The sequence below is a fragment of the Aeromonas sp. R7-1 genome (assembly GCF_040908115.1).
Classification (GTDB): Bacteria; Pseudomonadota; Gammaproteobacteria; order Enterobacterales; family Aeromonadaceae; genus Aeromonas; species Aeromonas caviae.
Genome location: NZ_JBFODD010000019.1, coordinates 114,166 through 156,526, shown reverse-complemented (window position 1 = coordinate 156,526; position 42,361 = coordinate 114,166). Strand labels below are relative to the sequence as shown.

Annotated in this window: 37 protein-coding genes (1 of these 37 cut by a window edge); 15 read left to right on the top strand and 22 right to left on the bottom strand. The window is 65.1% G+C overall.

Annotated elements, in window-relative coordinates; translation table 11 throughout:
• On the top strand, positions 1 to 1,460 hold a 1,460-nt coding region (amoH, locus tag AB5Y51_RS03405), incomplete at its 5' end, for an amonabactin biosynthesis glycine adenylation protein AmoH (protein ID WP_368178059.1).
• 84 nt (positions 1,461 to 1,544) lie between these two features.
• Here the strand turns inward: amoH and AB5Y51_RS03400 are convergent.
• Entirely contained in the window at positions 1,545 to 2,483 is a 939-nt protein-coding gene (locus tag AB5Y51_RS03400) for an iron-siderophore ABC transporter substrate-binding protein (protein WP_182934998.1), read from the bottom strand.
• A gap of 185 nt (positions 2,484 to 2,668) precedes the next feature.
• Here AB5Y51_RS03400 and AB5Y51_RS03395 point away from each other — a divergent pair, with 185 nt between their 5' ends.
• Positions 2,669 to 3,400, top strand: a complete 732-nt coding sequence (locus tag AB5Y51_RS03395; protein ID WP_368178058.1) for a 4'-phosphopantetheinyl transferase — start codon at positions 2,669 to 2,671, stop codon at positions 3,398 to 3,400.
• Positions 3,401 to 3,490: 90 nt separating this feature from the next.
• On the opposite strand, the gene AB5Y51_RS03390 is transcribed toward AB5Y51_RS03395, so the two are convergent.
• The 5 genes from AB5Y51_RS03390 to AB5Y51_RS03370 form a co-directional block, all read right to left on the bottom strand.
• On the bottom strand, positions 3,491 to 4,309 hold the full coding sequence (locus AB5Y51_RS03390; protein ID WP_010674442.1) for an amonabactin ABC transporter ATP-binding protein: 819 nt from the start codon (positions 4,307 to 4,309) through the stop codon (positions 3,491 to 3,493).
• Positions 4,310 to 4,352: 43 nt separating this feature from the next.
• Complete coding sequence (locus tag AB5Y51_RS03385; RefSeq protein ID WP_368178057.1) at positions 4,353 to 5,402, bottom strand: amonabactin ABC transporter permease subunit 1; 1,050 nt, start codon at positions 5,400 to 5,402, stop codon at positions 4,353 to 4,355.
• A gap of 12 nt (positions 5,403 to 5,414) precedes the next feature.
• Positions 5,415 to 6,431: an amonabactin ABC transporter permease subunit 2 gene (locus AB5Y51_RS03380; RefSeq protein ID WP_010674444.1), complete on the bottom strand. Its 1,017-nt coding sequence runs from the start codon at positions 6,429 to 6,431 to the stop codon at positions 5,415 to 5,417.
• Between the two features lie 78 nt (positions 6,432 to 6,509).
• The gene (locus tag AB5Y51_RS03375) at positions 6,510 to 8,483 is read right to left on the bottom strand and encodes a siderophore amonabactin TonB-dependent receptor (protein ID WP_010674445.1); all 1,974 of its coding nucleotides are present in this window, start codon (positions 8,481 to 8,483) and stop codon (positions 6,510 to 6,512) included.
• 60 nt (positions 8,484 to 8,543) lie between these two features.
• Complete coding sequence (locus AB5Y51_RS03370; RefSeq protein WP_183148552.1) at positions 8,544 to 9,779, bottom strand: MFS transporter; 1,236 nt, start codon at positions 9,777 to 9,779, stop codon at positions 8,544 to 8,546.
• 215 nt (positions 9,780 to 9,994) lie between these two features.
• On the opposite strand from AB5Y51_RS03370, the gene AB5Y51_RS03365 reads away from it, so the two are divergent.
• Positions 9,995 to 10,744: a hypothetical protein gene (locus tag AB5Y51_RS03365; protein WP_041215335.1), complete on the top strand. Its 750-nt coding sequence runs from the start codon at positions 9,995 to 9,997 to the stop codon at positions 10,742 to 10,744.
• Between the two features lie 9 nt (positions 10,745 to 10,753).
• On the opposite strand, the gene AB5Y51_RS03360 is transcribed toward AB5Y51_RS03365, so the two are convergent.
• The 3 genes from AB5Y51_RS03360 to AB5Y51_RS03350 all read right to left on the bottom strand — a co-directional run bounded on the left by AB5Y51_RS03360 (position 10,754) and on the right by AB5Y51_RS03350 (position 14,366).
• Complete coding sequence (locus AB5Y51_RS03360; protein ID WP_041215334.1) at positions 10,754 to 11,215, bottom strand: DUF2919 domain-containing protein; 462 nt, start codon at positions 11,213 to 11,215, stop codon at positions 10,754 to 10,756.
• Between the two features lie 144 nt (positions 11,216 to 11,359).
• Positions 11,360 to 12,307, bottom strand: a complete 948-nt coding sequence (gene corA, locus AB5Y51_RS03355) for a magnesium/cobalt transporter CorA (RefSeq protein ID WP_005301617.1) — start codon at positions 12,305 to 12,307, stop codon at positions 11,360 to 11,362.
• A 415-nt stretch (positions 12,308 to 12,722) separates the two neighbouring features.
• Positions 12,723 to 14,366, bottom strand: a complete 1,644-nt coding sequence (locus tag AB5Y51_RS03350) for an electron transfer flavoprotein-ubiquinone oxidoreductase (RefSeq protein ID WP_368178056.1) — start codon at positions 14,364 to 14,366, stop codon at positions 12,723 to 12,725.
• A 126-nt stretch (positions 14,367 to 14,492) separates the two neighbouring features.
• Between AB5Y51_RS03350 and AB5Y51_RS03345 the strand changes: the two genes are divergently transcribed.
• From AB5Y51_RS03345 to aroG, 5 genes are all read left to right on the top strand, one after another.
• Positions 14,493 to 15,242: an electron transfer flavoprotein subunit beta/FixA family protein gene (locus AB5Y51_RS03345; protein WP_182951275.1), complete on the top strand. Its 750-nt coding sequence runs from the start codon at positions 14,493 to 14,495 to the stop codon at positions 15,240 to 15,242.
• 103 nt (positions 15,243 to 15,345) lie between these two features.
• Complete coding sequence (locus AB5Y51_RS03340) at positions 15,346 to 16,275, top strand: electron transfer flavoprotein subunit alpha/FixB family protein (RefSeq protein ID WP_368178055.1); 930 nt, start codon at positions 15,346 to 15,348, stop codon at positions 16,273 to 16,275.
• 224 nt (positions 16,276 to 16,499) lie between these two features.
• Positions 16,500 to 17,588: a 3-phosphoserine/phosphohydroxythreonine transaminase gene (serC, locus tag AB5Y51_RS03335; RefSeq protein WP_041212940.1), complete on the top strand. Its 1,089-nt coding sequence runs from the start codon at positions 16,500 to 16,502 to the stop codon at positions 17,586 to 17,588.
• 170 nt (positions 17,589 to 17,758) lie between these two features.
• Positions 17,759 to 19,039, top strand: coding sequence for a 3-phosphoshikimate 1-carboxyvinyltransferase (gene aroA / locus AB5Y51_RS03330; RefSeq protein ID WP_049636217.1), 1,281 nt, complete (start codon positions 17,759 to 17,761; stop codon positions 19,037 to 19,039).
• 197 nt (positions 19,040 to 19,236) lie between these two features.
• Complete coding sequence (aroG, locus tag AB5Y51_RS03325) at positions 19,237 to 20,292, top strand: 3-deoxy-7-phosphoheptulonate synthase AroG (RefSeq protein ID WP_201900946.1); 1,056 nt, start codon at positions 19,237 to 19,239, stop codon at positions 20,290 to 20,292.
• Between the two features lie 86 nt (positions 20,293 to 20,378).
• Here aroG and AB5Y51_RS03320 read toward each other — a convergent pair whose 3' ends face one another.
• Positions 20,379 to 21,101: a TerC family protein gene (locus tag AB5Y51_RS03320; protein WP_103259990.1), complete on the bottom strand. Its 723-nt coding sequence runs from the start codon at positions 21,099 to 21,101 to the stop codon at positions 20,379 to 20,381.
• A gap of 117 nt (positions 21,102 to 21,218) precedes the next feature.
• Here AB5Y51_RS03320 and AB5Y51_RS03315 point away from each other — a divergent pair, with 117 nt between their 5' ends.
• The 3 genes from AB5Y51_RS03315 (at position 21,219) to AB5Y51_RS03305 (ending at position 24,484) form a co-directional block, all read left to right on the top strand.
• Positions 21,219 to 22,334 carry an ATP-NAD kinase family protein gene (locus tag AB5Y51_RS03315; RefSeq protein ID WP_042881832.1) on the top strand — a complete coding sequence of 372 codons (1,116 nt, stop codon included), beginning with the start codon at positions 21,219 to 21,221 and terminating at the stop codon, positions 22,332 to 22,334.
• Between the two features lie 107 nt (positions 22,335 to 22,441).
• Positions 22,442 to 22,720, top strand: a complete 279-nt coding sequence (locus AB5Y51_RS03310; protein ID WP_010674457.1) for a YfcL family protein — start codon at positions 22,442 to 22,444, stop codon at positions 22,718 to 22,720.
• A 99-nt stretch (positions 22,721 to 22,819) separates the two neighbouring features.
• Complete coding sequence (locus AB5Y51_RS03305) at positions 22,820 to 24,484, top strand: AMP-binding protein (RefSeq protein ID WP_043155860.1); 1,665 nt, start codon at positions 22,820 to 22,822, stop codon at positions 24,482 to 24,484.
• 800 nt (positions 24,485 to 25,284) lie between these two features.
• Here AB5Y51_RS03305 and cdd read toward each other — a convergent pair.
• The 3 genes from cdd to AB5Y51_RS03290 form a co-directional block, all read right to left on the bottom strand.
• On the bottom strand, positions 25,285 to 26,166 hold the full coding sequence (cdd, locus tag AB5Y51_RS03300) for a cytidine deaminase (RefSeq protein WP_010674459.1): 882 nt from the start codon (positions 26,164 to 26,166) through the stop codon (positions 25,285 to 25,287).
• Between the two features lie 226 nt (positions 26,167 to 26,392).
• Positions 26,393 to 27,079 carry an LrgB family protein gene (locus tag AB5Y51_RS03295; protein ID WP_368178054.1) on the bottom strand — a complete coding sequence of 229 codons (687 nt, stop codon included), beginning with the start codon at positions 27,077 to 27,079 and terminating at the stop codon, positions 26,393 to 26,395.
• A complete protein-coding gene (locus tag AB5Y51_RS03290) occupies positions 27,076 to 27,435 on the bottom strand; it encodes a CidA/LrgA family protein (protein WP_368178053.1) in 360 nt (119 codons plus the stop codon). Before AB5Y51_RS03290 ends, AB5Y51_RS03295 begins: the two co-directional genes overlap by 4 nt.
• Before the next feature lie 129 nt (positions 27,436 to 27,564).
• On the opposite strand from AB5Y51_RS03290, the gene AB5Y51_RS03285 reads away from it, so the two are divergent.
• Entirely contained in the window at positions 27,565 to 29,280 is a 1,716-nt protein-coding gene (locus AB5Y51_RS03285) for a glycoside hydrolase family 36 protein (RefSeq protein WP_368178052.1), read from the top strand.
• Positions 29,281 to 29,339: 59 nt separating this feature from the next.
• On the opposite strand, the gene AB5Y51_RS03280 is transcribed toward AB5Y51_RS03285, so the two are convergent.
• The 3 genes from AB5Y51_RS03280 to AB5Y51_RS03270 all read right to left on the bottom strand — a co-directional run bounded on the left by AB5Y51_RS03280 (position 29,340) and on the right by AB5Y51_RS03270 (position 32,311).
• On the bottom strand, positions 29,340 to 29,846 hold the full coding sequence (locus tag AB5Y51_RS03280) for a hypothetical protein (RefSeq protein ID WP_010674463.1): 507 nt from the start codon (positions 29,844 to 29,846) through the stop codon (positions 29,340 to 29,342).
• Positions 29,847 to 29,994: 148 nt separating this feature from the next.
• Complete coding sequence (gene sbcB, locus AB5Y51_RS03275; protein ID WP_323878261.1) at positions 29,995 to 31,422, bottom strand: exodeoxyribonuclease I; 1,428 nt, start codon at positions 31,420 to 31,422, stop codon at positions 29,995 to 29,997.
• A gap of 178 nt (positions 31,423 to 31,600) precedes the next feature.
• On the bottom strand, positions 31,601 to 32,311 hold the full coding sequence (locus AB5Y51_RS03270) for a metallophosphoesterase (protein WP_323911581.1): 711 nt from the start codon (positions 32,309 to 32,311) through the stop codon (positions 31,601 to 31,603).
• 218 nt (positions 32,312 to 32,529) lie between these two features.
• On the opposite strand from AB5Y51_RS03270, the gene mprF reads away from it, so the two are divergent.
• On the top strand, positions 32,530 to 35,085 hold the full coding sequence (mprF, locus tag AB5Y51_RS03265) for a bifunctional lysylphosphatidylglycerol flippase/synthetase MprF (protein ID WP_368178051.1): 2,556 nt from the start codon (positions 32,530 to 32,532) through the stop codon (positions 35,083 to 35,085).
• Between the two features lie 10 nt (positions 35,086 to 35,095).
• Entirely contained in the window at positions 35,096 to 35,809 is a 714-nt protein-coding gene (locus AB5Y51_RS03260) for an AcvB/VirJ family lysyl-phosphatidylglycerol hydrolase (protein WP_368178050.1), read from the top strand.
• 92 nt (positions 35,810 to 35,901) lie between these two features.
• Here AB5Y51_RS03260 and AB5Y51_RS03255 read toward each other — a convergent pair whose 3' ends face one another.
• The 3 genes from AB5Y51_RS03255 to AB5Y51_RS03245 are packed head-to-tail and all read right to left on the bottom strand — an operon-like array spanning position 35,902 to position 38,701.
• Positions 35,902 to 36,672, bottom strand: coding sequence for an ABC transporter substrate-binding protein (locus tag AB5Y51_RS03255; protein ID WP_128296600.1), 771 nt, complete (start codon positions 36,670 to 36,672; stop codon positions 35,902 to 35,904).
• Between the two features lie 53 nt (positions 36,673 to 36,725).
• Positions 36,726 to 37,541, bottom strand: coding sequence for a carbon-nitrogen hydrolase family protein (locus AB5Y51_RS03250; RefSeq protein WP_368178049.1), 816 nt, complete (start codon positions 37,539 to 37,541; stop codon positions 36,726 to 36,728).
• Between the two features lie 8 nt (positions 37,542 to 37,549).
• Positions 37,550 to 38,701, bottom strand: coding sequence for a methionine aminotransferase (locus tag AB5Y51_RS03245; protein WP_323922472.1), 1,152 nt, complete (start codon positions 38,699 to 38,701; stop codon positions 37,550 to 37,552).
• Between the two features lie 115 nt (positions 38,702 to 38,816).
• On the opposite strand from AB5Y51_RS03245, the gene AB5Y51_RS03240 reads away from it, so the two are divergent.
• Positions 38,817 to 39,707, top strand: coding sequence for a LysR family transcriptional regulator (locus tag AB5Y51_RS03240; protein ID WP_323922471.1), 891 nt, complete (start codon positions 38,817 to 38,819; stop codon positions 39,705 to 39,707).
• A gap of 95 nt (positions 39,708 to 39,802) precedes the next feature.
• Here AB5Y51_RS03240 and araA read toward each other — a convergent pair whose 3' ends face one another.
• The 3 genes in view from araA to AB5Y51_RS03225 are tightly spaced (at most 14 nt apart) and all read right to left on the bottom strand, a layout consistent with a single transcriptional unit that may run on beyond the window.
• Positions 39,803 to 41,302 carry an L-arabinose isomerase gene (araA, locus tag AB5Y51_RS03235; RefSeq protein ID WP_323922470.1) on the bottom strand — a complete coding sequence of 500 codons (1,500 nt, stop codon included), beginning with the start codon at positions 41,300 to 41,302 and terminating at the stop codon, positions 39,803 to 39,805.
• 14 nt (positions 41,303 to 41,316) lie between these two features.
• Positions 41,317 to 42,015 (bottom strand): L-ribulose-5-phosphate 4-epimerase, encoded by a 699-nt coding sequence (locus tag AB5Y51_RS03230; protein ID WP_368178048.1) that lies wholly within the window; start codon positions 42,013 to 42,015, stop codon positions 41,317 to 41,319.
• Positions 42,012 to 42,361: the final stretch of a ribulokinase gene (locus AB5Y51_RS03225; protein WP_368178047.1), read on the bottom strand. Its footprint extends 1,327 nt past the window's final position; only the last 350 of its 1,677 coding nucleotides appear in the window; its start codon lies off the right edge, out of view — the gene reads right to left on this strand; it ends in the stop codon at positions 42,012 to 42,014. The genes AB5Y51_RS03230 and AB5Y51_RS03225 overlap by 4 nt, the downstream gene beginning before the upstream one ends.

Here is a 42,361-nt window from a genome sequence, read left to right as displayed (position 1 = left end):
TGGCGGCCTGTCTGGCCGCCAGCCCGCTGGCCCCCGCCATCCGCATGGGCGTGGCTGGCATCAGTGAGGGCGGATCAGGTGAGCAGTGGCTCAGCTACGGCGCGCTCAATGTCAGGGTCGGCGAGATTGCCGCCCGATTGCAGGGGCTGGCTGTGGGGGAGCGGGTTGGCCTCTATCTCTCCCGCGGCCCCGATCTGGTGGCCAGCCTGCTGGCCTGCCTGCGCCTCGGTCTCACCTTCGTGCCCCTTGAACCGGATTTTCCGGTGGAACGACTGCAGGGGATCGCCCGCCAGGCGCGCCTGTCGGCGGTGATCTGCGACGGCGACAGACCGGCTCCCGCCTTCGGTTGTCCGCTGCGTACCCTCGACGGGCCGGCAGCGGCAGGGCCCGTCTCCTGGCCCCAGGTGAATGATGCCCTGGCTGCCTACATGATGTTCACCTCGGGCTCCACCGGCGAGCCCAAGGGGGTGGTCATCAGCCGGCGGGCCCTGCTCTGCTTCCTCGATGGGATCCGCGAGCGGCTTGGATTATCACCGAGCTGCCACTGGCTCTTCATCACCACCCCGGCCTTCGACATCTCCCTGCTGGAGATGCTGGGGCCGCTCTGGAGCGGTGGCCGGCTGACGGTGGCCGGGGGCGAGCACAACAAGGATCCCCTGGGGATGCAGGCCCTGCTCGAGGCAGACCCCTCCATCAACTGGCTGCAGGCCACCCCGGCCTGCTGGCGCATGCTGCTCAAGGCTGGCTGGCAGGGGCGCAATACCCTCACCGCCCTGTGCGGCGGCGAAGCGCTGGACCCAGGTCTGGCCGAGCAGCTCTGTGCCCGCACCCGGCGACTGTGGAACTGCTACGGGCCGACCGAGGCCACCGTCTGGTCCCTGGTGAGCGAGGTGCGCTGGCCACCGACTGATGGCCAGATCACCATCAGCCACAGCCTGCCCGGCTATCGGCACTGGGTGCTGGACGAGGCGGGGCAGCCGGTGGCAGAGGGGGAGTGTGGCGAGCTCTGCATCGAGAGCCCGGCCCTGTGCGAGGGGTACTGGCGCAAGCCTGCCTTGACCAGCGCCGCCTTCCTGCGCCTTGCCACCCATCGCCTCTATCGCACTGGCGATCGGGTGCGCCTCCTTGGGGCGGACCGCTTCCTCTATCTGGGACGGCGCGACGATCAGGTCAAGCTGCGGGGCTTTCGCATCGAGCTCGGCGAGGTGGAGGCGGGACTGCGCCGCCAGGCCGGGGTGCAGGAGGCGGCTGTGCGCCTGGTGGGCGAGGGGAACGAGGCCATGCTGGTGGGCTACGTGGAGGCGAAAAGCGGGGTGACCCTTAATCGCCTCGCCCTGCGCAAGGGGCTGCAGGCGACGCTGCCGCACTACATGGTGCCGGCGCGGCTCATCCTGCTGGATGCCCTGCCCAAGACCGGCAGCGGCAAGCTCGACAGAAAGGCGCTGCCCTTGCCCGAGTAGGCGGCCTTGCCGGACGGTAAGAGCGATGGATAAAAAAGAAGCCCGCATCATGCGGGCTTCTTGTTGGCTGTAAACCGAGGGGGCTTAGTGAGCGATGGGGGCGGCATCCGCCTTGGTGAGCAGGCGCTCGACGTCGTCGATCACCTTGAGGGCCGCCTGGGGGCCGCCGGTGGAGGTCCAAAGTGACCCGTCCACGGCGCCGAAGCGCTTGCCCTTGATGGCGCCGAGCTGCTGGAAGGCCGGGGTCTGCTCGGCCTGCTTCATGGCATCCACCGCATCCCCGCTGGTGCTGAGGGTGCCGATCACCAGCCAGTCACCGTCCAGCAGGTTGAGGGATTCGAGGCTCAGGGCCGGGGAGTGGGGGCTCTTGTCGCCAATCTGGTGGGAGGGGCGGGTGAGCCCCATCTCGGTGACCACGCTGCTGGCAAAGGTGCCGCCGTGCATGTAGCTCGGCCCCTTGGGGTTCCAGCGCACTATGCTCATCTGTTCCCCCTGATGCTGGGCGAGCTTGCTGCGGGCCTCTGCCAGGCGGGCCTCATACCGGGTGAGGAACGCCTTGGCCTCGGCCCCCCGGTTCATCGCGTCGGCACTGCGACCGAACACGGTTTTCCAGGGCTCGCCCCAGTTGCCGGTGACGACGGTGGGGGCGATCTCCTTGAGCAGGGCCAGGAGCTCGGGCTTGGTCTGGCCGGTGAGGATGAGGTCCGGCTCCAGATCGATGAGGGTCTCCAGATTGGGGTTGTCCAGATCCCCGACCACGGCGATCTCCTTGCCCGCCTTGTCCAGCAGATAGCGGGGCAGGGTGGACTGGCCGCGTCCATTGACGGTGCCCACCGGCTGCACCCCCAGAGTCAGGGCGCTGTCGAGATCGAGTTCGCTCAACACGACGACCCGCCGGGGCGAATCGGGGACGCTCTGGGGCTGGCCGTTGGCATCGATGACCTGGCGGCTGCCCGCCTGGGCCTGGAAGCCCGTCAGGCTGGCCAGCATGAGCAAGGTGGCCAGCGGGGAGAAGATCTTCATGGTGACATCCTTATGGGTGAAATCGGTGGGCCGGAGTCTGTGGAAAGTGCCTGAGAGCCGCCCGGCCAGCCCCGAATGGGCGGGGACATGCTACCACAAAGCAAGTGAGAAGCGTTGTCATTTGTATTTGTGGCATGACATCGGCTTGCTTTGGTACCATCGCAGGCCCCTGTCAGGAGCCTTGCATGTTGCCTCGTTGTCCCTCACTCGATGGATCCTTTGTCCGTCAATCCGATACCTTGTGCCTGCCGGGCCTGGAGACGCTGCCTCTTCATCGGGTCTGTTTTGAGCCCGCCGCCTTCTCGCCGGAGTGCTTTGGGGCCCAGGGCATCATCCTGCCTGCTTCATTGCAGGGGGCTGCCCCCAAGCGCCTCGGGGAGTTTCTGGCAGGGCGTCTCGCAGCCCGTGAGGCCCTGCGTCCCTTCGGTCTTGCAGGATGCAGCGTGGCCATCGGAGCGGCCCGGGAGCCACTCTGGCCTGAAGGGGTGGAGGGGAGCATCAGCCACAGCCGGCTGGCGGGAGAGGGGGTGGCCCTGTGTGCGGTGCGTCCGGGCCAGGAGGGAATCGGGCTGGATCTGGAGGCCTGGCTCGATGGCGACCAAGGGGCGCAGCTCTGGCCCGGCATCATGGATGGGGAGGAGTGGGGACGGCTGGAGGCGGGGGTTCACGACGCCCAGCTGAGCCTGGCAGAGGGCGTGACCCTGGTGTTTTCCGCCAAGGAGAGCCTCTTCAAGGGGCTCTATCCCCGGGTGGGGCGCTACTTTGACTTTCTCGATGCCCGCTGGCTCGCCATGACGGCGCAGACTCTCACCCTGGAGCTCAAATGCCCGCTGACGCCGGCCCTGCCAGCTGGCTGGCGCTGCACCCTGCACTGGCAAGCCCTGCCGGGGGGCGTGCTCACCGTCTTGCTGCTGTGAGCACGATGCCAGCGCCCGGATAACGCCAACGCAAAGCCCAGAGAAAGAAACCGCCATCAGGCGGTTTCTTTCTCTGGCACAGGGTATGGCTCAGGCCGACACGCCATGGTCGGCGCGCAGGCGAGGCACTTCGTCAGCCCGTCGGCGGGGCACGATGACAGGGGCCCCGTCGCCGGGGGCGTGCAGTATGTCCACATCGGTCTGGTAGAGGCGATCGATGAGGGGCTTGGTCACCACCTCCCGGGCCGGGCCCATGGCCTGGATGGCGCCATCCCCCAGGGCAATCAGCTCGTCGCAGTAGCGGGCGGCGGTGGCGAGATCGTGGATGACGATAAGCACCGTCTTGCCCTCGGCGGCGACCCGATGGATGGCCTCCATCACCTCGGTCTGGTGGCCGATGTCCAGCGCGCTGGTGGGCTCGTCCAGCAAGATGATGTCCGCATCCTGGGCCAGCACCATGGCGAGCCACACCCGCTGGGCCTGACCGCCGGACAGCGAACTGGCGCTCTGGTGCCAGATGGCATCGAGCTGCATCCGCTCCCGGGCCCAGTCCACCATGCGAGCATCTTCCTCGCTCCACTGATTGAACCAGCCCTGATGGGGATGGCGGCCATATTGCACCAGCTGCTCCACCAGGATACCGGGGGGGACCAGGGGACGTTGGGGCAGATAGGCGAGTTCCCGAGCCAGGGCTTTGGCGCCATAGGCACCGAGTGGCTTCTCCTTGAGCAGGATCTCCCCGGACCGGGGCTGCTCCTGTCCCGCAAGGAGCTTGAGCAGCGTGGATTTGCCGCCGCCGTTGGGGCCGACGATCCCCACCAGCTTGCCCCGGGGGAGGGAGAAGGAGATCTCCTTGAAGATGGTCTTTTGCGGGTAGCCGAACTGGAGTCGGTTTACGGTGAGCGTCATCGGGCGGCCCTCGGTCTGTATTGAAAATGGATGAATGCCATGGTCAGTCGGCCCTCTGGCGATCTTTGAGCAGGATGAAGAGCAGCAGCAGGCCGCCGAGAATGCGGGTCATGATGCCGGTGGCCACCTCGTGGGGGCTGGCCAGCACCCGCACCAGGGTGTCGCTTGCGAGCAGCATCAGGGCGCCGCACAGGGCGGCAATCCAGAGCGGCACGATGCGATCCCGGCTGAGCCAGGAGGCAAGGATGGGGGCCGCCATGGCAATGAAGACCACGGGGCCGCCGATGGCGGTGCCAAGGGCTGCGACGATGATGGCCTGGGCCAGCACCCCGAGCTGGACCCGGTTCACGTTGACCCCGAGGGTGCTGGCCGTCACCGGTCCCAGGCGCAGCACGCCGAGGGAGCGGGAGAGACAGACGGTCCAGGGACAGATGAGCAGGAGCAGCAGGCTTACCGGCAGCAGGGTGCCATAGCCCTGACCGACGAAGTTGCCCATGTTCCACAGATAGAGGCTGGTGAGGTGCACCAGGGACTGGGTGGACATGACGAACTGGCCGAGGGCGTTCATCAGCTCCGAGACCCCGATGCCGATCACCACGAACAGGTAGCCCTGCTCCCCCGGCTTGTTGCACAGGGCATAGAGCACGACGGCGGCAAGCAGGGCGCCGAAGGGGGCGGCCCACCAGGGCCAGGTGCCCAGGGTCAGATAGAGAGAGAAGATGATGATGGCAAGGGATGCCCCCTCGTTGACCCCGATCATGTCCGGGGTGGCGAGGCGGTTTCGCACCAGGGTCTGCACCAGGCAGCCCGAGAGTCCCATGGCGGCGCCGGCCACCAGCACCGCCAACAGGCGCGGCAGGCGGATCTTGAAGACGGTCACCTGATCAAGTCGGCTTCCCTCCCCGAGCAGGGTCTGGATCACCCCCATCATGGTGATCTTGCCGGAACCCAGGGTGAGGGCCAGCAGGGAGAGCAGGGTGAGGGCGACCAGGAGCCCCAGGGTGATGAGCCAGGCGCGGCGGTGCAGCAACAGGGTGTGGCTGCCAAGGCGAAGGCAGAGGGTGCCGCTCGGGAGTGAGAGAGAGTTTTTCATGGGCGTTGCACCTTATTTGACGGCCAGCAGGGAGCGGAAGCCGCCGCTGCGCACCACCAGGATGAGCACGGGCGCCCCGATGAGCGCCAGAATGACGCCGTTGGGCAGCTCGTAGGGCTGGATAAGCCAGCGGGCCAGCACATCGGCACCGAGCAGAAAGAGCACCCCGAACAGGGCGGAGAAGCGCACCTGGATGGCGAGGCGAACCGGCTCCACCAGGCGGGCGCAGTAGGCGGCGAGGAAGCCGACAAAGCCGATGGGACCAGCAATGGCGATGGCGCAGGCGGTGAAGAGCGTTGCGGCCAGGAGCACGCCGATCCGCACCCGGGTGGGGCGGATGCCGAGGGCCCTGGATTGGTGATCCCCCATCTGCATCAGGGTGAGAGGGCGACAGAGCGCCAGGGTCAGCAGCAGGGCGGCCAGGGCGAAGGGGACCACGGTGAGTACCGCTTCCAGACTGGAGGCGGCAAGGGACCCTAAGTTCCAGAAGCGGAACTGCTCCAGCACCACCCGGTTGGAGAGCAGCAGGAAGTTGGAAAGACCGCCGAAGGTGGCGGAGAGGGCGACCCCTACCAGGATGAGCTTGAGGGGGTTGGAGCGCCCCACCATGAGGCCGAGGCCCAGCACGATGAGGTTGCCGAGCAGGGCCCCCATGCCGGACCAGAGCAGATACCCGTAGGCGGATTCGACGCCAAACCAGGTGAGGCCGATCACCAGAGCAAAGACGGCGCCGGCATTGACCCCGAGCAGGCCGGGTTCGGCCAGAGGGTTGCGGGTGGCACTTTGCAGCATGGAGGCCGCCAGGGAGAGTGACGCCCCCACCACCAGGGCTGCCAGGGTACGGGGCAGGCGCAGGGTATGGACTATCATGGCGAGCTTTTCATCGGCCACGAAGGCGGGATCGCCCATCAGGAAACCGGCGACCTCGCGGCCACCATAGACACCGGCCCCGGTGGCCAGTGACAGACAAATCAGCAGGAAGAGGAGCAGCACGCCGAGCCAGAACAGCCGAGCTTGGTATCTGAGCACTCAATGACTCCTTGAATTCGGGGAGGCAGAAACGCAAAAAGGGAGCCCCGCGACCGGGGCTCCCGCAGACAGGATGGATTACAGCTTGTAATCGACCCCTGCGTAGACGGTGCGACCTTCCAGGATGAAGTCGGCGTCGGTCGCCACCTCGTCACGCTGGGTGTTGGTGAGGTTGGTGATGCCGAGCTTGAAGTCCAGGGCCGGCGTGACGGTCCACTTGGTGTTCACGTCCAGGGTCTGGTAGTGCTTGGAGGTGAATGCCTGGGCGTTGCGGGCCGGCACCTTGATCACCTGGCTGCCGACATACTGCCAGGCCAGGTTGGCGCTGACCACGTCGCTCGCCTTCCAGTCCAGGCCGATGTTGCCGGTGTGATCCGGGGTCTTGGCCAGATCGTCACCCGTGCTCTTGTCTTCGGAGTCCAGCAGGGTCAGGTTGCCGGTCAGCTGCACGTTGTCCAGCACGTCGAACCAGCCGGTCAGCTCCAGCCCCTTGATGCGGGCCTTCTTGACGTTGAGGTAGGTCATGACGGTCGGACGGTAGCCCGGGCCCCACTGATCGCTCTGGATCAGATCCTCGATCTCGTTGTGGAAGCCGGTCACCCCTGCGCCGAAGCGATCGGCGTTGTAGGCGGTGCCAAGCTCGTAGCTGACGGAGGTTTCCGGCTTCAGATCCGGGTTGCCTATCACCTTGCAGGCGCCGCGGCAGGCGGTGGTGGCGAACCCTTCGCTGGACTGGGCCAGGGTCGGGGCCTTGAACGCCTTGCCGGCGCCGCCCTTGATCACCCACTCGTCACTCAGGGAGTAGAGGGCGTAGGCACGGGGGCTGAACTCGTTGCCATAGGTCTCGTGGTGATCCAGACGGCCGGAGAGCGTCAGGGCCAGATCCCCAAAGCCGAACTCGTCTTGCAGGTAGAGAGCGCTCTGGCTCGCATCCACGCTGCCGTTCTGGATGCTGCGGCTGTGCTCCAGCTCGGTCTTGCGGAACTCTGCACCTGAGGTCAGCAGGTGATCCCCGAGGTAGCCGCTCAACTGGCCATCCACCGTGTTGTTGGTCTGGGTGATGTCGGCGGCGCCACCGTTGAGCTGGGAGTCATCCATCAGATCGGTCTGCTCGAAGTAGTAACGAGCGCGGCTGTCGAAGTGTTCCCAACGGCCGTTGTGGGTCAGCCCCAGGCTCAGGCGATCGAGTTTCTGCACGTTGTGGGGGGTGGCCGGTGCGGTCGGGGCACGGGGCACGTTGTTGAAGTAGCTGTCCATGTCGTTCTGGTTGTAACCCAGATCGAAGTCGATGTCCTGGTTGTCGGCCACCAGCCACTTCAGGCTGGAGAGCACGTTGACCACTTCCCGTTTCTCCAGGGCGTCGGCATCCGGGTTGTTGGACTGCTCGCTCTTCCAGCGATCCCGCTGATAGCCTTCCACCACCACGCTGCCCAGCAGCTTGTTGTCGATCAGGGCGCCGGAGACGAAGGCGCTACCCTGGTTGGCATCCCCGCCATCCCCCTTGGTGGGCATGGTGTGGGTGTAGCCGACGGCCGCTTCGGTGTTCTCCTTGGCCTGGCGCAGGATCACGTTGACCACGCCGCCGAGGGCATCGGCCCCGTACAGGGAGGAGACGGGACCGCGGATCACCTCGATGCGCTCGATGGCGGCCATGGGGATGGAGCTTAAGTCGAAGTCGTTGCCAAAGGAGCTGCCCAGGGTCTCGCGGGCGTTGACCCGCTTGCCGTTGACCAGCAGCAGGGTGTAGTCACCGCCCATGCCGCGGATCTTGATCTCGTTGCGACCCGTGGGGTTGGTGCCGATGATGTTGACACCGGGAACGTGCTTGAGGGCATCGCCGATGTTGTTGACGTTCATCTTGTCCAGATCGGCGCGGGTGACCACGGAGACGCTGGCCGGGGCGGTCAGCTCGGTGTGCTTGGTCTGGGTGGCGGTGACCACCACCGTCTCGTTGGCCTTGACGGACTCGGCCTGGGCCAGGCCCGGTACGGCCAGCAGACCAAGGGAGAGCAGAATGGGGTTCAGTTTAAAGAGGCCGTGCTGCAACTGCATTGTCAAAAACTCCATGGATATAACTGAGGTTATGGGGTCCGGATTCTTCTGATCCGGTGCTCACTGACTTCCTTGTCTGGCGGTGCCAGAGGCAGGATTATTGTTATCTCTTGTGCGCTTCAGGCCCCGGATGAGGAACCAGACACCGGCGCAGGCCACCAGGGTGCACGCAATGTTGATCCAGGCCAGGGTGGGGAAACCGTGCAGGGCGCCCCCCTCGTCGGAGACCAGATATCTGGCGGAGAGCAGGCTGCCGAGGCCCGCCGCCACATTGGTGACCGAGCCCTGGAAAGACATGAAGGCGGCGCGCTGATGGGGGGCCGGAATGGCCGCAGTGACCGCGAGGGTGGTGCTGGCACGGGCGGAGCTCAGGGCCATGAAAAGGGTGAACAGCAGATAGAGAGGCAGGCCTGCCGGCAAGGCAAAGCCCACCAGGGTGATCAGGGCCAGGGCCAGGCTGGTGAGCAGGATGGCGCCCTGGGCGCGGCCCTGATCGATCCAGCCGCCGCACAGGCGCATGGTGGCCATGCTGGCAAGGCCGCCGCACAGATAGAGGCTGGCGATCTGCTCGCGCGGGAAACCCAGGTTGAACTGGAAGTAGTTGGCAAAGTGCGGAATGAGCAGGAAGTGGCCGAACATCTGCAGGCAGAGGATGAAAAGGGCTCCCTGGCAGAGCGGTGACCCCAGCAACTGGCGCATCCCCTGGCCTGCCGGGGCCCGGTTGACCGGCAGGGACGGCAGCCAGATGGCACACAGCAGGGCCAGCAGCAGGCCGCCAGCACCGAACAAGAGGAAGGGGCTCTGCCAGCCAGACCACTGGGCCAGCACGAGGGCCGCGGGCACGATCAGAATGGCGGCCAGGGAAAACGCCATGCCCACGTAGGCGAGACGGCGGCCCCGCTCGGCGGGCGGTACCAGATCCAGCACCGCCGCCATCAGGATGGCCCCCAGGGGGCCGGCCACGCAGCCGGACAGGATAAAGATCAGCAGCAGGGTCTGGCTATCCTCGGCCAGGGCGCAAGCCATCAAGAGCAGGAAGCGCAGGACCAGCAGTACCAGCAGGGCGGGTTTGCGGTTGACCCGATCGAGCCAGGGGGCGGCCAGGAGGCCCAGCAGGGCGGCGCCCAGGGTGGCGCCGCCGCTGAAGTAACCTGTCTGCTCCGGGAGCATCCCCAGGCGGGTTACCAGTTCCGGGCCAAGGGGCATCACCATCATCATGCAGCCCATGGAGAGCATGTTGATGAGCAGCGCCAGGTGGATGGCGGCAGGGGTGGATGCGACGGATTCTGGCTTCATCAGAGGCTGACTCGAAAAAATGAGTCCGAATTGTATCCGAGGGTTTTTGTTGTGACAACAAATGATAACCATTTTTATTTGTATTGATTGGTATCTTAACGAGTCTTTATCTGGTGCCTCTGTGTGGGGATGCATACCAGGCCCGTTGCAATCGAGGCGCCATGGACCATGATGGCAGGAAGCGAGAGGGTGGCGGTGAACGCCGGGAGGAGAAGATGCGCGCTGGATCAGGGTATTGGGGGCTGGGGTGCTGCCTGTTGCTGGCATTGCCCCTGAGGGCCGAAGTGAAGGTCATACCGGTATTCGAGGCGGATGCCGCGGTGCAGACGCTCAAGGAGATCTACCCGGATCTCGGGGTGAGCGCCATGGGCAACCAGCTGGTACTGAGCGGAACCCCCGCCCAGTTGCAGGAGGCCGAGCGTACCCTGGCGCAAGTGAACCAGCCGCCCCAAAGCCTGCTCATCGAGTGGCGGGTGGATGGCGCCTCCAGCAGTCAGCAGGCCGGAGTGGGGCTGGGCCTGGATGCCAAACGGCAGTGGCTGCTGGAGGGGGATGCCCGGCACTATGAACGCAGCCAGAGTGACAACTGGCAGGTGCGTGGCCTCTCCGGGCGGCCCGTGTTGTTGCAGATGGGGTCCTATCAGCCGGTCACCTTTTACCAGTGGCAGGGGGGAAGGGTGGTGGGCATGATGCCGCTGATGAACGGTCTCTACGCCACCGCGACCCTGATAGGGGACAGGGTGCAGGTGGCCCTCAGCAGTGAACAGGCAAGAGTGGAGCGGGGCAACATACACACCGGCCAGAGTGCCACCGAGGTGAGCGGCGCCCCGGGCCAGTGGCTGACGGTGGGGGAGCTTTCCACAACCCAAGGCAGCCGGGAGGCCGCGATCGCCAATCCATCAGGCATGGGCAGGGCCAGCGGCAGCGAGCGCCAGACTCTGCAGATCCGGGTCACGCGCCAGTGAACCAGCCTGTCAGTGGGGCTGATCCAGGGCGTAATCCCGCAACTGGCGGCTTCTCAGCAGATACCAGAGCGCCCAGAGGCTGGCGATCAGCACCAGGGCGGTGGACCAGTTGAACGACCACTGCTGCAGATTGAGGCTGTGCAGTTGCATCAGCAGGCCACTGACGGCAGAGCAGAGCAGCAGCAAGGGGCTGTGGCGTCTGAGCCAGGCTCTGGCACTGTGGGTCTGGCGATGGGTGCCGCCGCAGGCGAGCAGCGCCAGCATGGCGGGCACGTCCGTCAGCAGGCTGATATAGAGGGTGAGCTTGTCCGGGTAGAAGAGGGTCAGGATGGCGCTGCCACTCTCCCGGGTGACCCCCGCCATCAGAAACAGCCAGACCGAGCGGGTCAGCAAGAGGGCGATGGGCCAGAACCAGAGCGGGGGGCGCAACTGGCCGTGATCGTCGTAACGGTGTTCGGGGTAGAGGGTCATGGTGGCCCGGTATCCATTCATGCAGTGCGAGTGATGAAGGGGATATGGGGCACAGGGCAGGCCATTGCAAGGCCGGCAACGGCCGGGAATTAATCGGGGGGCCATGCCCCCCAATCCGCAGTCTTTAGTTGCCGGGTTCCGGCGTCACAGCCAGCCTTTTCGCTTGAAGAAGAGACCGGTGCCCAGCGATGACATCACCATCAGCACCAGAGAGAGGGGGTAGCCGTATTCCCAGGCGAGCTCCGGCATGCGGCCGAAGTTCATGCCGTAGATGCTGGCGATAAGCGTCGGCGGCAGGAAGATCACCGCGGCTACCGAGAAGATCTTGATCACCTTGTTCTGCTCCAGATTGGTCACCCCCATGGAGGCCTCCAGCTGGAAGTTGATCTTGTCGAACAGGAACTGGGTATGGGGCAGCAGGGATTCCACGTCGTGCAGCATCTCGTCGATCCACTTGTTCTGCTCTCCCGTCATGCGCTGGCGCAGACTGCGTTTGAGGAAGCGCAGGGCGCGGCGGGTATCGTGCAGGGAGAGACGGATCTGGCCGTTGGCCTCTTCCTGGGCCATCAGCTCCTTGAGCATGGGGTTGATCTGGTCCGGCTCGAAGATCTGATCGGCGGTGTTCTCCAGGGTCTTGTACCCATCCTCGATGAGATCCGAGAGGTACTCCACCTTGAGGTTCTGCACCTCCAGCAGGATGTCGAGGGCATCTTCGACCTCCAGCCTGTCCTGACGCATGTAGTGGCGCAGCAGACGCACCAGGCCGATGTCATCCTCGCGAATGCTGATCAGCAGGTTGTTGCGCAGGGTAAAAGAGACGTGCACCCCCTTGGTGTCGCGACCGATGCGCTGGGGAAACAGGGAGTGGATGTGCAGACCATCGGTGTCCCAGTAGAAGCGGGCGGATGCCTCGATGTCATCGAGCTCCTCCTTGTCCGGCACCTCCTCCAGGAACAGGCCCGTCAACCATTCTCGCTCCGCAGTGTCCGGCTTGTAGGCATCCAGCCAGACGGTGTTGTCGGGAACGATGTCATCCGGCCCGAGCGTGACTATGTCCAGCACCTTGTTGTTGAGAATGTAGGCGGTGATCATCTGTCCCCCCTTAAGAAGTCATGGGTAATCAGGGATGGTTGCACAGGTTCATGCGGCCTTAGATCGCACGGAAAGCGATCCCATGAAATAGCATAACGAGGCCGATGGACAACCTGAATGCGGCGAACTATACAGGGGCGGGACCCGCTTGTCAGGGCCTATTCATCAGGGGTTCAGCCTGTTCGCTCAAAAAAGCGGCGAGGTCGGATCAGCCGTGGCGACCCCGAAACGGGCGATCCCGGCGTCGCCTCCTTTGTTCGCCCTGGTGTGGGGGAGGGCCCGGGCTCACCGGCGGGAATGGCGGGTTGCTGGTCGCCCTGCGACAGCCCCCGGCCAAGCGCAGGAAACGGTCTCCGGGCGGTGTTCCGGGGCTGCGTCTCCTTGTTATCTGCTCTGGTGTGCGTGGGCAAGCCTGTTACAGATTGGGGTAGTTGGGGCCCGAGCCGCCCTGGGGCGGCGTCCAGACGATATTCTGGCTGGGATCCTTGATGTCGCAGGTTTTGCAGTGAATGCAGTTGGCGGCGTTGATCTGCAGCCTTGGCCGGGTATCCCCATCAAGGATCTCGAACACCCCCGCCGGGCAGTAGCGCTGGGCGGGTTCGGCCCAGGTGGGCAGGTTGACCTCGACCGGAATGCGCGCGTCCTGAAGGGTCAGGTGACAGGGTTGATCCTCGTCGTGGCTGGTGCTGGCCAGATAGACGGAGGAGAGCTTGTCGAAGCTGAGCTTGCCGTCGGGTTTGGGGTAGTCGATGGGCTTGCAACGGCTGGCCAGGCGCAGCTGGCGGTAATCCGGCTCCTTGTCCAGCAGAGTAAAAGGAGAGGTCAAGGCAAAGAGTCGCTGCTCCAGCCAGTTGAAGGCGCCGCCGAGCCAGGGGCCGAAGCGGTGCAGGGCGGCCCCAACGTTGCGGGCCCTCTTCAGTTCCCGGGTCAGCCAGCTTTGCAGCAGCGCGTCCTGAAACTCGGCCAGATCCCGTCCCCCTTCATCCCCTCCTCGCAGTGCCATGGCGACCGTCGCGGCCGCCACCATGCCGGACTTCATGGCGGTGTGGATCCCCTTGATGCGGGAGAAGTCCAGGGTGCCCGCGTCACAACCGATGAGCAGGCCGCCGGGAAAGTGCATGCGCGGCAATGAGTGCCAGCCCCCCTTGGTGATGGCCCGTGCGCCGTAGCTGATGCGCTCGCCCCCCTGCAACGTTGCCGCGATAAGGGGGTGGTGCTTGAGACGCTGGAATTCGTCAAAGGGGCTGAGCCAGGGATTCTGGTAGTTGAGATCGACGATAAGGCCAACTGCCACCTGATCCTGGGCCAGATGATAGAGATAGAAGCCCCCCTGACTCTTGTTGCCCTTTCCCTCACCAAGGGGCCAGCCGCTGCCATGGAGCACCCGCCCAGGATGGGATTGTCCCGCAGGCACCTGCCACACCTCCTTGAAGCCGATGGCGTAATGCTGCGGCTGGGCGCTATTTTCCAGATGGAATCGGGCGATCAGCTGTTTGCCGAGGTGGCCGCGCGCCCCTTCGGCAAACAGGGTATAGCGGCCATACAGGGCCATGCCGGGCACGTGATCCGGCTTGGGGTTGCCCTCCTTGTCGAGACCAAGATCGCCGGTCACCACCCCTCTTATCCTGTTCTCTTCCACGATGAGCTCACTCGCCGCAAAGCCCGGGTAGATCTCGACACCGAGGGCCTCGGCCTGCTTGCCGAGCCAGCGGCAGAGGGTGCCGAGGCTGATGATGTGGCTGCCGTCGTTGTGCATGCGGGGCGGCACCGCCCAGTGGGGCAGTTGCAGGGAGCGGGTGTTGCTTTGCAGCAGATGGACCTGATCATCCGTCACCGGCACGCCGAGGGGGGCTTCCTGCCAGCTCTCTGGCAGCAGCTCCCTGAGGGCGACGGGATCGAGCAGGGCGCCGGAGATCAGGTGGGCGCCGATTTCGGCCCCCTTCTCCAGCAGGCAGACCGAGAGGGCCGGGGCCTGCTGCTTCAATGCGATGGCGGCGCTCAGGCCTGCCGGGCCGCCACCGACGATGACGACATCAAATTCCATTGCTTCGCGTTCCATCTTGCCTCTGCGCTCGACTTGGCCTAGGGTAGTGCTGGTAGTTTACGTAAACGTAAACCACTTTGTCAGCAGAAAAGTGAGTGACGACAAGGTGGACCCACACAACAGGTATGAGGGATGACCGCCATGAAGCTGCTGGTCGCAGTCAAACGGGTCGTTGATTACAACGTCAGGATCCGGGTCAAGGGGGATGGCTCCGATGTGGAGCTCGCCAATGTGAAGATGGGCATCAACCCGTTTTGTGAAATCGCGGTGGAGGAGGGGGTCAGGCTGCGGGAAGCCGGCGTGGCATCCGAGCTGGTGGTGGTGACCTTCGGCCCCGAGGCGGCGGCCGAGCAGTTGCGCCATGCCCTGGCGCTGGGGGCGGATCGGGCGCTGCACTATGTCACCGACGAGACCCTGACCCCGCTCACCGTGGCCCGGGCCCTGCAAACGGTGTGCGGGCAGGAGCAGCCCGACCTGGTGCTGCTCGGAAAACAGTCCATCGATTCTGACAACAATCAGGTAGGGCAGATGCTCGCCGCCCTCAATGACTGGCCGCTTGCCACCTTCGCCTCCGCCATCAGGCTGGTGGAGGGGGAATTGCAGGTGACCCGCGAGATAGACGGTGGCCTCGAGACCCTCGGCATGGCGCTGCCCGCCGTGGTGACCGTGGACTTGCGCCTCAACGAGCCGCGCTTCGCCTCCCTCCCCAACATCATGAAGGCCAAGCGCAAGCCGCTGGAGAGCCAGCCGTTTGCCGCCCTCGGGGTGGTGCCGGCCGACCAGACACGGCAGCTCGGAGTGATGGCGCCACCGGTGCGCAGCGCCGGCATCAGGGTGGGCTCGGTGGACGAGCTGCTGGACAAGCTCAAGCACGAAGCCCGGGTGCTCTGATGGGCAGGGGCATGAGAGGGATGCCTCCCGCAGGCGTGAGCGCCATGCATGGGGCAGCGGCCCAGGGGAGCAAGGGATCAATGGATGACATGAAGGTGCTGCCATGAGCGTACTTGTGATTGCGGAACATCATCAGGGGCGGATCGCCGACAACCTGGCCCAGCTGGTCACGGCGGCGGGGCGCCTGGGGGGCGAGGTGCACCTCTTGCTGCTGGGGCAGGGGCTGACGGAGGCGGGGGAGCAGGCCGCCGCCCTCACGGGGGTAAACCGGGTGCTGCTGGCAGAACATCCCATGCTGGCGGAGGGGCTCAACGACGGGGTCGACAGACTGCTCGCCGAGGTGGCCAGGGACTACCAGCACTGCCTGATGGCGGCCAGCAGCCAGGGCAAGGATCTGCTGCCGCGGGTGGCGGCCAGGCTCGGGGTGGAGATGATCGCCGAGGTGACCGGCATCGAGGGGCCCGACACTTTCCTGCGTCCCATCTATGCGGGCAACGCCATCGCCCGGGTGGCGAGCAGCGCCCCCGTCAAGGTGCTCACCGTGCGGCCCACCGCGTTCGCCAAGGCCGGGTCCGGGGAGGAGCGTGCCGCGATGGAATCGCTGCCGGTGGCTGAGGTGCGCTGCCGTACCCGGCTCATCGAGCGGCGTGCGGTGCGCTCCGCCAGACCCGAGCTCGGGGCGGCCCGGGTGGTGGTCTCCGGCGGGCGGGCGCTCGGCTCGAAAGAGCACTTTGCCCTCATCGACGCCCTGGCGGACAAGCTGGGGGCTGCCGTCGGGGCATCGCGGGCCGCCGTGGATGCAGGTTATGTCTCCAACGACCTGCAGGTGGGGCAGACCGGCAAGGTGGTGGCCCCCGAGCTCTACATCGCGGTGGGCATCTCGGGCGCCATCCAGCATCTGGCGGGGATGAAGGAGTCCAAGGTGATCGTCGCCATCAACAAGGACGCCGAGGCCCCCATCTTCCAGGTGGCGAACTACGGTCTGGTGGGGGATCTCTTCACCCTGCTGCCGGAGCTCACCGCCAAGCTGTAAATTTGCCACAAAGGGGCGAACAAAGCCGTCCGTGCTGTCTCGCCCCCGTTTTCATGCATATTCTCTGCAAGCCCTGGCCCGTTCAGGGCTTTTGTCTGATGGGGGCCCGGTGGTGCCGGGGCAAAAGGTTGCGCTGGATCCCAAAAAGCCTTTGCCCCCACGGGGGGCTGTCGTGTAAAAACGTTCGAGTCACCGATCACACACATCCATTCACGGAAAGCGTCATGAGCAAACAGATTTACAACTTCTGCGCCGGCCCCGCCATGTTGCCGGTTGAAGTCATGGAGCGCGCCCAGCGCGAATTTTGTAATTTCCAGGGGCTGGGAGCCTCGGTCATGGAGCTTTCCCATCGCGGCAAGCCCTATATGGCGGTCGCCGAGAAGGCCGAAGCGGACCTGCGCGACCTGCTGGCGGTGCCGGACAACTACAAGGTGCTCTTCATGCACGGCGGTGGCCGCGGCCAGTTCTCCGCCGTGCCCATGAACCTGCTGGGTGGCGCCAACAAGAAGGCGGATTACCTGGTGACCGGCGTCTGGGCCCAGAGCGCCGTGGATGAAGCCCAGAAATACGGTGACATCCAGACCTTCCAGGGGGTAGCCAAGAACGAGCAGGGGGTCTCCCACCTGCTGTCGACGCCGGCGTTTCGCGCGGATGCCGCCTATGTGCACTACTGCCCGAACGAAACCATCGATGGCATCGAGATGTTCGACATCCCGGCCACCGGCGATGTGCCCCTGGTGGCGGATCTCTCCTCCACCATCCTCTCCCGTCCCCTCGACGTGAGCCGCTTCGGCATCCTCTACGCCGGTGCCCAGAAGAACATAGGCCCCTCTGGTCTGGCCATCGCCATCGTGCGCGACGACCTGCTGAACCAGGCCCGCGCCGATGTGCCGTCCATCTTCGACTACCAGCTCACCGCCAAGAACGACTCCATGTTCAACACGCCCCCCACCTACGCCTGGTACCTGGCCGGTCTGGTGTTCGAGTGGCTCAAGGAGCAGGGTGGCCTGGCGGCGATGGAAGCACGCAACAAGGAGAAGGCCGACTTCCTCTACGGCTACCTCGATCAGTCGAGCTTCTATGGCAACAAGGTGGATGTGGCCTGCCGCTCCCGCATGAACGTGCCCTTCCAGCTGAAAAACGAGGCCCTGGACAAGCTGTTCCTGGCGGAGTCGGAAGCGGCCGGTCTGCTGGCCCTCAAGGGACACCGCATCGTCGGTGGCATGCGCGCCAGCCTCTACAACGCCATGCCCCTGGAAGGGGTCAAGGCCCTGGTCAGCTTTATGGATGACTTTGCCAAACGCCACGGTTGAGGCGTGTCTCCCCATTGCCAGACGCCGGGGACTCCCCGGCGTCTGTTTTTCAGACCCATCCTGACCCAGGCTGCCCTCTCCCGCGGTCGTGCCACTGTCGAACTTGCCGCGGGGGACGCGGGCTGTTAACGTCCGGTCAGGTGATTTAATTGAGATCGAACAGGAAGTCTATGAATTCGTTGCGTTTGGAACCCATTTCTAGCGTGGCCGGGGTGGTCAATCTGCCCGGCTCCAAGAGTGTCTCTAACCGGGCCCTGCTGCTGGCGGCCCTGGCCCGGGGCACCACCCGGCTGACCAACCTGCTCGACAGCGATGACATCCGCCACATGCTGGCGGCGCTGACCCAGCTTGGCGTCAAGTACAAGCTCTCCGCCGACAAGACCGAGTGCACCGTGCATGGTCTGGGTCGCAGCTTCGCGGTCTCGGCGCCGGTCAACCTGTTCCTCGGCAATGCCGGTACTGCCATGCGCCCCCTGTGCGCCGCCCTGTGCCTGGGCTCCGGCGAGTACACCCTGGGCGGCGAGCCGCGCATGGAAGAGCGCCCCATCGGCCACCTGGTGGATGCCCTGCGCGAAGCGGGTGCCCACATCCAGTACCTGAAGAAAGATGGCTATCCGCCCCTGGTGGTGGATGCCAAGGGGCTCTGGGGTGGCGATGTCCACATCGACGGCTCCGTTTCCAGCCAGTTCCTGACGGCGTTCTTGATGGCGGCCCCCATGGCGGCCGGCGACACCCGCATCCACATCAAGGGGGAGCTGGTCTCCAAGCCCTACATCGACATCACCCTGCACATCATGAAGCAGTTCGGGGTGGTCATCGAGCACGACGACTACAAGGTGTTCTACATCAAGGGCAACCAGACCTATGTCAGCCCGGGGGACTTCCTGGTGGAAGGGGATGCCTCCAGCGCCTCCTACTTCCTCGCGGCGGGCGCCATCAAGGGCAAGGTGCGGGTTACCGGCATCGGCAAGCACAGCATCCAGGGGGACATCCACTTCGCCGACGTACTGGAGAAGATGGGGGCTCGCATCACCTGGGGCGATGACTTCATCGAGGCCGAGCAGGGGCCGTTGCACGGCATCGACATGGACATGAACCACATCCCGGATGCGGCCATGACCATCGCCACCACGGCGCTGTTTGCCGAGGGCACCACCACCATCCGCAACATCTACAACTGGCGGGTGAAGGAGACCGACCGCCTGCACGCCATGGCGACCGAGCTGCGCAAGCTGGGCGTGGAAGTGGAGGAGGGGCACGACTTCATCACCGTGATCCCGCCCGCACAGCTCAAACACGCGGCCATCGACACCTACAACGATCACCGCATCGCCATGTGCTTCTCCCTGGTGGCGCTCTCCGATACGCCGGTCACCATCAATGATCCGGGTTGCACCTCCAAGACCTTCCCGGACTACTTCGACAAGCTGGCCAGCGTCAGTCAGGCCTGAGCCCTTTCGGCCCGCTTCGTGCGGGCCTTTTCATCTCTGCCCCCCGCTTTTTTCATGCCTCCTAGCAGCATTATGCAAACTTGCAAGGTGCGATAATAAAATTCCTTGCCGAAGAATGTAATTTTCTATTTACACCGACCCGGCACAGGGCTAGATTGAGATCTCTTTATCGCAGTCATCTAGCAGGAAACTTGGTCATGCAGCATCAAACCGACGACGTTCGTATCAGTGAAATCAAAGAGTTATTGCCCCCGGTTGCGGTGCTTGAGAAGTTTCCGGCGACCGACACCGCCTCGGCCACCGTGTTTGAATCCCGTCAGGCCATCCACAACATCCTGGCCGGCGACGATGATCGCCTGCTGGTGGTGATCGGCCCCTGCTCCATCCACGATCCGGTCGCCGCCCTGGAATACGGCAAACACCTCAAGGTGCTGCGCGACGAGCTGAAAGATCAGCTGGAGATCGTGATGCGGGTCTACTTCGAAAAACCCCGTACCACAGTGGGCTGGAAGGGGCTGATCAACGACCCCTACCTCGACAACAGCTGCCAGATCAACGACGGCCTGCGCCTGGGTCGCAAGCTCTTGCTGGATCTCAACGACATGGGGCTGCCGACCGCCTCCGAGTTCCTCGACATGATCACCCCGCAATACGTGGCGGATCTGATGAGCTGGGGTGCCATCGGCGCCCGTACCACCGAATCCCAGGTACACCGCGAGCTGGCCTCCGGTCTCTCCTGCCCGGTGGGCTTCAAGAACGGCACCGACGGCACCATCAAGGTGGCCATCGACGCCATCGGCGCCGCCAGCGCCCCGCACCACTTCCTGTCGGTGACCAAGTACGGCCACTCCGCCATCGTCTCGACCGCTGGCAACCCGGACTGTCACATCATCTTGCGCGGTGGCCGCGAGCCCAACTACAGCGCCCGTCACGTGGATGAGGTGGTGAGTGGTCTGGACAAGGCGGGTCTGCCCCAGAAAGTGATGATCGACTTCAGCCACGCCAACAGCAGCAAGCAGTTCAAGAACCAGATGCTGGTGGCCGAGGACGTGGCCGGTCAGCTGCGTGCCGGCAGCAAGGCGGTGTTCGGCGTCATGGTGGAGAGCCATCTGGTGGAAGGGCGCCAGGATCTGGTGGACGGGTGCGAGCTCACCTTCGGCCAGAGCATCACCGACGCCTGCATCGGCTGGGCCGATACCGAGGTGCTGCTGCGCAACCTGGCGGACGCCGTGGCCGCTCGCAACGCCCTCTGAGCCCAAGGCGCCCCGTTGGCGGGGCAATAAAAAAGCGCGACCCTGGGTCGCGCTTTTTGTTTGGCCATCTCTCGGCAGGTCGCGGTTTACTTGGCCCGCTCCTGGTGGCTGCGCAGGCGGATGTTGATCATCTCCACCACCAGCGAGAAGGCCATGGCGAAGTAGATGTAACCCTTGGGAATGTGCAGATCCAGCCCTTCGGCCATCAGCGCCACCCCGACCAGAATAAGGAAGGAGAGGGCCAGCATCTTGATGGTGGGGTGGGTATCGACGAAGTCGCCGATGGCCTTGGCGGCAAACATCATGACGCCGACGGCGATGATGATGGCCAGCACCATGACAGGGACATGATCCGCCATGCCCACGGCGGTGATGACGGAGTCCAGGCTGAAGATGATGTCGAGGATGGCGATCTGCACCAGGGTGGACAGGAAGCCCGCGGTCTTGCTCACCACACCCGCCTCTTCGGCGGCCCCTTCCAGGCTCTGGTGGATCTCGTGGGTGCTCTTGGCGATGAGGAACAGACCCCCCACCAGCAGGATGAGATCCCGTCCCGAGATGGCTTCCCCCAGCACGGTGAAGAGGGGCTCGGTGAGGCGCATCACCCAGGCCAAGGAGAGCAGCAGCAGGATGCGGGTGCCCATGGCGAGCCCCAGCCCCAGGATGCGCGCTTTCTGGCGCTGGGCTTCCGGCAGGCGACCCACCAGGATGGAGATGAAAATGATGTTGTCGATGCCGAGCACGATCTCGAGCAGGGTCAGGGTGGCGAGCGCGACCCAGGCGGAGGGGTCAGCAATCCATTCCAGCATGATTGAACCTTGGTTGAACAGTGATTGAGGTAGAAGTCGCGCATTTTAGCAGGGGGTCATGGCTTGTCCCAGTGGCGGGAAAAGATAAAAATGGCGGCGATCCAACAGGAGGGAAACATGTTTCGATTAGGGCTCATCATCAACCCCGTCGCCGGCATCGGCGGGGCCGTCGGTCTCAAGGGCAGTGACGGCATGGTCGCCGAGGCGCTGGCGCGCGGGGCCGTCCCCAAGGCCCGGGAGCGGGCCCGCCAGGCCCTGTTGCCCCTGTGCGAGCTGACCACGTCATTCGAGCTGCTGACGGTGGCCGAAGAGATGGGGGCCGACCTCGCCGCCGAGCTGGGGCTGCCCCATCGCATTGTCCATCGGCCTGCCGGGGCGCAGACGAGCGCCGAGGACACCCGGGCTGCCGCCCTGGCCCTGCGCGATGCCGGGGTGGATCTGCTGCTCTTCGCCGGTGGCGATGGCACCGCCCGTGACATCTGCGCGGCGGTGGGGGAGTCCTGCCATGTGCTCGGCATCCCGGCGGGGTGCAAAATCCACTCCGGGGTCTACGGGGTGACGCCGGCGGCGAGCGGCCGGGTGGCGGCCAGAATGATCGCAGGGGAGCTTCTGAGCCTGGTGGATGCGGAGGTGATGGACATCGACGAGGAGGCGTTTCGCGCCGGCAAGGTGCGCGCCCGCCACTACGGCCAGCTGCTGGTGCCCGGGGATCTGCGCTACGTGCAGGCGGTCAAGCAGGGGGGGCGGGAGTCCGAGGAGCTGGTGCTGGCCGATCTTGCCGCTGGCGTGGTGGAGCAGATGGAGCCCGATACCCTCTACCTGATGGGGTCGGGGAGCACGGTGGCCGCCTGCATGGGGGAGCTGGGTCTGGAAAATACCTTGCTCGGTGTGGATCTGGTGGAAAATGGCCGGCTTATCGGGCAGGATCTGTCCGCCGCCGAGATCCTGACCCGGATCCGCGGCCGTCGCTGCCGTCTGATCATCACCCTGATCGGCGGTCAGGGACATCTGTTCGGGCGCGGAAATCAGCAATTGAGTCCAGACGTGATCCGGGCCGTCGGGCGCGAGCATATCCAGGTGCTCGCCACCAAAGCCAAGCTGGCGGCGCTAGAAGGCCGTCCGCTGCTGGTGGACACCGACGACCCGGCACTGAACCGGTCGTTGAGTGGTTATCTGCGCATAACCACGGGATACAAGGATCAGGTCATCTACCCGGTGGCCAACCCGGAATAGGACATCAAGGATGCGGCTGGCCTGGCGCCAGAGAGCCGCGATCAACCGGATCGCGGTTCCACTCCCCGAATTTTTTGCCGGCAACCCCGGAAATGAGGCTGCGTTAAATGACGATTCACGATTTTGAACACAAGTTGTTGGGACTGATCGACGCCATGGTCGCCACGGCCAGCGAAGACGAGCTGTTTGCGGGTGGCTATCTGCGAGGGCACATCTCCCTTGCGGTGGCGCGCGCCGAGCTGGAGGGCAAGACCCTGGTGCGGGACGTCAAGAGCTATGTGCTGCGCAGCCTGAACGAGGCCATCTTGCAGGGTGAGCTCTCCGAGCAGGACGAGGTGCTGGTGCAGGAGATGTGGAAGCGTCTGCAGGCCCAGGCGGAAGCTTGATCCCATTCGCAGTTCAAACACAAGTTTAAGTAATCTGCTTCCCTGAGTGTTATCAAAAGGTTAATAATGAGGCTCGCCTTTTGTTTCAGGGATTAAACCATGGCCTCCACCTCACGCATTGCCACCAGACTGCCGCTCGAGATGCTCTATCACTGGGAGCGGCAGTGTCCCGACCGAATCTATCTGCGTCAGACCATCCACCGCGAATACGTCGACTTCACCTGGGGTGAGGTTGCCGACGAGGCGCGGCGCATGGTGACGGCACTGCGCGCCCTGGGCCTGGTGCCCGGTGACAAGGTGGCCCTGCTCTCCAAGAACTGCGCCCAGTGGTTCATCGCCGATCTGGCGATGCAGATGGGGGGATACGTGAGCGTGCCCATCTACCCCACCGCCAACGTCGACACCATCGAATACGTGCTGCGTCACAGCGAAACCAGGGCGATCTTCGTCGGCAAGCTGGACGACTGGAAGAGCCAGGAGGCGGGGGTGCCCGGGGATCTGCTGCGTATCGCCCTGCCTTACGACACCATGCCGGCCGCCCACCAGTGGGACGATCTGCTGGCGCAATACGACCCCATCCCGGACAGCCCGGTGCAGGCGCCGGATGCCCTGCTGAGCCTGGTTTACACCTCCGGCAGCACCGGCAAGCCCAAGGGGGCCATGCTGAGCGTGGAGCGCTACGCCTGGTCCTGCGAGAAGCTGGTGGAGGCGGTCTCCCTCACCGCCGAGGATCGCGGCTTCTCCTACCTGCCCCTTGCCCACATCACCGAGCGGGTCTACATCTACGGCGGCAGCCTGTTCAGCGGTGCCACCATCGCCTTCCCCGAGTCCCTCGACACCTTCATCGAGGACGTCAAGCGCTGCCGTCCCACCGTCTTCATCTCGGTACCGCGGCTCTGGGCCATGTTCCGCATCAAGATCCACGAGAAGCTGCCCCAGAAAAAGCTGGCGCTGCTGCTCAAGATCCCCCTCGTCTCCAGCCTCATCAAGAGCAAGCTGCAAAAGGGGCTGGGGCTGGATCAGGCGCGGGTGCTGGGCTGCGGCTCTGCGCCGGTGGCCCCGGCGCTGCTGGAGTGGTATCACAGCATCGGCATCCATATCACCGAGGCCTGGGGCATGACCGAGAACCACGCCTACTCCACCCTCAACTACCCGTTCCGGGCGGACAAGATAGGCACCGTCGGCAAGGCCGGGCCCGGGGTGACCATCAAGATCTCCGACGAGGGGGAGATCCTCTGTCGCTGCGACGGCATGATGGTGGGCTACTACAAGGATCCCGAGCACAGTGCAGAGGCCATCGACGCCGAGGGCTGGCTGCACACCGGTGACATGGGCAAGCTGGACCGGGAGGGTTACCTCACCATCACCGGTCGCATGAAGGATGTCTTCAAGACCGCCAAGGGCAAGTACGTGGCCCCGGTGCCCATCGAGGGGATGCTTGGGCAGGAGCCCATCATTGAGCAGCTCTGCGTCATCGGCTACGGCATGCCGCAGCCGGTCGCCCTGGTGCAGCTCGCCGAGAGCGCCATGAAAGGGGACAAGGCCGGGGTGGAGGCCCAGCTGGAGGCTGCCCTCAATCGGGTCAACGACAAGCTGGAATCCCACGCTCGCCTGCGGGGCATCCTGGTGGTCAAGAGCCCCTGGAACATCGAGAACGGGGTGCTGACCCCCACCATGAAGATCCGCCGCCATCTGCTGGAACAAAAATACGCGGACATCGGCGAGCGCTGGTCCGGCAGCCAGCGCATCCTGTGGGAGTCCTGACAGGGGTCGGTGCCGCCATATGGGCCACATCAATGACAGCGGGGGAGCCAGTGGCTCCCCCGCTGTATTTCAGGGGGGAAGCAAGCCGACAGGGGAAGGGGCTGGGGCATTGACGCCTTCTCCGATGCTTCCCGCCGCCGCCATACCGCCCCGCGTCGAAGGAACAGGCAGGGAAGGTATTTGCAAAATCCATGGAGAGGCGTGATCCCAGTGGCTGGGCGAATGCATCTTGGGGTCACACACGGGGGGCGCCAGGGGCGGGGACGGGGTATTGGCCCCTTAACCTGGGCTTCCCGCCACCGCCATACCGCCCCTCATCGAGGAAACAGGCAGGGAAAGGTATTTGCAAAATCCATGGAAAGGCGGGATCCCAGTGGCTTGGCAAATGCATCTTGGGGGCACACACGGGGGCCGCAAGAGGCGAGGGCGGGGCATTGACCCCTTCCCCGACCTTTCCCGCCGCCGCCATGCCGCCCCGCGCCGGGGGAATCGGCAGGGAAAGGTATTTGCAAAATCCATGCAGAGGCGGGATCCCAGTGGCTTGGCAAATGCATCTTGGGGTCACACACGGGGGCCGCAAGGGGCAGGGGCGGGGTATTGGCCTTTTAACCTGGGCTTCCCGCCACCGCAGAGGAGGTCTGCCAATAAGGTCATCGGAGGGAGGCCGCCCTCACATGGGGCAGGGGGGCATCTGATGCACGGCGCCAGAGGCGCAGAGAAAGGGGGTGAGGGGCAGGATGAGAGCCGCAGAGAGCAAGAAGGGGAGCCGCAGCTCCCCTTCCCGTTGGCGGATGCCGGGGTCAGACGGCTTTGTACTCAAGCTCGACTGAACCCAGCGCCTTCAGGGTGGACTGGGCGGAGTCCCGCTGGCTAATCTGGCCATCCTTGCTCTCCAGCAGCACGGCGCGGCGCACGGTGGCGAGATCCTCGCCACCCAGCACAGCGTGGGCGCAGGCCATCTGCATCGGCGGCAGGCTCGGGTTGAAGGCGGCGTTCTCGGCATAGCGGCCGCAGAAGATGCGCCCGTCCTCGAACTGCAGCGCCACCGCGGCATAGCCCTGGCTGTAGGGGGCATAGCTCTGGCGGGCGGCGGCGAGCGCAGCCTGCCACAGGGGGTCGTCGCTCTCGAGCACCAGCTCGTCGTGAGCCTGGGGGCTCATCAGGGCATCGGTGATCTCGAGATCGGCGGGGCCGAAGGAGTGGGGCAGGAAGGATTGCAGCTCGCTGAGATCGTCCGGCAGGGAGACCTTCAGGGTCTTGGCGGTGCTCAGCTCGTTCATGAACTGGCGGCAGTGGCCGCAAGGGGTGTAGTTCACGGTGATCTCGGAGATCCCGGTCTCGCCACCCAGCCAGGCGTTGGAGATGGCGGACTGCTCGGCGTGGACCGAGTGGAACAGCCCCTGGCCCGCGAACTCCATGTTGGCGCCAAAGTACCAGGTGCCGCTCAGGCCGCAGGCGATGGCGCCGACGAAGAACCTGGAGATGGGGGCCACCGAGCAGGCGGCCGCCAGCGGCAGCAAGGCCAGACGCAGGGCCCTGTCATCCAGCCCGGTGGCGGCCTTCAGGGTCGCGACCTGGTCCGGGGTGAAACGGGCCTGGAAATCGTCCCCCAGCATGGGCAGCAGGGCGGCCTGGAGCGGGGCGGAAAGGGTCTCGAATGGCTTGGCAAAGCGGGGATGCATACTGTGTCCTCAAAGGCCAATTGGGGGGCCATTGTAGGGAGCAAGCGCGGCGAATTGTGTGAGCGCGCTCACGCCTTGATGGGCAAAGGGGCGGGGATGGTAAAGGAAACGTTTGTCTTTCGCAATCTGTGCGCCAGCTCCCGGCATCAGGGAGGCGAGGGTATCGGATGGAAACGGTGAAAGGGCACAGAGGCCATGGCCGCAAGGGCGGCCATGGCAACGGGGATCAGGTCAGCCAGTGGTAGAGGGCGAACAGCAGGGGGGCGATGGCCGCGGTCAGCACGCCGCACACCACCATGGCCAGCGACGAGAAGGCGCCCTGGGTCACCCCCTGCTCGGCGGAGGCGGCGGTGCCGATGGCGTGGGCGCAGGCTCCCATGGCGAGCCCCTGAGCCTCGGGGTCGGTGACCCGCATCAGCTTGAGCAGGGGATAGCCCACCAGGGCCCCCAGGATCCCCACCACCACCACCACGGCAGCGGCGATGGCGGGAATGCCGCCGAGGGACTGGCTGACGCTCATGGCGAGCGGCGTGGTGATGGACTTGGTGGCGATGGAGGCGAGCAGCGCCGGATCCGCCCCCATCAGGTGGCCGACCCCCAGGGTGGTGCAGACCGAGATGAGCACCGCGGTGAAGGTACAGGCCAGGATGGGTGTGAGCTTGTCGCGGATCTGGCGCGCCTGCTGGTACAGCGGCAGGGCCAGGGCCACCACGGCGGGTTCCAGCAGGGCGGTGAGGGGTGAGGCCCCCTGCTGGTACTGATCCAGAGGCAGATCGAGCCAGAGCAGCAGGCCGATGATGACGGCGGTGGGGATCAGCACCGGATTGATGACGGGCCAGGGCAGGCGGCGGTAGAGGGCCCGGGTCATGAAATAGAGGGCCAGGGTGAGGGGCAGGGCGAACCAGAGGATCATGGCTTGTTCATCCTTTGATAGAGGTGGCCGACCGCGCCCAGGATGAGCACGATGCCGAGCACGACGCAGAGCATGATGAGACCGAAGGATTGGCGCAGGGGCTCGAGCCAGGCCACCAGGCCCACCGCCACCGGCACGAACAGCACCCCCATGTGGCGCAGCAGCAGGCCGCCCCCCAGCTCGACCCAGGAGAAGCGGACAATCTGCAAGGAGAGCAGCACGAACAGCTGCAGCATGCCGATGATGCTGCCGGGGAAGGCGAAGGGCAGGATGGCCGCCACGGCCTTGCCTGCCAGCAGACAGGCGATGATGACCAGAAAATCACGAAGGTAGCGCAGGGTGCGTTGCAGCAGCACGGGGGCCTCATCTTGGCAAGTGTGAGCGAGGTCGCAGTTTAACAGGCACGGGGGGGAGGGAACAGGGTCAACTGGCCCGCAGGGGATACAATGGCCCGGCTTCAACCCCATTCACAAGAAGGAGTTCCCATGTCGACCCCCTCTCTCCTGGCCCGGTTGCGCCAACTGCCCGCCGATCCCGCCCTCCCTGACGCCCTGCTGCAAACCCGCCAGTGGGAGGGGCCGCTTTGCCGGGTGAGGCTTGACAACACAGGGAAGCAGTCCGAGGCCGTCCACCACTGGCGGCTGTTTGAGGGGGATCTCGGACTTGCGCCCGACGCGGCCATCTACGGGGAGGGATTCCAGATGCTGGCCCAGACCGGGGGACGCTGGAACGCCCCCGAGCACCTGGGCCGCTGCCCCGATGCGTCTGTCTATCGCATCACCGCCGACCATGGCTACCACACGGTGCACAACCTGCTGCTGGTGGCGCAGGAGGGGGGCTGGCTGCTGCTGGCCTTTGCAAGCTGCCAGCGCTTTGGCGGGGAGTTTCGCCTCCATCCCGACGGGCGCCTCGAGATCGTGATGAACACCGAAGGGCGCACCCTGGCGCCGGGTGCGCACTGGCAGAGCGAGGCGCTGATCTGCCTGGAGGGGCCGGACAGGGAGGCCCTGCTCGCGACGCTGGCGCAGCATATCGCCGCCGAGCACGGTTCCCTGGTGGGGGAGGTGCCCACGCGCCCGAGCGGCTGGTGCTCCTGGTATCACTACTACGCGAACGTGAGCGCGGCGGACATTCGCGAGAACCTGGCGGTGCGGGCCGAGCGTTTCCCGGCCCTGCGCTACGTGCAGATAGACGATGGCTATCAGGCCAGGATGGGGGACTGGCTCACCCCTTCCGCCAAGTTCGAGGAGGGGGTGGCGGCCCTGGCAGGGGAGATCCGCGCCGCCGGTTGCGAGCCGGCGCTCTGGGTCGCCCCCTTTATCGCCGAGCCCGGCTCGCAAGTGTTCCAGCAGCACCCTGACTGGTTCGTGAAAGGGGAGGATGGCCTGCCGCTTCCCTCGGAGCGGGTCACCTACGGGGGCTGGCGCTGCACTCCCTGGTACGTGCTGGATGGCACCCACCCCGAGGTGCAGACGCACCTGGAGCAGGTATTTCGCACCCTGCGTACCCAGTGGGGCATTCACTACTTCAAGCTCGATGCCAACTTCTGGGGGGCCATCCACGGTGGGCGCTTCCACGACCCCGCCGCCACCCGGGTGGAGGCCTATCGGCGCGGCATGGCCGCCATCCTGCGCGGCGCCGGGGAGGGGGCCTTCCTGCTCGGCTGCAATGCGCCGCTGTGGCCGAGCCTCGGCCTGGTGCACGGCATGCGGGTGAGCGATGACGTGGAGCGCCAGGGCCCCCGTTTTCGCCAGATAGCGCGAGAAGCCTTCTGCCGCGCCTGGCAGCACGAGCGGCTCTGGGTGCTGGACCCCGACTGCGTCTGCCTGCGGGATATCCCGGGCCAGCACGGGAGCCGCGCCGAGTACGACTTCCACCTGGCTGCCCTGGTGGCGAGCGGTGGCATGGTGCTGGCGGGGGACAGATTGCAGGATCTGGACGAGGCGCAAGGGGCGCGCCTTGGCAAGCTGCTCGCCCTGTGCGCCGCGCGCACCCCGGCGGCCCGCTTCGAGGGGATGGCATTCGAGCGCGGACGGGTGGCGCTGCCCGGGGGCGGCGAGCTGCTCTGCCTGTTCAACTGGGGGGAGCCCCCCTGCGAGTTCCCGTTGGCGCCGGGGGGCACGGACTTCTGGGACGAGACGCCCCTGGGGAGCACCCTGGTGCTGCAAGGGGGGCAGGGGGCGGTGATCCGCTACCCCTGATGGCGTTGCACTGTAAAAAAGGCTCCCTCGGGAGCCTTTTTTACGTGGCGAAATGGTCTCTAGAAGTGCCACTCCATCCCGATGGCGTAATTGGCGGAGCCATAGCCCGGGATCTCGTTGCTGGAGGCGAGCGCCTTGACGGTGAGGCGAGTTGTGAGGGGGATGCCGAGCCCCATGCCGATGGCGATCTCGTCGCTCTGATCCCCCATCATGTCCACCCGCAGGGTGCGATAGAGGGAGAGATCCTGGCTCATCTGGGCATAGATCTGGGACGACTTGTTGTAGAGCTGGCCGAACACCTCCATCTGGAAGCCGTTTTGCGGCGTGATGGCCAGGGGAATGCCGGCGAAGCGGTAGAGATCCGAGTGGTTGAAATAGCTGTTGGTGATTTGCGGGGTGAAGTCGGTCTGCTGGTAGAGGGTGCTGAAGTTGTGCTCGATGAGCCGGTAGGTCTGCTCCGGCAGGCGCAAGAGGTAGTCTGGCACCTCGAACCGGGCGCCAGCGAGGGCGGCCTGGGGCAGCAGGGCACAGGCGACGAGTGTCAAAGCAGGCAGAGCTGAACGCATAAAACGAGAGTTCCCCAACAGTCGAAAGCACGGCATCCATGCCGTCAGCGCATCTAAATATTCACACTATCAGGAGCTTGGGCTCCCTGCCCATTATGTCGCGAGCCGGGGAAACGCATCGGTTTTTAACTGTGAAACGGCTCACATCTCACAGATTTTCAAGGTAGTGATAGAGACTCTTTAGAATCGCAAAGTTCCGTTCGTTCCCCTGGTTCTGTTCCGCCAGGGCTTCCAGGCGCGGCACATAATCCGGCAGGCGGCGGCTGAAGTAGTCGCTGCAGTGCAGGCGCCAGCGCTTCTGCTCCGCTTCGCTCAAGGTGTGGGGCCAGTTGCGGGCGCGGTAACGGAACAGCATCTCGGGCAGACGGGGATCCGTGAAGGCAAACTCCCGCTCCCCCAGCAGATCCGCCGGGGTGGCGCGCACCAGATCCATGGTGGACTTGTCGCCGTGGCCGAAGAAACCGGCGTAGAGCTGGGTGTCGGGGTCGCCGTCGGTGCTGCCGGCAAACTCCTGGTTGAATACCTCCACCAGTTTTTCCCGCACCTCGGGGTGGGCCCGCAGCAGATCCAGGCTCTTGCGGCACTGAGCCCGATTGATGCCCAGTTCGTCCGCCCGCTCCGGCGTCAGGGTAGCGGCCGGGGCCAGCACCGGGCACTTGTTGATGTGCACCAGTTTGACCGGAATGCCGGCCAGATCCCCCAGCTCCTCTTTTTTGGTGTAGAGGCGCTCGCGGATCTCCTCGCAGGAGAGCTCGATGAGCGGAGTCGGGTCACGGGTCAGATCCACCATGATCACCGCGTTCTGGTTGGTGGGGTGCCAGGCGAGCGGCGACACCCAGCTCGCACACCCCTGCCAGGGGGAGAACATGCCGGAGACGTGCACCAGGGGTTTCATGGTCACCACGTCGATGAGGGCCTTCACCTTGTTCTTGTTGCGAAGATCAAAGAGGTACTCGAAGAGCTTGGGCTGAGCCTTTTTCACCAGCCTGGCCATCTCGATGGTGGCCAGCACATCCGAGAGCGCATCGTGGGCGTTGGCGTGGGCCACACCGTTGGCCACGGTGAGCTTCTCCAGCCTGAAGCTCGGCTTGCCCTCTTCATCGAAGGCCCACTCTATCCCCTGCGGGCGCAGGGCGTAGCAGGCCCGCAGCATGTCGAGGATGTCCCAGCGGGAGTTGCCGTTCTGCCAGGCGTAGGCATAGGGGTCATAGAAGTTGCGATAGAGGGTGTAGCGGGTCACCTCGTCATCGAAGCGGATGCTGTTGTAGCCGAGCACGCAGGTGCCCGGGGTGGCGAACTCTGCGTGGATCTGGCGGATGAAGTCCGCCTCGCACAGGCCGTCCTTCATCGCCTTTTGCGGCGTGATGCCGGTGATGAGGCAGGCTTCCGGCTCCGGCAGGTAATCCGCCGGCGGCTTGCAGTAAATCACCAGCGGCTCGCCGATGACGTTGAAATCCCCGTCGGTGCGAATGCCCGCAAACTGCGACGGCCTGTCTTTGGCCGGACTGATGCCGAAGGTCTCGTAGTCGTGGAAGTAGAACGTGGGCCCGCTGGCCGGGTGCGCTGATGTGCTCATGTTGCTCGAAAGGAGTATCCGATGACGGCGGCGCCTGGCGCCTGGGTGGGGGTGCCATGCACCGCAATTGTCTGCATGGTAAACCATCGCGCTGGCAGAGCGAAGTCCGGGGCGTTCGCCTGGCGCTTTAATGGGCAGTGGGCGTTGTCCGTGAGCCTGGTCATCCCATCGGTCCGGCTCAGGGCAGGGGAAAGTGAGGGGTCAGGGTATTGAGGTCCAGCAGGGTGAAGTAGCCGCCCTCCTCGGGATACCAGCCGCCGGTGTCGATGTAGTGGACGTTGCCAAGGCGCACCGGCACCCTCACCGGGGTGTGGCCCACCACCAGGGCGGCGAGATCCGCGACCCCGCCCTCGTCCAGCCGTTCGATACGGCGCCTTGACCAGAGGCAGACGTTCTTGATGGCCCGAAGCCGTCCGCCGCTCACCCCGGCATCGAGTTGGTCCAGCAGCCCCTGCCAGGAGGAGAAGGGGCAATCGGCGTGAAGCAGCCCGACGGGGCCCTGGGTGGTCTGCACCTCGATGGCCAGGGGCAGGCTGCGGTAGTGGACGGCGAACGCCGCCTGCTGATGGGGGGAGAGCCGTTCAAACCAGCCGCCGCCGTTTCGGATCCAGTTCTCCCGATCGCAACTCTCGTAACGGCAGACGTAGTCGTCGTGATTGCCGCAGACCGGGTGAAACCAGGGCCTGGCCAGCCAGTGGACCACCTCGCTGCACTCGGGCCCGCGATCCGCCAGATCCCCGACGCTGAAGAGACGGTCCCGGGCGGGATCAAAATCCAGGGTGTCGAGGGCCTGCTGCAACAGGGCGAAGTGGCCGTGGATGTCGCCGACGGCCAGATCGCGCCCCAGGGCGTTTTGGGGGAAGCGTCTTATCAGGGGGGAGGGTGTCATGGCGTCTCCTGCCTCTTTCCGGACGGGGATGTTTTGTCTGCCTGTACATAAGGTTACAGAAGAAAAGTGGCGAGCGGGCAAAGCCTGGTAAATCATAGGATTGCCCCCGTGAACGTGCGGCGTCACGCGCCGCCTGTGGGGGAGTCACTCCGGGAGGGCGCCTTGTCCGCCCGCTTTCGGAGCCTCTCTTTCTCCACGCTTTTTGACAGGAATCTTGAATGCGGCGTCAGCTGTTGATCTGGATAGGCCCCCTGTGCAGCCTGCTGCTGCTGGGGGCGGCCTTGACCGTCCTCTATCATTTGACCCACCTGTGGCACTGGCACGACATCCGCCAGGCCATCTGGTCACAACCCTTGCCTCAGTTGGGGGGCGCCCTGCTGCTCACCCTGCTCAGCTATGGCTGCCTCTGTTGCTACGATCTGCTGGCCCTGAAGGTGCTGGACAAACGCCTGCCCTGGCAGCAGGTGGGGATGACCTCCTTCATCGCCTACACCTTCTCCAACACCCTGGGCTTTGCGCTGCTCACCGGCTCCTCGGTGCGCTACCGGCTCTACTCCTCCCTGGGGCTTGGCACCGGGGAGGTGGCCAGGGTGATCCTCTTTTGCTCCATCACCTTCTTCCTCGGCCTGCTGGGCTGGGGGGGCAGCGCCCTGTTGCTGGGGCAGGGGGCGGCCCTGCTGGTGGACTGGCCCCGCTGGGCGACCGGGTTGTTGCAACTGGCGGGGGGCCTGGCCCTGCTGACGGTGCTGGCGTATCTGGTGTGGCCGGGGGCGGCGCTGGTCTGGCGCGGACACCCGCTGTTCCTGCCGCGCATCAGATACCGCCTGCTGCAACTGCTCATCGCCCTGCTCGACTGGATGGCCGCCGCCGCCGTGCTCTATGTGCTGCTGCCATCGGGCAGCGTGCCCTATCCGGTGCTGCTCAGTGCCTTCGTGCTCTCCAGCCTGCTCGGGGTGCTGGCCCATGTGCCGGGGGGCATCGGGGTCTTCGAGGCGAGCATGAGCCTGCTGCTCACCCACTATCTGCCGGTGGACAAGCTGCTCGCCTCCCTGCTTATCTACCGCTGCGCCTACTACTTCCTGCCCTTCCTCTGTGCTCTGCTGCTGTTCGCAGGTCAGGAGCTGCTGCAACAGCGGGCCCGCCTGCACCGGCTGCAGGGGGTGATGATGGCAACCCGGGAGTTTGTGCCCGCCCTGGTGAGCATGGGTACCTTCGCGGCGGGCACCCTGCTGCTCTGCTCCGGGATGATCCCGACCATGAGGGGGCGGATCGAAGCCTTCCTGGAGGTGCTGCCCCTGCACCTGCTGGAGCTCTCCCATGTGCTCGGCAGTGTCAGCGGCGTGTTGCTGCTGTTGCTGGCCCACAGCCTCTATCGCCGTCATGACGGGGCATTCAGGATCACCCAGTGGCTGCTGGGGCTTGGCATGCTGTTCTCCCTGTTCAAGGGGTTTGACTGGGAGTCGGCCCTGCTGCTCGGGGGCTTCTTGCTTATCATCACCCCCTGCCGCCCCCTCTTTTATCGCAAGGGTTCCCTGCTTCACGCCCGGTTCACCCCTTCCTGGCTGATGTCGGTGGGGGCCGTGCTGCTGGGGGCCTTGTGGTTGCTGCTCTTCTCCTACCGCCATGTGGAGTACGACCCCTCCCTCTGGCTGCACGTCTCGGCCCACGGGCCCGGGGCCGCCTCCCGTGCCCTGCGCGCCATGGGGAGCGTCATCGGCGTGCTGGCGGTGGTCGGGGTGGCCCATCTGCTGGCTCCCTTGCGCCTCGCCGCCTGCAAGCCGGATGCCGAGGCGCTCTCCCGTGCCCATGGGCTGGTGATGCGGGCAGGGGGAGGCCACGGCTACCTGGCCCAGCTCGGGGACAAGTCCCTGCTGTTCCACCCAAGCGGCGAGGTCTTCCTCATGTACGGGGCCGAGGGCAGCAGCTGGATTGTGATGGGGGATCCCGTCGGCCAGCCCTCCCTCGTGGAGGAGCTGCTCTGGCAGTTTCGCGAGCGCTGTGACGAGCACGACGTCAGCCCGGTCTTCTACCAGGTGTCGGCCCGATATCTGCCTGTCTATCTGGATCTCGGGCTCATCCCCTTCAAGCTGGGGGAGGAGGCCATCGTGGATCTGCCGAGCTTCGATCTCGCCGGCAGTCGCCTGCGCAACCTGCGCCAGAGCCACGCCAAGGGCAAGCGGGAAGGGCTGCGCTTCGAGGTGGTGGCCCCCGGTGAGATTGCCCCCCTGCTGCCTGAGTTGAAGGGGATCTCCGACAGCTGGCTGCACAGCAAGCAGGGCAGGGAGAAGGGCTTCTCCGTGGGCAGTTTCGATCCTGCCTACCTCACCCTCAACCCGATGGCGCTGGTGCGGCGGGAGGGGCAGATCGTCGGGTTTGCCAACCTCTGGACCAGCGACAACAAGGAGAGCCTCTCCATCGATCTGATGCGCTACAGCCTGGACACGGGGGCGGCGCCCGTCATGGATTTCCTGTTTGTCGAGCTCCTGCTGTGGGGCAAGCAGGAGGGTTATGCCAGCTTCAACCTGGGGATGGCCCCCATGTCGGGCTTCAACGACAACCCCCTCGGCGGTTACTGGGCCCGCCTTGGCAACACCCTGTTCACCCGGGGCAGCCGTTTCTACAACTTCCAGGGATTGCGGCGTTACAAGGAGAAGTTCGGCCCAAGGTGGGAGCCCCGCTACCTGCTCTGTACCGGTCATCTGGTGCTGCCCCGCACCCTGACTCATCTCGTCTCCCTCATCAGTCGCGGCCCCTTCGGGCTTATGAAGAAATAGGAGTTGGCCCATGAGAGCCATGTTGTTGCTGTTGATTTGCTGTTTCGTCTCTTCGTTCACCTTGCCGGCGGTGGCCGCCCAGCCGGGGCGGGTCGGCGCGGATCTGGGGCTGGTGGAGTTGCCGGTGGCGCAAGCCTCGTCTTCCCCCATGGTGGTCTTCATGAGCGGGGATGGCGGCTGGGCGGCGCTGGACAAGGGGCTGGGCGCCCAGTTGCAGGCCCACGGCATGCCGGTGGTGGGTTGGAGTTCGCTCTCCTATTACTGGAAGAAGAAGACGCCGGAGCAGGCGACGGCGGATCTGGTGCGCATCCTCACCGAGTACCAGTCCCGTTGGGGGCGCCAGCGCTGGTTGCTGGTGGGTTTCTCCTTTGGTGCCGAGATAGTGCCCTTCGTCATCAATCGTCTGCCGCCAGCCTATCGCGACAGCCTGGCGGGGGCCGTGATGCTCTCCCCCTCGACGGCGTCGGATTTCGAGATCCACGTCAGCGACATGGTGGTGCACGACAAGGGGGGCCGCTATCCCACCCTGCCGGAGGTGACACGGATCCAGACTCTGCCGCTGCTCTGCGTGCAGGGAGAGAAGGATGACTCCCCGGTCAAACTCTGTCCGCGCCTGCAGCAGCCGAACGTGACGACGGTGACCCTGCCGGGCTCCCACCACTTCGACGACAACTACCAGACCCTGTACCAGCAGATTGCCGGGCACCTGGGCCTGGCCCAATAACGGCGAGAGGCCGGTAAAACGACACAGGGCGGCCAATGGCCGCCCTGTTGCCATGGCCCCTTGCAACTGTCCAGGGGGCCGGCATGCCGGGATCAGAGCAGATCTTCGAGCTGGTACTTCTTGAGCAGGGTGTCGAAGGTGCCGTCGGCCTTGACGCTCTCGATGGCGGCATCGAAGCGGGCCTTGAGCTTGTCATCGTGCTTGCGAAGGGCCACCGCCACCCCTTCTCCCAGGATCTTGTCCTGGGTGCCGTTGAACTGGGGACCGACGAAGGCGAACTGCTTGCCCATCTCCTTGTCGAGGAAGCCCACCTTCAACTGCACCATGTTGCCGAAGGTGTAGTCGGCGCGGCCGGACTGCAGATCCAGCATGGGAGACTGGGCGTTGACGTAGCGCTTGATCTTGGCCACCTCGCCATAGCGGGCGGTGACGAAGTTGTCCTGGGGAGTGCCCTCCTGCACCGCGATCACCTTGCCCTTGAAGTGGGCCGGATCGTCTGCAAAGTCGGCGGCCTTGTCGCTGCGCCCCACGAAGCGGTTCTGCATCATGTAGTAGACCTGGCTGAAGTCCACTTTCTGGCGCCGCTCGTCCGTGATGTTCATGGAGGACATGATGGCGTCGTACTTGCGCACCTGCAGGCCCGGCAGCAGGGCATCCCAGGGCTGGTTGATCACCTCGCACTCGGTCTTCATGGCCGCGCACAGGGCATAGGCCAGATCGACCTCGAAGCCGCCGAGCTTGCCGTTGCTGTCGACCATCTCGAAGGGGGGATAGGTGGCATCGGTGGCGATCACCAGGGGTTTGGCGGCGGCCTGGCCGGCGGTGGCCAGGGCCATCAGCATCATCAGTGTGTTGAGTTTCATGGTCAGTCCCTTGAAGTGTGGTGTCATTCCTAGCGTGCTAAAGGGTGCCGGCCTCAAGGGCCGACGGCTATCTTGCGATGGGTGAGGGCCGGCAACTGGCTGCGCACCGTGCGCTGTGCCGCCAGATCCAGGGTGGCGATGGCCATGCCCTGACCCTCCTCTACCTGGGCCAGTATCCGGCCCCAGGGATCGATGATCATGCTGTGGCCGAAGGTGCGCCGCCCACCGGGGTGGTGTCCCCCCTGGGCACTGGCGAACACGAAGGCCAGGTTCTCCACTGCACGTGCCCGCAGCAGCAGCGCCCAGTGCGCAAGCCCGGTGGTGTGGGTGAAGGCCGCGGGCAGGGCGATGAAATCGGGGGCGGGCCCCAGGCGAAACAGCTCCGGGAAGCGCAGGTCGTAGCAGATCCCGAGGCGCAGCACGCCCCAGGGCAGGGGATGGCTCACCACCTCCCGGCCCGGGGTCATGGTCGCGGCCTCGTCATACTGCTCCTGCCCGGTGCAAAAGCCAAACAGGTGCAGCTTGTCGTAGCGGCTTGCGAGCTGCCCTTGCGGGTCGATGAGCAGGCTGCTGTTGTGCATCTTGCCGGGTTCGTGGCTGGCAAGCGGCAATGTGCCGGCCAGGATCCAGACGCCGAGCTCCCGGGCCAGCCTCTGTACCCAGGCAAGCAGGGGGTGATCGTCAACGGGGGCGGCCAGGGCCACTCGCGCCCGCTCATCGACCGGCATCAGGTAGAAATATTCGGGCAGCAGGGCCAGCTCGGCCCCCTCGGCCGCCGCCTGACGCAGCAGCACTTCGGCCTGGGCCAGGTTGTGGTCAAGGTCATCCCCGGAGACCATCTGGAGGACGGCAACGCGCAGTGAATCCATGGTGCCCCCTAGACGGCGCACAGGCGCTCGGCGCCCGCCAGCAGGGTGTCGTCATCCTTGGAGAAGGAGAGGCGGATGACTCTTTGATCCGTGCCGTCGTGATAGAAGGCGGAGACCGGAATGGTGGCGACCCCGTGATCGCGGATGAGCCGCTGCACGAAGAGGCTGTCCGGCTCGTCGCTTACCCGCTCGTAGCTCGCCAGCATGAAGAAGCTGCCCGCCGAGGGGAGCAGGGTCAGGCGCGAATCTGCCAGGGCCGTGGCGAGCAGGTCGCGCTTGCGCTGGTAGAAGGCTGCCAGCCCCTGATAGTGGGCCGGTTGCTGCAACAGGTGAGCGAAGCCGTACTGCATGGGGGTGTCGGCGGCGAACATGGCGAACTGGTGCACCTTGCGGATCTCCTCCATCAGGGGACGGGGGGCCACGCAGTAGCCCACCCGCCAGCCGGTGACGTGGAAGGTCTTGCCGAAGGAGAAGACGGCGACGGAGCGCTCCACCAGCTCCGGATAGCGGATCACGCTCTGGTGCAGGGCGCCGTCGAACACCACGTGCTCGTACACCTCGTCCGAGAGGATCAGGATGTCGGTGCCGCGCACCAGGCGGGCGAGGCGCTCCTGATCCCCAGCCTGCCAGACGGTGCCGGTGGGGTTGTGGGGGGTGTTGAGCACTATCATGCGGGTGCGGGGGGTGATGCGGGCGGCCACCTCGTCCCAGGGAATGGCGAAATCCGGCGCCTTGAGGGCGATCACCACAGGTGTGGCTCCCTGCAACTGGATCATGGGGCGGTAGCTGTCAAACGCCGGCTCGAACATGATCACCTCGTCGCCGGGGTGAACCAGGGCGGTGATGGCGCAGAACAGGGCTTCGCTGGCACTGGCGGTGATGGTGATCTCCTCGCCCGCGTCATAGTGATGGCCGTAGCTGGCTGCAATCTTGGCCACCAGTTGTTCGCGCAGGGCAGGCAGCCCCGTCATGGGGGCGTACTGGTTTTCACCGGCCAGCATGGCCTCGTGGGTCACCCGGATGAGCTCGGGATCGCAGGGGAAGCTCGGCGCCCCCTGGGAGAGGTTGATGCTGGGGTGGCGGGCGGCCAGATCCCCGATCACGGTGAAGATGGTGGTGCCCACCTGGGGCAGTTTGCTGGAAACCTGGGGGATGGACATGGGGCCGTCACCTGCGTGTGTGAAAGAGGTCCCTTTTTAGCCCCCCCAAGGCTTGCCGGACAACGGATTATTCGGCATGGTATGCATGAGTTTTTCTCAAGCATGGAGGCTTGTCATGTTGTCTACCCAGCCGCGTACTCAGTTGCCTCTCTATGGCCTGCAGGTCTTCGAGTGTTCTGCCCGCCACCTGAGTTTTACCCTGGCCGCCGACGAGCTGTGCGTGAGCCAGGGGGCGGTGAGCAAGCAGATCGCCCAGCTGGAGGCGCGCCTGGGCCACCTGCTGTTCGTGCGCGGCACCCGTTGCCTCACCTTGACCCCCGCCGCCGAGCGGCTGCTGCCTTTCGTTCGTGAAGGGCTGGCCCGCATGGGGGAGGGGCTCAGCGCCTTGCAGGCCCTGCCCCACGAGCAGGCGATCAGCATCAAGGTGCCCTCCTGCGCCAGCCGCTGGCTGCTGCGGCGGTTGCAGGCGTTCGAGGGGGAGGCGGTGGAGGTGCGTGGCAGCCACAGCCATGGCATCGACTTCTCCCGGGAGCCCTTCGATCTCGCCATCGTCTACCAGCCCTGCCTGGGGCGCTATCCCCACAGCCAGCCCCTGTTTCGGGAACGGCTGACCCCGGTCTGCGCCCCGGCGTTTGCTGCCAAGCATCGTCTGTTCGAGCGCGACCTGAACGAGCTGCCCCTGCTGCCCCTCATCCATGCCAGCGCCGATAGGCGGGACTGGCGCAACTGGTTCGCCGCCTTCCTCGACATCCCCTGGCAGCCCCAGGGGGGGCAGCTGTTCGATACCCTGGACTTGGCGATGAATGCCGCCTTGCAGGGGTTTGGCCTCTCCCTCGGAGACCCGACCATAGTGGCCGAGGAGCTGGAGAGCGGCGCCCTGGTCGCTCCCTTCACCCCCGTGCTGGAGACGGATCACGAATACGCCCTGCTCGCCCGGCCCGACAGCCAGCGCCACGGGGTGCAGCGAGTCTGTCACTGGCTGCTGGAGGGGGAGGGTCATCCCTGAGGGACGCGAAATGAAACAGCCCCGCGGGCGGGGCTGTTGTCAGGTGAATACCATCTCCATACAGTCATGGTGATGGCCGCTGGCCGATTAAAGGGTCACTGGCAGATCTTGTAGTAGACCTCGTTCCAGCGCAGTTGCTCCTTGAGCGCGGGGATGCGGGTGTGCTCGTCGATGACCACAAACTCGATACCCATGATGTCGGCGAAGGTGCGCAGCTGCTCGATGTCCACCGCCTGGGTGAACACCGAGTGGTGGGCGGCGCCCGCCAGGATCCAGGCCTCGGCGCTGGTCTGCAGGTCCGGCAGGGGTTTCCACAGGGCGCTGGCCACCGGGAGTTTCGGCATGGCCTCTGGCAGGTCCACCACTTCCAGCTGGTTGACCACCAGGCGGAAACGGTTGCCGAGATCGATGAGGCTGGCGTTGACCGCCTTGCCCGCCGGGGCCGCGAACAGCAGGCGGGCCGGATCGGCCTTCTTGCCTATGCCTAAGTGCTGGGCGTCCAGCACGGGTTTGCCTCCGGCGATGGAGGGGCAGACTTCCAGCATGTGGGCTCCCAGCACCAGGTTGTTGCCCGCCTCCAGATGGTAGGTGTAGTCCTCCATGAAGGAGGCGCCCCCCGCAAGGCCTGCGCCCATCACTTTCAGGGTGCGCAAGAGGGCCGCAGTCTTCCAGTCCCCTTCTGCCCCAAAACCGAAGCCTTGCTCCATCAGGCGCTGGCAGGCGAGGCCCGGCAGCTGGTGCAGACCATAGAGATCTTCGAAGGTGGTGGTGAAAGCGCCAAAACCACCGTCGGTGAGGAACTTCTTCATCCCCAGCTCCTGGCGCGCCGCCTCATACAGGGAGGCACGAAGCCCCCCGCCCGCCTGCACCGCCTCGGTCAGGGTGTAGGTCGCCTCATACTCGGCCAGCAGCGCCTCGATGTCGCTCTCGGGCACGGCGTCGATCACCTTGACCAGATCGCCGACCGGGTGGTAGTTCACCTGATAGCCGAACTGGATCTGGGCCTCAATCTTGTCGCCCTCGGTGACCGCCACGTTGCGCATGTTGTCGCCAAAACGGGCAATTTTGAGGTGGCGGCTGTCGTGGATGGCGGCGGCGATGCGCATCCAGTTGCCAATCTTCTGTCTGGCCTCTTCATCCTGCCAGTGGCCCACCACCACGGTGCGGGGCAGCCGCAGGCGGGCCCCCATGAAGCCGAATTCGCGCCCGCCGTGGGCGGTCTGGTTCAGGTTCATGAAGTCCATGTCGATCTCGCTCCAGGGGAGATCCCGGTTGAACTGGGTGTGGAACTGCAACAGGGGCTTTTGCAACTGACTCAGCGCCGGGATCCACATCTTGGCGGGGGAGAAGGTGTGCATCCACACCATGAGCCCGGCGCAGCGCTCGTCGTGGTTGGCATCCCGGGCCACCGCGCTGATTTCATCCAGGGTGGTACCGGTGGGTTTGAGCACTATCTTGAGGGGCAGGTTCGCCCCCTCGTTGAGCTGGTTGGTGATGGTATGGGCGTGATCGGCCACCTGCTTCAATGTGGTGGCGCCATACAGGTGCTGGCTGCCGACCAGGAACCACACTTCCAGCTGTTTCATCAATTCCATGAGTTTGTCCTCTTTTAGGCTTTTGTCTGGCCGTAATAGGCGTGTTTGCCATGCTTGCGCTGGTAGTGCTTCTCCAGCAGGTAATCGGGCAGGGGGCGGGCCCCCGGGTTGATCTGGCCGGTGAGCCAGGCCATGCGGGCCACCTCTTCCAGCACCACGGCGTTGTGCACTGCGTCCTCGGCGCTCTTGCCCCAGCTGAAGGGGCCGTGGTTGGCCACCAGCACCCCCGGCATGGTGAGGATGGGAGTCTGCTTGAGGGTTTCGACGATGAGATGACCGGTCAGCCCCTCGTAGTCCTCCTCCACTTCGCCCGGGGTGAGCAGGCGGGAGCAGGGGATCTCGCCGTGAAAGTAGTCGGCCTGGGTGGTGCCGAAAATGGGGATGGCGCGCCCCGCCTGGGCCCAGGCGGTGGCGTGGGTGGAGTGGGTGTGCACCACGCCGCCAAGCTCCGGATAGGCGCGATAGAGCACCAGGTGGGTGGCGGTGTCGGAGGAGGGGCGAAGGTCCCCCTCCACCTGCTTGCCCGCCAGATCCAGCACCACCATGTCCTCGACCCGCATCCGCTCGTAGTTGACGCCGCTTGGCTTTATCACCACCAGATTGCGCTCTCGGTCGATGCCGCTCACGTTGCCCCAGGTGAAGGTCACCAGGCCATGGCGCGGCAGATCCAGATTGGCGTCGAGCACCTGCTCCTTGAGGGTCTTGAGGTTCATGCCGGTACCCCCCGGTTGTAGAGCGGTTCGGCGGCGGCGCCCCAGGCGAGGTAGCGCTGGTAGAGGCGTTCATACTCGGCGACTCGCTCGGGGTGTGGCTGGTGGGTGCGCTCCACGGCGCTCGCCATGTGGTGCTGGGCCTTGGCCACATCGGGATGGATCCCGGCCGCCACGGCGGCAAAGATGGCCGCCCCCAGGGCGCAGCACTGATCCGAGGCCACCACCTGGATAGGCCTGTTCATCACGTCGGCGCAGGTCTGCATCACGGTGGCGGACTTGCGGGCGATGCCGCCAAGGGCGATCACCTGCTCCACCGGCACCTGCTGACTGGTCATGCACTCCATGA

Coding starts and splice junctions, on each gene's coding strand:
- aroA (WP_049636217.1), top strand. CDS start 17,759: ATGAATTCGTTGCGTTTGGAACCCATTTCTAGCGTGGCCGGGGTGGTC.
- AB5Y51_RS03240 (WP_323922471.1), top strand. CDS start 38,817: ATGTTGTCTACCCAGCCGCGTACTCAGTTGCCTCTCTATGGCCTGCAG.
- AB5Y51_RS03305 (WP_043155860.1), top strand. CDS start 22,820: ATGGCCTCCACCTCACGCATTGCCACCAGACTGCCGCTCGAGATGCTC.
- AB5Y51_RS03320 (WP_103259990.1), bottom strand. CDS start 21,101: ATGCTGGAATGGATTGCTGACCCCTCCGCCTGGGTCGCGCTCGCCACC.
- araA (WP_323922470.1), bottom strand. CDS start 41,302: ATGGAATTGATGAAACAGCTGGAAGTGTGGTTCCTGGTCGGCAGCCAG.
- AB5Y51_RS03230 (WP_368178048.1), bottom strand. CDS start 42,015: ATGAACCTCAAGACCCTCAAGGAGCAGGTGCTCGACGCCAATCTGGAT.
- AB5Y51_RS03250 (WP_368178049.1), bottom strand. CDS start 37,541: ATGGATTCACTGCGCGTTGCCGTCCTCCAGATGGTCTCCGGGGATGAC.
- AB5Y51_RS03385 (WP_368178057.1), bottom strand. CDS start 5,402: ATGAAAAACTCTCTCTCACTCCCGAGCGGCACCCTCTGCCTTCGCCTT.
- AB5Y51_RS03345 (WP_182951275.1), top strand. CDS start 14,493: ATGAAGCTGCTGGTCGCAGTCAAACGGGTCGTTGATTACAACGTCAGG.
- AB5Y51_RS03295 (WP_368178054.1), bottom strand. CDS start 27,079: ATGATCCTCTGGTTCGCCCTGCCCCTCACCCTGGCCCTCTATTTCATG.
- AB5Y51_RS03350 (WP_368178056.1), bottom strand. CDS start 14,366: ATGGAACGCGAAGCAATGGAATTTGATGTCGTCATCGTCGGTGGCGGC.
- corA (WP_005301617.1), bottom strand. CDS start 12,307: ATGATCACCGCCTACATTCTCAACAACAAGGTGCTGGACATAGTCACG.
- AB5Y51_RS03340 (WP_368178055.1), top strand. CDS start 15,346: ATGAGCGTACTTGTGATTGCGGAACATCATCAGGGGCGGATCGCCGAC.
- cdd (WP_010674459.1), bottom strand. CDS start 26,166: ATGCATCCCCGCTTTGCCAAGCCATTCGAGACCCTTTCCGCCCCGCTC.
- sbcB (WP_323878261.1), bottom strand. CDS start 31,422: ATGAGCACATCAGCGCACCCGGCCAGCGGGCCCACGTTCTACTTCCAC.
- AB5Y51_RS03245 (WP_323922472.1), bottom strand. CDS start 38,701: ATGTCCATCCCCCAGGTTTCCAGCAAACTGCCCCAGGTGGGCACCACC.
- AB5Y51_RS03395 (WP_368178058.1), top strand. CDS start 2,669: ATGTTGCCTCGTTGTCCCTCACTCGATGGATCCTTTGTCCGTCAATCC.
- AB5Y51_RS03310 (WP_010674457.1), top strand. CDS start 22,442: ATGACGATTCACGATTTTGAACACAAGTTGTTGGGACTGATCGACGCC.
- AB5Y51_RS03285 (WP_368178052.1), top strand. CDS start 27,565: ATGTCGACCCCCTCTCTCCTGGCCCGGTTGCGCCAACTGCCCGCCGAT.
- aroG (WP_201900946.1), top strand. CDS start 19,237: ATGCAGCATCAAACCGACGACGTTCGTATCAGTGAAATCAAAGAGTTA.
- AB5Y51_RS03315 (WP_042881832.1), top strand. CDS start 21,219: ATGTTTCGATTAGGGCTCATCATCAACCCCGTCGCCGGCATCGGCGGG.
- AB5Y51_RS03260 (WP_368178050.1), top strand. CDS start 35,096: ATGAGAGCCATGTTGTTGCTGTTGATTTGCTGTTTCGTCTCTTCGTTC.
- AB5Y51_RS03360 (WP_041215334.1), bottom strand. CDS start 11,215: ATGACCCTCTACCCCGAACACCGTTACGACGATCACGGCCAGTTGCGC.
- AB5Y51_RS03400 (WP_182934998.1), bottom strand. CDS start 2,483: ATGAAGATCTTCTCCCCGCTGGCCACCTTGCTCATGCTGGCCAGCCTG.
- AB5Y51_RS03280 (WP_010674463.1), bottom strand. CDS start 29,846: ATGCGTTCAGCTCTGCCTGCTTTGACACTCGTCGCCTGTGCCCTGCTG.
- serC (WP_041212940.1), top strand. CDS start 16,500: ATGAGCAAACAGATTTACAACTTCTGCGCCGGCCCCGCCATGTTGCCG.
- mprF (WP_368178051.1), top strand. CDS start 32,530: ATGCGGCGTCAGCTGTTGATCTGGATAGGCCCCCTGTGCAGCCTGCTG.
- AB5Y51_RS03390 (WP_010674442.1), bottom strand. CDS start 4,309: ATGACGCTCACCGTAAACCGACTCCAGTTCGGCTACCCGCAAAAGACC.
- AB5Y51_RS03270 (WP_323911581.1), bottom strand. CDS start 32,311: ATGACACCCTCCCCCCTGATAAGACGCTTCCCCCAAAACGCCCTGGGG.
- AB5Y51_RS03365 (WP_041215335.1), top strand. CDS start 9,995: ATGCGCGCTGGATCAGGGTATTGGGGGCTGGGGTGCTGCCTGTTGCTG.
- AB5Y51_RS03370 (WP_183148552.1), bottom strand. CDS start 9,779: ATGAAGCCAGAATCCGTCGCATCCACCCCTGCCGCCATCCACCTGGCG.
- AB5Y51_RS03375 (WP_010674445.1), bottom strand. CDS start 8,483: ATGCAGTTGCAGCACGGCCTCTTTAAACTGAACCCCATTCTGCTCTCC.
- AB5Y51_RS03255 (WP_128296600.1), bottom strand. CDS start 36,672: ATGAAACTCAACACACTGATGATGCTGATGGCCCTGGCCACCGCCGGC.